The sequence below is a fragment of the Lysinibacillus sp. FW301-JW8 genome, assembly GCF_058788755.1.
In genome coordinates, this window is the sequence record NZ_JBYTBB010000008.1 from 1 (window position 1) to 57671 (window position 57671).

The 57671-nt window shown below is 33.9% G+C and carries 56 protein-coding genes and 4 pseudogenes (1 of these 60 running past the window's edge); 27 read left to right on the forward strand and 33 right to left on the reverse strand.

Going from position 1 to position 57671, the window contains the following annotated elements:
* Positions 1 to 332: 332 nt before the first annotated feature.
* Positions 333 to 1538, forward strand: coding sequence for an EAL domain-containing protein (locus AC3WOM_RS05020; protein ID WP_427550125.1), 1206 nt, complete (start codon positions 333 to 335; stop codon positions 1536 to 1538).
* 216 nt (positions 1539 to 1754) lie between these two features.
* On the opposite strand, the gene AC3WOM_RS05025 is transcribed toward AC3WOM_RS05020, so the two are convergent.
* Together AC3WOM_RS05025 and AC3WOM_RS05030 are read right to left on the reverse strand one after the other, a co-directional pair.
* Entirely contained in the window at positions 1755 to 2414 is a 660-nt protein-coding gene (locus AC3WOM_RS05025; RefSeq protein ID WP_492445383.1) for a peroxiredoxin-like family protein, read from the reverse strand.
* A gap of 135 nt (positions 2415 to 2549) precedes the next feature.
* Positions 2550 to 3233 (reverse strand): Crp/Fnr family transcriptional regulator, encoded by a 684-nt coding sequence (locus tag AC3WOM_RS05030; RefSeq protein ID WP_427550127.1) that lies wholly within the window; start codon positions 3231 to 3233, stop codon positions 2550 to 2552.
* 489 nt (positions 3234 to 3722) lie between these two features.
* On the opposite strand from AC3WOM_RS05030, the gene AC3WOM_RS05035 reads away from it, so the two are divergent.
* Together AC3WOM_RS05035 and AC3WOM_RS05040 are read left to right on the forward strand one after the other, a co-directional pair.
* Positions 3723 to 3818, forward strand: coding sequence for a hypothetical protein (locus AC3WOM_RS05035; protein WP_492445498.1), 96 nt, complete (start codon positions 3723 to 3725; stop codon positions 3816 to 3818).
* A 285-nt stretch (positions 3819 to 4103) separates the two neighbouring features.
* Positions 4104 to 4496, forward strand: coding sequence for a RidA family protein (locus tag AC3WOM_RS05040; protein WP_427550128.1), 393 nt, complete (start codon positions 4104 to 4106; stop codon positions 4494 to 4496).
* Between the two features lie 556 nt (positions 4497 to 5052).
* Here AC3WOM_RS05040 and AC3WOM_RS05045 read toward each other — a convergent pair.
* Positions 5053 to 5253, reverse strand: a complete 201-nt coding sequence (locus AC3WOM_RS05045; protein WP_427550245.1) for a hypothetical protein — start codon at positions 5251 to 5253, stop codon at positions 5053 to 5055.
* A gap of 377 nt (positions 5254 to 5630) precedes the next feature.
* Between AC3WOM_RS05045 and AC3WOM_RS05050 the strand changes: the two genes are divergently transcribed.
* Positions 5631 to 6044, forward strand: coding sequence for an ester cyclase (locus AC3WOM_RS05050; protein ID WP_492445386.1), 414 nt, complete (start codon positions 5631 to 5633; stop codon positions 6042 to 6044).
* A 607-nt stretch (positions 6045 to 6651) separates the two neighbouring features.
* Here AC3WOM_RS05050 and AC3WOM_RS05055 read toward each other — a convergent pair.
* On the reverse strand, positions 6652 to 7104 hold the full coding sequence (locus tag AC3WOM_RS05055) for a hypothetical protein (protein WP_492445388.1): 453 nt from the start codon (positions 7102 to 7104) through the stop codon (positions 6652 to 6654).
* A 720-nt stretch (positions 7105 to 7824) separates the two neighbouring features.
* Here AC3WOM_RS05055 and AC3WOM_RS05060 point away from each other — a divergent pair.
* The gene (locus AC3WOM_RS05060) at positions 7825 to 8580 is read left to right on the forward strand and encodes an SH3 domain-containing protein (protein ID WP_492445390.1); all 756 of its coding nucleotides are present in this window, start codon (positions 7825 to 7827) and stop codon (positions 8578 to 8580) included.
* A 394-nt stretch (positions 8581 to 8974) separates the two neighbouring features.
* On the opposite strand, the gene AC3WOM_RS05065 is transcribed toward AC3WOM_RS05060, so the two are convergent.
* From AC3WOM_RS05065 to AC3WOM_RS05075, 3 genes and pseudogenes are all read right to left on the reverse strand, one after another.
* The gene (locus tag AC3WOM_RS05065; RefSeq protein ID WP_492445392.1) at positions 8975 to 9223 is read right to left on the reverse strand and encodes a hypothetical protein; all 249 of its coding nucleotides are present in this window, start codon (positions 9221 to 9223) and stop codon (positions 8975 to 8977) included.
* A gap of 225 nt (positions 9224 to 9448) precedes the next feature.
* Positions 9449 to 10489 (reverse strand): annotated as a pseudogene (locus tag AC3WOM_RS05070) (DUF418 domain-containing protein).
* 95 nt (positions 10490 to 10584) lie between these two features.
* A complete protein-coding gene (locus tag AC3WOM_RS05075; protein WP_492445394.1) occupies positions 10585 to 11565 on the reverse strand; it encodes a helix-turn-helix transcriptional regulator in 981 nt (326 codons plus the stop codon).
* Positions 11566 to 11627: 62 nt separating this feature from the next.
* On the opposite strand from AC3WOM_RS05075, the gene AC3WOM_RS05080 reads away from it, so the two are divergent.
* Positions 11628 to 12158 carry a dihydrofolate reductase family protein gene (locus AC3WOM_RS05080; protein ID WP_492445396.1) on the forward strand — a complete coding sequence of 177 codons (531 nt, stop codon included), beginning with the start codon at positions 11628 to 11630 and terminating at the stop codon, positions 12156 to 12158.
* A gap of 10 nt (positions 12159 to 12168) precedes the next feature.
* On the opposite strand, the gene AC3WOM_RS05085 is transcribed toward AC3WOM_RS05080, so the two are convergent.
* Positions 12169 to 13194 carry a serine hydrolase domain-containing protein gene (locus AC3WOM_RS05085; RefSeq protein ID WP_492445398.1) on the reverse strand — a complete coding sequence of 342 codons (1026 nt, stop codon included), beginning with the start codon at positions 13192 to 13194 and terminating at the stop codon, positions 12169 to 12171.
* A gap of 119 nt (positions 13195 to 13313) precedes the next feature.
* Positions 13314 to 14132: a non-homologous end joining protein Ku gene (gene ku / locus AC3WOM_RS05090; RefSeq protein WP_427548781.1), complete on the reverse strand. Its 819-nt coding sequence runs from the start codon at positions 14130 to 14132 to the stop codon at positions 13314 to 13316.
* Positions 14133 to 14236: 104 nt separating this feature from the next.
* On the opposite strand from ku, the gene AC3WOM_RS05095 reads away from it, so the two are divergent.
* A complete protein-coding gene (locus AC3WOM_RS05095; protein ID WP_492445401.1) occupies positions 14237 to 16060 on the forward strand; it encodes a DNA ligase D in 1824 nt (607 codons plus the stop codon).
* Between the two features lie 45 nt (positions 16061 to 16105).
* Here AC3WOM_RS05095 and AC3WOM_RS05100 read toward each other — a convergent pair whose 3' ends face one another.
* Complete coding sequence (locus tag AC3WOM_RS05100; protein WP_492445403.1) at positions 16106 to 17065, reverse strand: MBL fold metallo-hydrolase; 960 nt, start codon at positions 17063 to 17065, stop codon at positions 16106 to 16108.
* 139 nt (positions 17066 to 17204) lie between these two features.
* On the opposite strand from AC3WOM_RS05100, the gene AC3WOM_RS05105 reads away from it, so the two are divergent.
* Together AC3WOM_RS05105 and AC3WOM_RS05110 are read left to right on the forward strand one after the other, a co-directional pair.
* A complete protein-coding gene (locus tag AC3WOM_RS05105) occupies positions 17205 to 18692 on the forward strand; it encodes a methyl-accepting chemotaxis protein (protein WP_492445405.1) in 1488 nt (495 codons plus the stop codon).
* A 277-nt stretch (positions 18693 to 18969) separates the two neighbouring features.
* Positions 18970 to 19239, forward strand: a pseudogene (locus tag AC3WOM_RS05110) (GNAT family N-acetyltransferase); the annotation flags it as partial.
* Positions 19240 to 20060: 821 nt separating this feature from the next.
* Here the strand turns inward: AC3WOM_RS05110 and AC3WOM_RS05115 are convergent.
* On the reverse strand, positions 20061 to 20360 hold the full coding sequence (locus AC3WOM_RS05115) for a hypothetical protein (protein ID WP_492445407.1): 300 nt from the start codon (positions 20358 to 20360) through the stop codon (positions 20061 to 20063).
* 227 nt (positions 20361 to 20587) lie between these two features.
* A complete protein-coding gene (locus AC3WOM_RS05120) occupies positions 20588 to 21214 on the reverse strand; it encodes an FMN-binding negative transcriptional regulator (protein WP_492445409.1) in 627 nt (208 codons plus the stop codon).
* Positions 21215 to 21354: 140 nt separating this feature from the next.
* Here AC3WOM_RS05120 and pdxR point away from each other — a divergent pair, with 140 nt between their 5' ends.
* Positions 21355 to 22761, forward strand: coding sequence for a MocR-like pyridoxine biosynthesis transcription factor PdxR (gene pdxR / locus AC3WOM_RS05125; protein ID WP_492445411.1), 1407 nt, complete (start codon positions 21355 to 21357; stop codon positions 22759 to 22761).
* A gap of 51 nt (positions 22762 to 22812) precedes the next feature.
* Here the strand turns inward: pdxR and AC3WOM_RS05130 are convergent, their stop codons facing one another.
* Complete coding sequence (locus AC3WOM_RS05130; protein WP_492445413.1) at positions 22813 to 23274, reverse strand: GNAT family N-acetyltransferase; 462 nt, start codon at positions 23272 to 23274, stop codon at positions 22813 to 22815.
* Between the two features lie 255 nt (positions 23275 to 23529).
* Between AC3WOM_RS05130 and AC3WOM_RS05135 the strand changes: the two are divergent.
* Positions 23530 to 24126: pseudogene (locus AC3WOM_RS05135) on the forward strand (S66 peptidase family protein).
* A 249-nt stretch (positions 24127 to 24375) separates the two neighbouring features.
* Here AC3WOM_RS05135 and AC3WOM_RS05140 read toward each other — a convergent pair.
* Positions 24376 to 26082: a methyl-accepting chemotaxis protein gene (locus AC3WOM_RS05140; protein WP_492445415.1), complete on the reverse strand. Its 1707-nt coding sequence runs from the start codon at positions 26080 to 26082 to the stop codon at positions 24376 to 24378.
* A 620-nt stretch (positions 26083 to 26702) separates the two neighbouring features.
* Here AC3WOM_RS05140 and AC3WOM_RS05145 point away from each other — a divergent pair.
* The 4 genes and pseudogenes from AC3WOM_RS05145 (at position 26703) to AC3WOM_RS05160 (ending at position 28686) form a co-directional block, all read left to right on the forward strand.
* The gene (locus AC3WOM_RS05145) at positions 26703 to 27071 is read left to right on the forward strand and encodes a DUF6713 family protein (RefSeq protein WP_427548797.1); all 369 of its coding nucleotides are present in this window, start codon (positions 26703 to 26705) and stop codon (positions 27069 to 27071) included.
* Between the two features lie 309 nt (positions 27072 to 27380).
* On the forward strand, positions 27381 to 27722 hold the full coding sequence (locus tag AC3WOM_RS05150) for an ArsR/SmtB family transcription factor (RefSeq protein WP_492445417.1): 342 nt from the start codon (positions 27381 to 27383) through the stop codon (positions 27720 to 27722).
* A 33-nt stretch (positions 27723 to 27755) separates the two neighbouring features.
* Positions 27756 to 28270: pseudogene (locus AC3WOM_RS05155) on the forward strand (SRPBCC domain-containing protein).
* 35 nt (positions 28271 to 28305) lie between these two features.
* Complete coding sequence (locus AC3WOM_RS05160) at positions 28306 to 28686, forward strand: VOC family protein (protein WP_427548803.1); 381 nt, start codon at positions 28306 to 28308, stop codon at positions 28684 to 28686.
* Positions 28687 to 28889: 203 nt separating this feature from the next.
* Here the strand turns inward: AC3WOM_RS05160 and AC3WOM_RS05165 are convergent, their stop codons facing one another.
* Complete coding sequence (locus tag AC3WOM_RS05165; protein ID WP_492445418.1) at positions 28890 to 29138, reverse strand: hypothetical protein; 249 nt, start codon at positions 29136 to 29138, stop codon at positions 28890 to 28892.
* Positions 29139 to 29929: 791 nt separating this feature from the next.
* Between AC3WOM_RS05165 and AC3WOM_RS05170 the strand changes: the two genes are divergently transcribed.
* Positions 29930 to 30673, forward strand: a complete 744-nt coding sequence (locus AC3WOM_RS05170; protein ID WP_492445419.1) for a 3'-5' exonuclease — start codon at positions 29930 to 29932, stop codon at positions 30671 to 30673.
* Positions 30674 to 31077: 404 nt separating this feature from the next.
* Here AC3WOM_RS05170 and AC3WOM_RS05175 read toward each other — a convergent pair whose 3' ends face one another.
* The 4 genes from AC3WOM_RS05175 to AC3WOM_RS05190 all read right to left on the reverse strand — a co-directional run bounded on the left by AC3WOM_RS05175 (position 31078) and on the right by AC3WOM_RS05190 (position 33942).
* A complete protein-coding gene (locus AC3WOM_RS05175; protein WP_427548662.1) occupies positions 31078 to 31731 on the reverse strand; it encodes a pentapeptide repeat-containing protein in 654 nt (217 codons plus the stop codon).
* Positions 31732 to 32200: 469 nt separating this feature from the next.
* A complete protein-coding gene (locus AC3WOM_RS05180) occupies positions 32201 to 32350 on the reverse strand; it encodes a YjcZ family sporulation protein (RefSeq protein ID WP_427548663.1) in 150 nt (49 codons plus the stop codon).
* Positions 32351 to 32728: 378 nt separating this feature from the next.
* The gene (locus AC3WOM_RS05185) at positions 32729 to 33016 is read right to left on the reverse strand and encodes a hydrolase (RefSeq protein ID WP_492445421.1); all 288 of its coding nucleotides are present in this window, start codon (positions 33014 to 33016) and stop codon (positions 32729 to 32731) included.
* A gap of 416 nt (positions 33017 to 33432) precedes the next feature.
* Complete coding sequence (locus tag AC3WOM_RS05190; protein WP_427548668.1) at positions 33433 to 33942, reverse strand: DUF3231 family protein; 510 nt, start codon at positions 33940 to 33942, stop codon at positions 33433 to 33435.
* Positions 33943 to 34080: 138 nt separating this feature from the next.
* Here AC3WOM_RS05190 and AC3WOM_RS05195 point away from each other — a divergent pair, with 138 nt between their 5' ends.
* Positions 34081 to 34446: a hypothetical protein gene (locus tag AC3WOM_RS05195; protein WP_492445422.1), complete on the forward strand. Its 366-nt coding sequence runs from the start codon at positions 34081 to 34083 to the stop codon at positions 34444 to 34446.
* Between the two features lie 135 nt (positions 34447 to 34581).
* Here the strand turns inward: AC3WOM_RS05195 and AC3WOM_RS05200 are convergent, their stop codons facing one another.
* The 4 genes from AC3WOM_RS05200 to AC3WOM_RS05215 form a co-directional block, all read right to left on the reverse strand.
* Entirely contained in the window at positions 34582 to 35607 is a 1026-nt protein-coding gene (locus tag AC3WOM_RS05200; RefSeq protein WP_492445423.1) for an alpha/beta fold hydrolase, read from the reverse strand.
* Between the two features lie 173 nt (positions 35608 to 35780).
* Positions 35781 to 36245 carry an aminoacyl-tRNA deacylase gene (locus AC3WOM_RS05205; protein ID WP_427545334.1) on the reverse strand — a complete coding sequence of 155 codons (465 nt, stop codon included), beginning with the start codon at positions 36243 to 36245 and terminating at the stop codon, positions 35781 to 35783.
* Between the two features lie 189 nt (positions 36246 to 36434).
* On the reverse strand, positions 36435 to 36755 hold the full coding sequence (locus AC3WOM_RS05210) for a DUF4183 domain-containing protein (protein WP_427545336.1): 321 nt from the start codon (positions 36753 to 36755) through the stop codon (positions 36435 to 36437).
* A 38-nt stretch (positions 36756 to 36793) separates the two neighbouring features.
* Positions 36794 to 37204: a DUF4183 domain-containing protein gene (locus tag AC3WOM_RS05215; RefSeq protein ID WP_492445425.1), complete on the reverse strand. Its 411-nt coding sequence runs from the start codon at positions 37202 to 37204 to the stop codon at positions 36794 to 36796.
* Positions 37205 to 37627: 423 nt separating this feature from the next.
* On the opposite strand from AC3WOM_RS05215, the gene AC3WOM_RS05220 reads away from it, so the two are divergent.
* The gene (locus AC3WOM_RS05220; protein ID WP_427548675.1) at positions 37628 to 37951 is read left to right on the forward strand and encodes a hypothetical protein; all 324 of its coding nucleotides are present in this window, start codon (positions 37628 to 37630) and stop codon (positions 37949 to 37951) included.
* Between the two features lie 64 nt (positions 37952 to 38015).
* Here AC3WOM_RS05220 and AC3WOM_RS05225 read toward each other — a convergent pair whose 3' ends face one another.
* Positions 38016 to 38468: a GNAT family N-acetyltransferase gene (locus tag AC3WOM_RS05225; protein WP_492445427.1), complete on the reverse strand. Its 453-nt coding sequence runs from the start codon at positions 38466 to 38468 to the stop codon at positions 38016 to 38018.
* Between the two features lie 650 nt (positions 38469 to 39118).
* On the opposite strand from AC3WOM_RS05225, the gene AC3WOM_RS05230 reads away from it, so the two are divergent.
* Complete coding sequence (locus tag AC3WOM_RS05230; RefSeq protein ID WP_427548680.1) at positions 39119 to 39646, forward strand: hypothetical protein; 528 nt, start codon at positions 39119 to 39121, stop codon at positions 39644 to 39646.
* Between the two features lie 311 nt (positions 39647 to 39957).
* Here the strand turns inward: AC3WOM_RS05230 and AC3WOM_RS05235 are convergent, their stop codons facing one another.
* The 5 genes from AC3WOM_RS05235 to AC3WOM_RS05255 all read right to left on the reverse strand — a co-directional run bounded on the left by AC3WOM_RS05235 (position 39958) and on the right by AC3WOM_RS05255 (position 44222).
* A complete protein-coding gene (locus AC3WOM_RS05235; RefSeq protein WP_492445428.1) occupies positions 39958 to 41382 on the reverse strand; it encodes a VanZ family protein in 1425 nt (474 codons plus the stop codon).
* A gap of 481 nt (positions 41383 to 41863) precedes the next feature.
* Complete coding sequence (locus AC3WOM_RS05240) at positions 41864 to 42205, reverse strand: ATPase (protein ID WP_427548684.1); 342 nt, start codon at positions 42203 to 42205, stop codon at positions 41864 to 41866.
* Between the two features lie 753 nt (positions 42206 to 42958).
* Positions 42959 to 43156 carry a hypothetical protein gene (locus AC3WOM_RS05245; RefSeq protein WP_427548686.1) on the reverse strand — a complete coding sequence of 66 codons (198 nt, stop codon included), beginning with the start codon at positions 43154 to 43156 and terminating at the stop codon, positions 42959 to 42961.
* Positions 43157 to 43479: 323 nt separating this feature from the next.
* Positions 43480 to 43668 carry a hypothetical protein gene (locus AC3WOM_RS05250; RefSeq protein WP_427548688.1) on the reverse strand — a complete coding sequence of 63 codons (189 nt, stop codon included), beginning with the start codon at positions 43666 to 43668 and terminating at the stop codon, positions 43480 to 43482.
* A gap of 251 nt (positions 43669 to 43919) precedes the next feature.
* A complete protein-coding gene (locus AC3WOM_RS05255; protein WP_427548690.1) occupies positions 43920 to 44222 on the reverse strand; it encodes a PadR family transcriptional regulator in 303 nt (100 codons plus the stop codon).
* Between the two features lie 679 nt (positions 44223 to 44901).
* Between AC3WOM_RS05255 and AC3WOM_RS05260 the strand changes: the two genes are divergently transcribed.
* From AC3WOM_RS05260 to AC3WOM_RS05270, 3 genes are all read left to right on the forward strand, one after another.
* The gene (locus AC3WOM_RS05260; protein WP_427548692.1) at positions 44902 to 45234 is read left to right on the forward strand and encodes a PhzF family phenazine biosynthesis protein; all 333 of its coding nucleotides are present in this window, start codon (positions 44902 to 44904) and stop codon (positions 45232 to 45234) included.
* A 110-nt stretch (positions 45235 to 45344) separates the two neighbouring features.
* Positions 45345 to 45650 (forward strand): PhzF family phenazine biosynthesis protein, encoded by a 306-nt coding sequence (locus AC3WOM_RS05265; RefSeq protein WP_427548694.1) that lies wholly within the window; start codon positions 45345 to 45347, stop codon positions 45648 to 45650.
* 174 nt (positions 45651 to 45824) lie between these two features.
* Positions 45825 to 46334, forward strand: coding sequence for a MepB family protein (locus tag AC3WOM_RS05270; RefSeq protein ID WP_492445431.1), 510 nt, complete (start codon positions 45825 to 45827; stop codon positions 46332 to 46334).
* A gap of 103 nt (positions 46335 to 46437) precedes the next feature.
* Here AC3WOM_RS05270 and AC3WOM_RS05275 read toward each other — a convergent pair whose 3' ends face one another.
* Positions 46438 to 46584: a YjcZ family sporulation protein gene (locus AC3WOM_RS05275; RefSeq protein WP_427548697.1), complete on the reverse strand. Its 147-nt coding sequence runs from the start codon at positions 46582 to 46584 to the stop codon at positions 46438 to 46440.
* A 439-nt stretch (positions 46585 to 47023) separates the two neighbouring features.
* Between AC3WOM_RS05275 and AC3WOM_RS05280 the strand changes: the two genes are divergently transcribed.
* From AC3WOM_RS05280 to AC3WOM_RS05290, 3 genes are all read left to right on the forward strand, one after another.
* Entirely contained in the window at positions 47024 to 47164 is a 141-nt protein-coding gene (locus tag AC3WOM_RS05280; RefSeq protein ID WP_492445433.1) for a hypothetical protein, read from the forward strand.
* Positions 47165 to 47386: 222 nt separating this feature from the next.
* Positions 47387 to 47836 (forward strand): M15 family metallopeptidase, encoded by a 450-nt coding sequence (locus AC3WOM_RS05285; protein WP_492445434.1) that lies wholly within the window; start codon positions 47387 to 47389, stop codon positions 47834 to 47836.
* 519 nt (positions 47837 to 48355) lie between these two features.
* Positions 48356 to 49564: an MFS transporter gene (locus tag AC3WOM_RS05290; protein WP_492445436.1), complete on the forward strand. Its 1209-nt coding sequence runs from the start codon at positions 48356 to 48358 to the stop codon at positions 49562 to 49564.
* Positions 49565 to 49954: 390 nt separating this feature from the next.
* Here the strand turns inward: AC3WOM_RS05290 and AC3WOM_RS05295 are convergent, their stop codons facing one another.
* A complete protein-coding gene (locus AC3WOM_RS05295; protein ID WP_492445437.1) occupies positions 49955 to 50572 on the reverse strand; it encodes a Slp family lipoprotein in 618 nt (205 codons plus the stop codon).
* A gap of 552 nt (positions 50573 to 51124) precedes the next feature.
* Between AC3WOM_RS05295 and acnA the strand changes: the two genes are divergently transcribed.
* Positions 51125 to 53830, forward strand: coding sequence for an aconitate hydratase AcnA (acnA, locus tag AC3WOM_RS05300; protein ID WP_427545421.1), 2706 nt, complete (start codon positions 51125 to 51127; stop codon positions 53828 to 53830).
* A 190-nt stretch (positions 53831 to 54020) separates the two neighbouring features.
* Positions 54021 to 55565 (forward strand): DUF6612 family protein, encoded by a 1545-nt coding sequence (locus tag AC3WOM_RS05305; protein WP_492445438.1) that lies wholly within the window; start codon positions 54021 to 54023, stop codon positions 55563 to 55565.
* 190 nt (positions 55566 to 55755) lie between these two features.
* On the opposite strand, the gene AC3WOM_RS05310 is transcribed toward AC3WOM_RS05305, so the two are convergent.
* Together AC3WOM_RS05310 and AC3WOM_RS05315 are read right to left on the reverse strand one after the other, a co-directional pair.
* Positions 55756 to 56664: a TIGR03943 family putative permease subunit gene (locus AC3WOM_RS05310; RefSeq protein WP_492445440.1), complete on the reverse strand. Its 909-nt coding sequence runs from the start codon at positions 56662 to 56664 to the stop codon at positions 55756 to 55758.
* 10 nt (positions 56665 to 56674) lie between these two features.
* A protein-coding gene (locus AC3WOM_RS05315; RefSeq protein ID WP_492445442.1) for a permease crosses the window boundary here: on the reverse strand, positions 56675 to 57671 show its 3' portion. 5 nt of this gene lie beyond the right edge of the window; only the last 997 of its 1002 coding nucleotides appear in the window; its start codon lies beyond the right edge, outside the window; its stop codon occupies positions 56675 to 56677.

A 57671-nucleotide genomic window follows, 5' to 3' on the forward strand; every position in this document is an offset into this window, starting at 1 on the left:
CTCGTTTTGAAAAAGGGCTATACTTTTTAATTTGTCACCTTGATTTCATTGACATAATAGTATTTCAACAACATGAATGAAAAAAATGTATTTTTTCATTGTTATTTTATCAATAGATGTTTTTAGTGTAGGTGTGTTTGGGTTATGAGTAATTGCTAGGTACTTTAAATAGTTTTCAGTAATTAATTTTGAACAATTTATGGCAAGTGAAGTTGCGAATTTACTTTAAACAAATTATGATACAGTCAGAGAGCTTTTTCAAAATAAGCTTTGAATGTAATGCTATTCTTGAATAACAGTTTGTAGGTTATTCATGTATGGAGGTTTCGACAATGGATGCAATTGAAGTGTTAACAAATTTAGATCAAATACATGGGTATTTTCAACCGATATTTAGTGCAGATGCGCATACGGTGATTGCCTACGAAATTTCCGGACAGTTACAAATTGAGGGTCAACAAATTAATCTAAAGGATTTTGTGAATAATGAAGATATTCCAGAAGAGTATCGCATTGACATGGAACATAAAATTTTACATGCTTCTTTAGTTAAAGTGGACGAAATCGCACCAGATCTTGATATCTATATACCAAGTAACCCCAATGTTTTAATGCAAGATTTTGGAGAGAGCCATTTTAATATTATTCAGCAATATATTAGAGAAGAAGATTTCCACCGGATTGTACTGGTAGTTTCTGAGCATCGTTTTTTAGGCGATATTCATAAATTGCACCATGCATTGCGTTACTTTACAACATATGGTGTGAAAATTGCAGTTCAGGAAGTTGGTGCGGAGAGTCACCTAGAGCACATTGCCCTATTATCCCCTCAAATTCTGAAGGTCAATACACGAGATTTAAACTTTGATTCTTGGTCAGCTCAGTCCGATATGATATCAGCAATAGGAGGGCTTGCCTACAAAATTGGAGCAAACCTCTTATTTGAAGGAATTGAAACTGTCTATCAGTTACAATTTGCCTGGAAAAATGGGGGAAGGTATTATCAAGGACCTTACTTAGCAAACCCTGCAATGGCATTTGTTGAGAAGGATATATTAAAGGAGCGCTTCAAGGAGGAATGTCAGCAATTTATTACCTCTGAGAAGAAAATGCTAGAGACACAGTATTTCGAGCTGAAAAAGCTGAGAGAAGAGCTAGAGGCGATTATCAATCGAGTAAAACCCTCTAGTGACAGCATCTCCCATTTAGAGCATTTAGCGCAGCTGTTGGATCATTATTCGTTTCGACTATATATTTGTAATGAGGATGGCTTCCAACTATCGCCGAACGTCATGCGTATTGATGGGAAGTGGGAATTACAGCCAAAAGCAATCAATAAAAACTGGAGCTGGCGTCCTTATTTCCTACAAACCATTATCAAGATGCGCAATGATCAAAGCGGAGAAATATCTGAGCTATATCGAGATATTGAAACAGGGGAAATTACAAGGACGTTTTCAATAGCCATTAACGAACACGAGTACTTGTTTGTCGATCTTTCGTATGATTACCTTTATGAACATAGTATATTTAGGTAGTCTTACAAACACTTATATATCAACGTTTTAGGGGTACAAATTACGTTTGTACCCTAATTTTGAGTGAAAAAAGAAGTAAGCTCGAAATTTAAAAAAGCGCACCTTTTCTACTTTTTCAGTAGAAAAGAGGGGGGCTTTTATCCAATAAAAGAATCATCATCTCCACACATCTCTTCCTTCACTTGTATGATAATCAAATGATTTTTGATGTCCCATTTAAAGTGACTGGAGAATATGCAACACTTTACTAGGCTCCATACGTTTTTTATAGTCTGCCTCAACGCTAGCTAATCGGATGATTCCTGCTTTATCAATTACATAAGTAGCTGGTACAGGAAGTTCCCAAGAATGATCACCATTAAATGTTTCGAGTGAAATATCGAGTGATCTGTAGATATGATATAAATACTCAGGCAATTTAAATTTCAGATTATATTTTTCTGCTGTTTGATTTTGCAAATCACTTAAAACATGGAAATTTAATTCGTTCTTATCTTGTACAGATGAAGAATGATTTGGAGTTTGCGGGCTAACTGCAATCAATTGGCCCCCAGTTGCCTTAATGTCATCATTCATTCGCTGGTATGCTTTCAACTCAAGATTACAGAACGGACACCATATACCGCGGTAAAAAATAAGAACAACAGGTCCTTTCACAATTTCTTCAGACAAAGTTATCTTTTGACCTGTAGAATTCACTAAAGTGAAGTCAGGCGCCTTGGCTCCAGCTATTAAACCCCTACCGGAATCAGATGTTCGGAGATCTTGAATCGATTTTTCGAATGCATCTAGCACTTCCTTTGGGAGAATCTTTTCCATATGTGTAGCTGCTATATCTAAATCACTTTGCAATTTTTGAAATGGTGTGTTTTCCATTATGTCATCTCCGTATCGTATTATATTTTGTATACAGTTATACGATACCTCCTTTTTTTGAAGAAAGATGTAATGTTGTTTACAAATTATTTTGAAAAAACCATCCTATTTGATACGATCCAGCTTTTTTTCAGCCTAAGTTATGTTTCTTTCCAAAAGCTTTTTTCGATGAATATAGATTGTTTTAAATCCTGTTTTAATGACTTCTTCTTCAACAAGTTCTTGTAAGACTACAGTTACAGCTTCTCTAGTAGCACCAACTAAATTGGCGATTTCTTGATGTGAAAGAGGAAAATCAATTTTGTAATACTCATTATTACCCGTAAGTCCAAACTGATCAGACAACTTCGTAAGCGTATATAATACTTTGTCATGTAGTTTCCCAAGGGCTAGATTTTGTGTTAATTGACTCATATTGATAATTCGATTACTAAGTACTTTTAATAATGCCATCATAAATCGAGGTCGCTGAATTAAAAAATTTTCAAATCTTTCCTTATTCATCAAACAAATGTGGCTTTCCTCTATAGTTTCAATATAATTGTCTCGTGTACCAAATGAAATGATATCCATTTCCCCAAATACATTACCTTCGTTGAGTATATCCGAAGTAAATTGCTTACCTTGAGCATTTACCTTGTACAGGCGCAACCTCCCCTTTTTAACAAAATAAAGCCCCTCAGAAAAAGTTTCCGGTGTTTGAATAAAAGTGTTTTTCGGAAAAGTCGTTATTAAAGTTAATTGTTCCATTTCTATTAAATCTTCCATCGAGAGCGAATTAAGCAGATTAAATTGTGATAAGTATTGAATGTTGTCCATTTTTCCTCCTTATAATTACATAGACCTCACAAGACTATAACACCTGTAAACACATTGAAATCAATTGAAAACCGGTGACAGTCACTTAAACAAACATATTAGTAAACGTGATTGTTTGAACTTTCATAAACGATCTAGTGGGAGATTCCAGATTACTATTAATATCAGGGCTTTAACCAAAATAGTAGTTACTGTTTTAGCTTTTAAGTGGAAAAATTCATCATATAAGTCAATGACAATTAGACTCTATAGAAACTTAAGGTCCTGTTAATGTTCCTTTTTCTTAATAAGCTTCTCCATACTAACAAATAGATTAATATAATGTTACACAACTTATAATAACTTACGTAACTTATTCTTATTTAATATTACATATATGGAATGTTACTTCCTAAGTATCTTGTCAAAATAAGAGAATAGAAACAAGAATAATTTTATGATCAAAAACGGGATTTAACAGAGTGGGAACTAGATGAGATAGAACGAACGATTCAACGAGCTTTTAAAATGCGAAAGCTTGTTACACTCACTCTTTGGAACAACAATCAATTACACAATGAAACTGGACAGACTACTGGCGATTAAAAAGGAATTGCTACTCGACACTATTGCAGCAATTACGTGTATATGTAGATGTTGATTAGATCGTTACAGTAAGATTGGATGGTTTTCAAAATTTGATTGTCTAGGCTAGAAATGGTAAAGTAAAAATAACTTTAGGTAGAGGAGGAGAATTCTCATGAAAAAAAGATCTATTCGTTTTTTAAGTATGGGTATAGGGTTCTCCACTGCTGTTTTTTTCTAAAATTGATGTTTAAGGGAGAAGTCTGCCCTTTTTAGAAAAATAGTAACCTAAAGGAGAATATATCAATGAAATCAATATTAGTTCGAAAAAATCCAATACAGGTGCCAAAGCCTGTTGGAAAATATAGTCATGTAACAATCATTCCTAAAGATGCAACAATGTATGCATTTTCTGGACAAATTGGTGTAGGACATGATGATCAATTGCCGAATACTATACTTGAACAAATCACAAATACATTAAAAAATATTGAAACTATTTTAGCAACAGAGGGAATGGATGCCAGGCATGTTGTGAAGGCTAACATTTGGGCGACAGAGGCAATAGATTGGGATTATTTCGATCACAAATGGGATACTATGTTTGGTAAATCTTATCCCTCAATGACCATTGCCTACGTGTCGGCACTAGGTTTACCAGATATTAAAATAGAGATCGATATATGGGCTGCTAAATAAAGTGAAAAAATCGATATTATTCAAAAGTATTATGTGCAGTTTTATATAAATAAAGTGACGAGGACATAACAGGTTAAAATCTTAAAAAGCGCGAGAAATCAACGTTTCTATAATTGATTTCTCGCGCTTTTCTGATTTGAAATATTGAATATTGAAACTTGCTTTGAAAATATACTTATGTCTCAGCCTCTGAATTTTATTTAATAATTTAAGTGTTGATTACTAAAGCTGAAGAAACCCACACCTGCCCGGATTTATTCTTTTTAGTGGGGTACAAAACAACAAAATATCCTATGAACTTCGTTTTCCTTTAATACCTCCAATGAGGGTCATATTATTTTTTCAAAAAAGCTATATTGTCACCGTTAATAAAAATAATTAAACCTTAATAACGTAACTGCCATTTATAAGCATAGTATTTTTAGATAAGTCTAAAATGCTTAAATTTATGTTACCTTTTTAATTCAAGAGTTGTACATTTTTTCAAAATTCAAAACACCATGTTTTAAAGTCTTTTAAATCTCCGATAATTCCTCACTCATAAAACTATAAGAAGTTATTTAAAATATTCTGGTTTTGCAACTTTAAATGAAGCTACTTCTCCACAGTTCTTACAAAAAGTCATAAGAAGTGGCGAACCTACTGCAATTATCGATCCTATTGGTCTTATATTACCTTGGCTGGTAGTACCGCCAACTTGCCCAGTTGTAAAGGAATCACTACCACAAGCCTTACAAACTAATTTTTCGTTTTCCATGATTTCACCTCGTTATGTAATATATTTAAATTGTATCAAAAAAGCCGCAGCGCCGTCACACGCTACAGCTAAGAATTGAATTACATCCCCTCGATGCGCTACTGTGTAACAAGTAGAAGAGCTTTATCTTGCTTTGAAAACTGTCAAACTGCCAATTAAATAAAAAAGATCTTAGCTGTTTTTCGGTTAGTAGATATCTCGAGCTATTGAAGAGCGTTGTCATACATGTACTATCAGCTGAGTAGAGTTTAGTATGGTTTTAAGTGTATTATTTATAGAATATGATTCCAATTTGTTGCCTCTCGAATTATTATTAAGTATGGCGAGATATCGTTAACCTCGCCAAAATGTATAGTAAAATATAGCGGAGGGTTCAAATGACACCAGAGCAAATTGTGAAGCAATTTTTTGAAGAAGTACGGTCAGGGAATAATCCAGATTACGCAACTGAATTAATGGCAGACCAAGTATTGGCACATCAAGTTATTTCTGAAGAGGAATTAACGGTTATAAGAACACCGAGAGATTATGCAGACCATGTAAGAGAAATGCTAGAAGCATATGGCGATTTTTCATTAGAAATCCAAGAGTTCTTGGTACAAGGGAATAAAGTATATGTACGCTGGAAACAAGTTGGTACGCATGTTGGGGAAGTTGATGGTTATCAGCCAACAGGTCTTCCAGTTATTGAAATAGCAAGCGCAATATATAGAATTGAAGATGAAAAAATAGCAGAATATTGGATACAAATTGATCGTGCTGGTATTGAAAACCAACTAAACCGTAAATAAAAGTAATTAACATCCTTCGGGGTGTTTTTCTTTTGCTCTGAAAAATGAGTATGGAGCAGAGTTTCCTCCTAATGGAATTAGTAATAATATTTAGAGAAATTTCACTTTATGTCGATGTATAAACTTTGCAGAAGTTAAAAGTATTATATTATGGCTATGAACTAACAAGGGGAGATAGTTTTAAATAAAAGACAAGCTGGAAAGATTTTAGGTGTCATATCTATATTTATTTGTATTAATAAGTGTTGTTATTTTCTGTAAAAAAAGAGGTCCAAATGCTGATATATATTTTCTAATCAATACTAATGGCATTTTATCTTTGCAATGGGAATTGGTGAACCCTAAATCTGTTTCGTCTAATAAGGTTCATTGGAATAAACCCAGAAAAGACCACTCCGTGATGGTTGTCCAAATATAAAAAACTACAATAAACATAGGGCTTTTAGATAGCTACTTAAAATCGCCTTTTAACAAAATCAAAAAATCCAAAACGTTGATCTAGCAGTGTTTAGGATTTTTTGATTTGATTCATTGGATGAAAAATTCCTATTCTGACATTCCAGTGTTGTTAGTAGTGCAAAAATATAAATCGTCACTTACATTGGTATTATAATGAAGTATATTTTTGAGAAATGATAGATGGTACTGGAAAACTTATCTTAGGACATTCAAGTACACCAGCCACACTTACCACAAATGTGTATGTTTGTTTATCTGTATCATACTCAATAGTGTGAACTTTATTGACAGTATGTCCTAAATTATTTGGGTGTGTTGAATCAATGAATTGATAGTTAAGAATTTCAGAAACTAACTGTTGACTTTGTTTGTTAAACTCTTCTTGCTTTAAAGAATAAGGAAGAAAATCTGCTAAACCATAAATTAATTCGGATGACCTAGGAGTTGTAAGAACTTCTTTAAATGTTGGCAAAAATGTAAAAAAGTTTTCTGAACCGCTCTTCTTATTGACGATGTCGATAGTATAGTCAGCTTTGAATAGTTGTGCAGCTAAACCATCAACTAAAGCTTCAGAAATATTATCTGGATTTTCCCATTTCATATGTATTTCACCTCCTTTTTTATAGCAATATTATACAGTAAATAAAAGGAATTATTTTAGTGAATTTCGATGATGTTGAAGATAGTAACAGAATATTCTATTCAATGTAAAACAGTGGTACTCGCATTCATATGGCAGTAATCTTAGCGGTGGCGATAAAATGTCGAACATCTGATAAAAGATAGACATCTAGGTACTACAAACTTTGTGGGCCTAGTCAATTTTTTATTTATAAATGTTAATAATTATATACCAATTCCAAAGTGATTTCTTTGTTAAATTTAAAAAATTATTCCAATTTTAAATAGAAAATGTATAATAACTAATAGGTGATTTAGCCCTATACGGGTTGACATGAGTAAAAAAAAGTGATGAAAATTTTAATTAGTGGGGGTTCCTATTTAATGTAGTTAATCTTTTTGGTCACTTTCATCTTGATGACCTGTATAAGCAGGTATCGATTACGCCTCAGTAATTGCGTCCGAATTTTTTTGAGCTAGCTCAAAAAGCTTCACTTCAAAATCTGTGACATCCGCTGAATAGGAAAAAAACGCAATAAACTTGCCCCCATAGAAGTGGAAGTATTCTGTACCTGACGCTTACTTTCCGTACAAAAAGATTTGTTGCTGTCACATTGCTTTCGCACAGCAAATATTTGTTGCTGTCGCAAAGTAAAAATTTGTTGAATCAAGATAAATTATATTTAAAGGAGATAACTACTTGAAATTTAAAGTACTAGTAACACTAACATTCATGGCATTATTATTAGCATTTTCATTTAAGGCTGATATTGCTATGGCAAATACCTTTAAAGAAGTGAGAACTATCAAAGGTTTAAAAACCAATGTTTATGAAAAAACTGATGGATCATCTAAAATATTAGATAATCCTACAGCTGGAACTTTAGTATCGTTGATAAGTAATGATTATAGTACTCCTTTTTCTCATATAACTTATCTTAATAGTGATATGAAAATAATAGACGGATATGTTTATTTTTTTGAACTTGACTATCCTAAGCATACGATTAAGGTAGCTAGTTCTAAAAGTGGCTTGGTTGTAAAGGAGGCACCATCATCAAACAGTAATACAGTTGCTACTTTACAGCATAAAATGGTTGTGAAGGATTTTGGTTCTGTAGGCAATGGATGGTCATATGTACAGTATGGGAATGTGATAGGTTATGCTGCAACAAACTTCATGAGCGAATCTAAGCCTATAACTAAATATGTATTAACGCATGGTCTTGTAGTTAGAAATATTGCAAGTCCTTCAGGAAGTAATGTGAAAGAATTAATGAAGTACGATGAAGTTTTAGTCCATTCAACTGTTGCAGGATGGTCATATATTACAAGCTCAATTTATGAAGGTTATGTAGTTGATTCTCATTTAACTTCAAAATATCCATTCACCTCTGATACGTCCTCTAATTCAAGCAGTGGTGAGTTATGGATTTTTAGATTTATCACGGATTAGTGATTTAATAAAAAATCTTATTTGTTCAGACTTTGTTGAGCATGATTTAGTAATATGTAAGTAGGTAACCAACCTAAAAGGGATCAGCTACTCGATATTCATGAGTAGCTAGTCTTTTTTATTTTGGGTATTTTCTATCTCTATGAAAAAGGAAAGACAAAAAGTGTTGCTTGAATATATACAATACAAAGCTCCATAACTTCAGAGTTGTTTAGAAGGCTGTGATAATATAATTATGTCAAAGGTTTACGAATAAGAGAGCACGCATAAAAAAGTCCATGTACTTAATTTTTTGTAGATGGACTTTTTGCATTTTTTTCACTTATGTGTATATTCTTTTAATAATTTATAGCATACCTTCTTGGTCAATAGATGAAAGGCTGAGAAAATTGTATTAGCGCATCATTTTTTTTATTTGCTTTATTTCATTATTCAGTTCATCAATCTGTTTTTGTAATCTTTCAATGTCGTTATTCGTGTTATTACTTTCGTTTAATTCCTCATCTAAAGCTAGCCCTGCAGCAATGGTTGCGATTGCGTCGCCTAGAGTTGTAATGGCACTACCAATCAGGGCAAGTTTAGCCGCTTGGTTTTCTGATTTTGGAAGTTGATTCTTGGGAGTTGATTTTTTATTGTTCATCATTTTTTCCTCCATACAGAAATGGTTTTCTATACAATTTATGCATATGCTGAATGACTTGTGCAGGGTCTTAAAATGAATAAAAAGAGGTCACTCTTGAGAAGTGACCAAAGTAGAATATTGAGGATGTGTTTCTAACTGAAGGTATGAGCAAAGATGGAAGTTAGTTGGGTTTATTATCATTATATGAGTGTGCAAAATAGTTAATTAGGTATTAGCCATTTTGTATTAAATATCTCTAGCACTTTTAAACATGGAAGGCACAGTCCAATAAGTCCCCATTCGCCATAGCCATTCAAATGGACCAAATCGAAAGAATTTTAGCCAAAGCTTACTAAATAATAATTGAATGATATAAATGCCTAAACAGATCCATAAAGATTGGATGTAGCTTATATTTCCAATTAGCTGAAAAGCATTGCCTACAAATAAAATGAGTGCTGTTTGCCCTAAATAGTTGGTGAGAGCCATTCGTCCATATTCTTTTAAAGGAGAAAGCACAATTTTAAAGAAGGGAAGCTGCAGTAGAAGTATAATTAACCCTACGTAAAATGCAGAAACAAATGGGCTAAATTGTAGTCCTATTAAAGCAAACTGTTCAATATTTGTGATATGCTCTGAAAATTATTCCTCAGATAACGAGTCGAAATCAACAATCGCATTTGGTACATAATGCCATTGGTAAAGCCAGCCACCAATGCTAATGAAGAACATCATTATCGTAAAGACCATAATCTTTTTTCGCTTTACACTAATATGTTCAAAAATACGATATTGTCCAGCAGTTAACCCAAGTAATATTAGTGGAAATGGCATTGCGATTTTTATACCGAAAAAAGCTGTTATAGCTAGCAATATAAGACCTATTGTCAGATTGATTTCCTTTTGTGCTTTATAAAATGGCAAAGCTAATAAACCAAATATTGCGTATACCGTTAAGGCCTCTCCAGGATGGAAGAAAGCGTGTACAAGTCCAATCAGAAATAAAAGTATAATTCTTCTTATAAATAATAAAAACGCCTTTTCATTTTTCGCATGAGCTCTGTCTATAAAAATAAAGAAACCCACACCAAATAGAAATGAAAAGATAGTGAAAAATTTCCCTTCGACAAAAAGCATTAGTATATGATAATACGCAATATCTATTGACATCTTGGGTGCTTCAATCCAAAGAAGTCCAGGAATATTTACAAGAATAATGCCCAATAATGCAAAGCCTCTTAAATAATCTAATGTATCAATTCGTTTGTTCAAATCAATTGGTTGCAATATGATCTCCTCCTCTATACAAAGTATAGTGGAATAGCATGCAATGTAGTAATGATGAATGTTACGTGAATCTTACAAATTCGTCATCTCCAGCTCTATGCTTGTGGATACAAGGTTAAAATATCATTTGCCTGCTGTCGTAAGTTTTCGATTAATGCTTGCGGCTCTAAAATTTTTGCATGTACACCAAGTCGATAGAAAATGGAGCTAATAAAATGAAGCTCTCCTTTGTCAATTAGAGAATCAATATAGCCTGACCCATCTTCTTTTGTAACAACCAAATCTTCAAAGCTAGGTACACTTTTACATTGTCGGACACCCTCATTGGTTAATTGTACATGTAGTCGAATGGGGTGCTTAATGTCATAAGTGCTGTTAAACCATTGCTGCAAATTTAAAAATTCCTTGCTATTGTTTTCATATTCGATGATGGCGTGTATTCGGTCTACTCGAAACAGAAGAATTTTTTCCTTTGTTAAATCAAAGGCAGGCATATACCATAGTCCATCTTGTGCATAGATACCAAGTGGATGAACATATTTCATGGTGGTGCCTGTTTTTGATGCATATTGAAACCGTAAATGTTTATTGTCAATGGCTGCTTCTAAAACATCTTTTAATAAAGGTGTCTCAATTGATCTTTTGGGGCTCCAAAAGGCGACATAGGACTGAAGCTTATCCACCTTTTGCTGTGCATCCTTTTGTAGAGAGCTGTATAATTTGCGTGAAACGGAGTGGATTTCTGTCTTGAAGGGTAAATCTCGATAATAATTGAAGGCTTGAAACGCAAAGAATATCGAAACCGCTTCTTCTTCAGTAAATAAAATTGGGGGAATCAGCCTGCTCGACAGCACTGTATAGCCGCCATTTCGTCCTTGTTCCGCATAAATAGGTAAGCCCATATCACTTAAATCAAGCATATAGCGGTGAACTGTTCGAATGGAAATGTTAAATTCATCAGCAATTTCTTGTGCAGTAAAAGTTTTTTTGGCGCTGACAAACACAAGAATATCTAATAATCGTTGGGCTTTAGACATATTTTCACCTTTTTCTTTAAACATGCCAACAGTTGTCATGTTTTACGTTTAGTATAGTGGTTGTTAATGATTTTAGCAAAAAAAAAAGGAGCTGAAGAGATATGCCAAGGGAGATTATTTTATTTATTGCAACTAGTTTAGATGGATTTATCGCAAAAGAAAATGATGATTTAAAATGGCTAGAGGAAGCAGAAGGGGAAGGTGATAATGGTTATTCGGATATGTATCAATCCATCGATACCATTATTATGGGCAAAAGAACGTATGATTATATTGTGGAGCATATGGAGCCATTTCCGTACCCTGAAAAGAAATGTTATGTATTTACAACGACTGAAAATGGGGAAAATCAACATGTTGAATTTGTGAAGGGTGATATTGTTGCCTTTACAAAAAAGTTGAAGGAGCAGGATGGCTCAAAAATTTGGATGGTGGGAGGAGCAGGTATACTGGATGCGTTTATAAAGGAACAGTTCATTGATGAATTGATTATCACAATTACACCACATCTTTTAGGCTCAGGTATACCATTGTTTAAAGCACATAATCCATATCAAGAATACCAGCTTATTCAAACACAGCGTTACGGTCAAATGGTGCAATTGCATTATAAGCTGAAAAAAGAGGCATAATGCCTCTTTTTTAATTCATAAAGGATTGATAGATTTCTCCAATGATTCCCTTCATTTGATGTATTCCTGTATCTGTATTCGTCATAATAATTAATCCTTTTTCTAAATATGGATAAGCTACCAGCATACATTGAAAACCAACACCCCAGCCAAGTGAGGAAAACTCAAGCATCTCCTCCTTGCCATCGAGAAATACCCCAAGGCCTGTCCACTCTACACATCCCTGTGGCTTAAGTAGTTCTTTTATGTATGTAGTAGAGAGCCCTATTTTACTTTGCCCTTTTACAGTATTCAATACTTCCTGTACTAAAATGGCTAAATCAGAAGCGGAAGTCCATAGGCCACAAGCTGCAGGATACGGATAAATTGAATATTTTCCAGAAATAGGAGTGCCATTGTGATGGTGACCACAAGCAAGATTGCCCATATTCACCGAAGTTAAATTGTTAGCAAATAGGCTGTTTGTCATGTGCAATGGCTTAAATATCAGCTCATCCATCAGCTCATAAAATGGCTTGCCTGTTGCATCCTCAATTAATAATTGAATGATACAAAAGCCTGTATCTGAGTAGTGAAATTCACTTTCAGGCTTAGAGGTAACCTCTATTGGCGTTGAGTAAAAAGATGTTTTTCCATTTAATAGTTCAAACATTGCTGGAATTTTCTGCGAATCTTTTACTGGCAAAAAGCTCTCTTCAGGGTCAACTATACCAGACTGATGACAAAGCAGGCTTCGTAGCGTTACTTTTTTTAGACTGGTGTATTCATTATCAGGTATTTGCCATGACGTAAGCCTGCTATTAACATCTTCATCTAAGTTCAAAATCCCTTGCTCCAACAATTTCAGCACTAATATGCTTGTGAAAAATTTACTAATAGAGCAAGCATTAAAAAGCGATTGGTCAGTAATTGGACGATTTGCTCCTGCCTCCATCAAACCATAGTGCTCCGTCCTAAAGATATGCCCTTTGTCAATTGTTACAATACTTAGTCCCGTAATATGATAATGCTCCATACGCTTTTTTATATCGATCATTTAAAATGCTCCCAATTTTTTCATTTATTATAGCATATAGACAAACGTATGTTTTGGTTAGTGGAAAAATTCCTCCCGTATAACGAGAGGAATTTAGGAGAAAATTTCAAACAATGTTCTTAAGCATTTTTCTTTGTTCTCGTTGTACGTTTTCTTGGTGCGGGTTTCTTTGTTTTATCTAGTGAGGCCTGAAGTGCTGTCATAAGGTCTGTAACATTATCAGGCACTGGACGTTTATCGCTCGCTGAGATTGTATTCGTAGCTTTTTTCTCCTCTATTAGCTCCATTAAGGCATTTCGATAGTCGTCTGTGTATTTATCAGGATTAAATTCTGTAGTTAATTGATCTACTAGCATTAGGGCAGTCTCCAGCTCTTTTGGGACAACGGTTTGTTCACTAGGAATATTCGGTACATCACTTACACTTCTAACCTCATCAGGATAATGGATAGTTTCCATAACTAAGGAATTCTGATAAACACGTACAATGGCCAACTGCTCCTTAGAGCGAATAATAATTTTGGCTACACCAATCTTGCCGGATTGCTCCAATGTTTGACGTAATAACGCATAGGCCTTGCTACCAGTTGTGTCAGGCGATAAAAAATACGTGCGTTCAAAATAAATCGGATCAATCTCCGTTAATTTGACAAAATCAATGATTTCTACAGCCTTATCTTCGTTTTCCTTGCGTAAGTTTTCTAACTCTTCTTGATCTAATACGACAAACTTATTTTTGGCATATTCATAGGCCTTGACGATATCTTCTTCTTTTACCTCTTGATTACAGCCTTCACAAACCTTTTTATAGCTGATAGGCGTATGACATTCTTTATGAAGCTGGCGTAATTTAATATCTTTATTTTCTGTCGCAGCATGTAGTTTCACTGGTATATTAACAAGTCCAAATGAAATGCTACCTTTCCACACTGTATGCATTTATGTCACCTCGTTTTTCTTACTATGATATATTTTCATTATTTTTATGTATCTTAAATGAAAATCAACAAAAACTGTTGGAAAAAGCAAATGAGGTGTTTGCGTTGAAACCAATGCTTTTAACAGAGGCACTTGACATACCTGAAGGAGATGAATGGCTTTATGAAACAAAATTTGATGGTTTTAGATGTCTGTTAAAATGGGACGAACAGCCAATGCTTACAAGCAGAAATGGCAATAACTTAAATCATTTATTTCCTGAGATTATTGCTTTTTGTCAGCACATTTCAGATCAAGTGAAACCTTTCCTGCCATTATTATTTGATGGGGAGCTAGTTTATTTAATCAATAATTATAAAAGTGAATTTTCGATTGTCCAAAAAAGAGGGAGGATGCAAAATGAAGAGGTGATTGCTGACCATGCTCACTCTTTTCCTTTTCATTTTATTGTGTTTGATTTACTAATCTATCAAGGCGAGGCATTAGTAAATCGCTATTTAAAAACACGAAAACAGCAGCTTACTAAACTTTTTACGACTTTGGAGCTTCCCATAGTAATTAACTATGAGGATCAGCATCCATTGCAAGCAATCGCTAGTACTGAGCATTATAAATCTCTTTGGCATGTCATAAAAGTGAACAATGGTGAGGGCATAGTTGCTAAGAAAAAATCAAGTAAATGGATGGAGGATACACGTTCTTCACATTGGCTAAAAATCAAAAATTGGCATTTTGTGACCGTTATCGTTACACATTATAATCATGGCAATGGTTATTTTCATGGGTCAGTGTATCTACAGCAACAATTAGTAGAGGTTGTCACCTTTAGGCATGGCATGACAGAGGAGGAACATAAGACACTCGTATCTTTTTTTCAAGCAAATGGTCAACGAAATAATGAAATTTGGCAGTTAGAGCCTTCTATTTGTATTGATATCGCTTGTATTGATTTTGATGGCAGCAAGCTGCGAGAACCAAGATTCTCTAAATTTCGCTTAGAGCTTGCACCAGAGGATTGTCAATGGCAGCATATGCTTCGCCAGTTGTTTCCAATACCAGAAACAGTAAGTATAACGCATCCAGATAAGCCTGTGTGGCCAGCGATTGGGGTTAACAAGGAAAATTATTTGCACTATTTACAAATGATTTCTCCACATATCTTACCTTTTCTGCGTAATCGCCCTCTAACTTTAATTCGTTTTCCGCATGGGGCTTCTGGTGAAAGCTTCTATCAGAAGAGTAGTCCTGAGAAAATACCTGATTTTGTATCAACTGGTTGGATGGATGAAATTAATTATCTAGTTTGCAATAATCTTGAAACTTTATTGTGGCTCGGCAATCAGCTTGCTTTAGAGTTACACATTCCATTTCAAACATTGCAGACAATACATCCGACTGAAATTGTCTTTGATTTAGATCCTCCTTCAGTAGAGTATTTCTCACTTGCCATTAAGGGAGCACTTGATTTAAAGGAAATCATTGACTATTTTAAGCTACAATCTTTTGTTAAAACATCAGGAGGCAAAGGCTTACAGCTTTATATTCCATTACCTGAAAATGTATTTTCCTATGATGAGGTAAGAATATTTACTGAATTTGTCTGTAAGTTTCTATGTGAGCAAAAACCGGATTTATATACGATAGAGCGATTAAAGAAAAATAGACATCAAAAATTGTATTTAGATTATATACAGCATGCGGAAGGAAAGACGATTATCGCTCCCTATTCCACACGTGGGAATGAACGGGGGCTAGTAGCAACACCGTTATTTTGGGAAGAGGTTCAGCCACAGCTAACACCGGATTTCTTTACAATTCCTGCTGTGTTGGAGCGTATAGTGAAAATAGGGAACCCCATTAAGCATTTTCGTCAGATTGGGGAGGATCAGGATTTTCAATCAGTTTTAGAGCATTTAAAAAATTTATAATGAAAAGTTAAAGCATCGGTGAGAGATCCGATGCTTTAGCCATAATTAGGACTGTTGTGCTTTTACTTTTTCTAGGTAATCCAGAATACCCATTGAGGAAACAATTGTATCAAACGGAATTGTTTCGTAGGCTGGGTGACTTGCTGATATGCCATTTTCCTGTAAATAATTAAATAAAAGCTCTTTTAAGCGTGAATCTAAATAATGGACTTGTTCTTGGAAAATACTTGATACCTTACTTGCTTTTTCCCCTTCAGCTAGAAACAGTGGTGTCCAGTAGCGCACCTGACGATAGGCTTCCTTTGGATTTTTATATGCACCATAATGTCCGAAATACAATTCACTGGCATTCAGACTTTCATACAGCTGAATGGATTGCTCCATTGTTTCAGGATTGTACTGATTAGGAGAGGTTGATGGAATAATTAAATCAATCGCCTCACCATTCATTTCAGGATAACGGACACCAGTTGTGTCGCCTACAAACAGACCGTTTGTTGCGGAATAAAGCATGGAAACATGATGTTTTGCATGGCCCTCTGTATGATAGAAAGTTAGCTTGTGTTGCCCCAATTCTAATTCTTGCTCATGCCCAATTTCTATTATTCGACTTGCATCGATTGGGACAATTGGGTCGAAAAGACGCTCAAACTCCTCCCCATAAACACTCTTTGCACTTGCTATTAGCCGACTAGGATCAATCATATGAGATACACCTCGTGGATGTACAATGAATGTGGCATTTGGACAGCTTTGTAAAAATAGCCCCGCTCCGCCAGCATGATCTAAATGGATGTGCGTGACGATCACATAGTCGATATCCTCTAATGCTATATTTAATTCATCTAACCCCTCTAAAATATATGGCACAGACGGGCTGGCAGACGTTTCAATTAGTGCAATTTTTTCATCTATCAGCAAATAAGAGCTTGTACGCTGTTCACGATTTAAATCATGTGTATCGATACAAAAAAAATTTGGTGCTATCTGTTGGACTCTAGACAATATAATTTCTCCCTTCGGATTCAAATTTGTGCAAAATATTCTCTTATAGGAATTTTTTAGCTACAAAAAGTAGTAGTTATACTATATAATAATAGAAAACTAAACTGAATGTCCATTCATTTTTTAGGGGGATTAATTAATGGAGAAAAGGATTCGCTATGATACAAGAAAGGTCCATCGCGTTAATTTAGCTATAATTTCAATTTTAGCTATTCTAATTTGTGGACCTATGATTTTTTCAAAGGGAATTATGTTCTTATTTATTGGACTTATTGTTATTGCGTTAGCAGTAGGTAATTATTTTTTACCTATTAAAACGTATGTCAAAGGCTTTATTTTTGGCATGATTCCATCAAGTGTAGTTTTCACTTTATTTTTAATCGATAGCTTTTCATTAAATAAACATTATATTTTACTTTGTACAGTAGCCATTATTGCTCTATATTTTAAGAAGGAATTAATTGTATTCTTTGGTGTACTAACAAATATCAGTTTTGTCATCTTGTATATTGTCAATTCAAAATCCTTACTAGGGCCATTTGATGATATCATCGTTTTTATTACTCTATTAGCCATTATGAATGGCGTTATCATTGCCTTTTTTTTAATTGCCAAGTGGGGCAATGAATTGATTGAACATGCGGCAATTCAGCAAAATGAAGTAAAGGCATCCTTAGAGCAGCTACAAAAAACATTTCAGGAGGTTGAAAACAGTAGTCAAGCATTGGATGAGCATGTCACACAATTCCAACATACAATGCAGCGAATATCGACTTCAAGTAAGCAGATTCTCTTAGCTACTGAGGATATTTCTGCAAGCACTCAGCAAGAATCCTCTAGCCTACAAATGATTCACGGAACAATGAAGGAATCTGTCCATTTTGTCAACGAAACATTCTCTATTTCCAAGGAAACCGTCTCTAAATCTACAGATCTTCAAGTGGAGGTTTTAGCAGGATGGGAGAAAATGCAGGATGCAATGGCACAAATGGAAGTTATGAGTCATGCCATTGGTTCTACTGCTGAAACTGTCAATGAGTTACAGCTAAGTCTGCAAACCGTAGATAGCTTGTTACAGGGAATTCAGCATATTGCAGAGCAGACAAATCTACTGGCACTAAATGCAGCAATTGAAGCGGCAAGAGCAGGAGAGCATGGTAAAGGCTTTGCCATCGTTGCAGATGAAGTACGGAAATTAGCAGAAGAAAGTGCAGCCATTACAGTAAGCATTACGAATGTGACAAAAACATTGTTTGCAAAATCCACAGAGGCATATCAACGATCAGATGCTGGCGAAAAGGCGTTGCAGCATGGAGAGATGCTGTTACAGGATGTCAGCAAATTCTTGAATGTTTTAAAAGATTCATTTGCGATTTCGAATACGGATTTAACTAGAGGGATGACTGAATTGAGCAGTGCCATTTCACAGTTTGATAAAATACAGTATCAAATAGAAAAACTGAATGAAATGACTGAGCAAAATGCAAATTCTACTGGTGAAATTCTACATTTCGTAGAGGATGAAAACAAAATGCTGGAAATGATGACGAACACTACAAATCGTATTCAAGCATTAAGTAATACGTTAAAGTTGCTCGTTACAAACAAAGAAGAAAGGTATTTATAGAATAAAAATACACACAGGAGGATAAAAATATTTCTTCTCCTGTGTTTTTATTTGAGAAAGAGAGGATTTTTATACAAAATACCGAATGAATATTAAACGGAGACATTAGAGATACTTATGGATCAATTGATGATTCGAATTGGTACAGACGAGGTTCTGGATATCCTTGCAATGTTGAATAAGCACCTAATAGAAGATAGCAACAAGACAATCCAATGAATATGGAACAATTATAAGGGAGAATTAAAAACTTTATCAATACGAATTATTTTTATTTCTATTCGGAAATCAAGTAATTGGCTATGGATTAGTGAATCCTACTAAGAAGACCTTGTATATACAGCAATTTTTTATTTGTCGTAGCTGTAGGGGAGAGGGCTATGGCAAATTAGCATTTATGAAACTACTTGATACAGTGGAAACAGTAAATATAGATATCGAAGTTATGTATTGGAATACAAAAGGTTATTCATTTTGGCAATCATTTGGATTTAAAGAAAGAAGTATTTATATGAGATTGAGAGATGATTTAAATGAAGTAAACTGAAATCTCCTATTGTCATTTTAGAATTTCAACGATCAGAGTTTGTGATTCAAATGTCGCTACTTGTTTAATAATCTGCGAATAAGCCAATCCTGTAAGTAAAAGGAGTGGTTTGTCTGGAAAACAGATTTTTTATAGGTGTTGTAAATGGCTGTATTTTAAGTGCGATTTTGTGGATATCTATTTATGGGTGGATTCGAATAATTAAATATTTATTATAGGGTAAAATTTTAAACGAAAAGCTGCGGTTTAATGTTTAACTTTAGAGGGAATCCCTACCTTTTGTCGAATTAGCAAAGATGAAAGGGCGCCAAAGGTTTCTAAGAATACGTACTATTTTTGTAAACGTAAAGTGCCGGATTTACGTACATATTTTAATGATAATCATAAAAAAATTAAGGTGTGTTCTTTCTGCATTGAATATGCAGAGAGGAGGGCTTATTGTAAATAGTATAAATTACAAAGTTCTGGAAAAGAATCGAAATTTGTTCAGATTTTGTATAGAGCCATATGGTAATCTATTCATGTCGAGGGATGCGAAAGCAAACTAACACGCACAAATAGACCAGGCTCTCAATTTAGTAGTGCTTGGTCTTTCCTATTTTTAAATAATAACAATTTTAATGTTGAGGTCAAAGCTATACAGAAGATCACAAAGGTATTTGAAGAGATAAATTCTCCGGCGGATGTCACGGATTTTCAAAGGAATGAATAAAAAGATGTTAGCCTAAAACCTTCGCATCCTGCGAAAACGGCTAACTGACCTGCCTCATGCCACTGCCGCTTTGCTTTCGCGAAAAAAACATCTGCAGGCCTGGGCAAATTCAAACTCGGACACAATTACGCCAAGGTGAAATTGATAAATATGAAAGCAGGAAATAGACATAATCGTCTATTTCCTGCTTCATTGCTTTTAATTTAGCTTTATGTTTAGCTTTTGGAATCGAGTAAAACTGCTCGTATCGACACATTCTACATGAACAGTGAATTTTACCTTTGCTTAATGTACCACGTACTGGCATGTGATAATTTTCTCGTAAAAATACATTTTTTAAAATGAAACATTTTTTTCGAATTACTCGCTCTCTCTGATGGCGAATATAGGCTTTTGATCGATTTTTCATAAACTATCAGCTCCCTTGAGAAACCCAAGCTTATAGGGAGAGTCAAGGGATGTAATAGCACTCCCTACAAGCTCGGTATTGAGCTGAAAGTTTGGATTAATTGACGCATACCATCATTCCTTTTACAAAATTATAACAAAATTAAATTTCCAATGCATTAGTCAACTAGATAATTTTATGCAATAATGGTGAATTTTTACGCAAACTGCAATTACATGTACTAGAATCTACGAATTATGACCACGTTCTAATCTTTTCATTTCTTCTGCTATTGCGCATGCGTTCGAATCATTTTCCTCATAAAGTTGATGGATAATATTTGAATAATCTTCTTTATTCCGATTCTGGCTTAATTTATATGCAGCTTGTATTTCTTGTACTTTAATCTTGACGCCTACAATTCCTTTAAGTTCTTGTTCTAATAATTGAGGAGAAAGTGTATCCCATAATACAGGATGCTCACGATGTTTTTCATATTTCTCAAGTAAATTTGATAAATCTTTTTCGAGCTCTTTGCCTTCAAAGATTTCAGCTTTTCCATATACATGTACTGATTGGTAGTTCCATGTTGGAACATTCTCTTGTTCATACCAGGAAGAAGAGATATAGGCATGAGGCCCTTGGAACATAACTAGTACCTCATCTGTCTCTTGAAAAGTTCTCCATTGAGGATTTCCATATGCTAAATGACCTGTGAGGTAATAATCATCCCCTTGTTTGCTGAGAAGCAATGGTAAATGGGTAGCAATGGGTCTACCTTTTTTTATTGAAACTATTGTGGCAAAAGCATTTAAACGAATAAATTTTTTAATTTCCTCTACATCAGTTACTTTGTAATATTTAGGAATAAACATAGAAATCGCCCTCTCATTATTTTCTAGCGAAATGCCTTAATAATCTTTACATTTTACATCTCACAATATAGATTTAATTATAATCATTAACTGGCACCTATCAAAGTGCCAATAATGTTATTTTTAAAGGAGCCAATATAATGATTGAAATTACGCCAATTTTACATAAAGATGGTCCACTTTATCTTCAGCTATACAATTTTATAAAAAATGAAATTCAAGTAGGGAATATTCATCCAAATAGTAAATTGCCATCTCAACGAAGTTTAGCTAAGCATCTAAATATAAGTCGAAATACTGTTGACGCTGCCTATCAGCAACTGATAGCAGAGGGCTATGTTAATAGTAAAGAAAGAGATGGAATATATGTTGTGGAATTAGAGAAGGAGTTCTTTCTAAAGAGTAATCAAATTGACAATGAAATTTTGGCACCTAGCTCTAATCAAGAGTTGGAAGATGTAATAGTGAAATACGATTTTAATTATGGTGATATTAATTTAAAGGATTTTCCCTATAAAATATGGAGGAAATTAAGTTTACAAAGTTTAAATGAAGAACAAGGGTATCTATATTTGTATGGAGATCATCAAGGGGAGGCTGAATTAAGAAATTCAATCTCTCAATATCTTTATCAAGCTAGAGGCGTAAATTGTTCCCCAGACCAAATTATTGTGGGAGCTGGAGTACAATATCTCACTGGGCTCCTAGTTAATTTGATTGGAAGAGATGTTGTCTATGGCATGGAAGACCCCGGATATTATCGAGTTCGGTATTTGTTTGAGGATAGCGGTATAAGGATTCAGCCAATTCCCCTTGATGATAGTGGCATTAGCGTGCATCATCTTAGAAAAAATAAGGTAAAGGTTGTCTATGTAACACCCTCTCATCAATTTCCAACAGGAATTGTTATGCCTATTGCCAGAAGGTTGGAATTATTAGAATGGGCCAGAGAAGATAACGCATATATAATCGAGGATGATTATGATGGTGAGTTTAGATATAGTGGAAAGCCTATACCTGCTCTTCATGGATTAGATAGCTATGAAAATGTAGTGTATATGGGGACATTTTCTAAATCATTAATTCCATCAATCAAATTAAGCTATATGGTTTTACCAACGAGATTAATTAGCCTTTATAAAAAGAACAATTTCTATGTTCAAACTGTGTCAAGGCTGCATCAGCATACTTTAAGATTATTTATGGAAAGTGGACATTGGGAAAGGCATCTAAATAAATCAAGAAATATTTACAAGGGAAGACATCTTGCCTTATTAAATGCAATTCATCAAGTGATGAACGATGATGTTAAGGTATATGGCTCTGGTTCTGGTTTGCATATCCTACTTGAACCAAACAATCATATGACAGAAAAACAGCTCATTCAAACGGCTCGGGAGCTAGGTGTAATTATCTATCCTATTTCAGTTTTTTATGCCAGCCCTCAAAAAAATCAGTCAGCTAAAGTATTACTTGGTTTTGCAAATTTAGATGAAGCTTCTATCTATAGAGGGATTGAGCTTTTATATAAAGCGTGGTTTGAATAGTGGTTGGTTGTATGTTTTTGGAGCTGTAGCGAACAGCTCCTCTTACTAAATTCAAAATTCTAAACGCATGGTATGGTTCATATCTTTAAAACCATGTTTTTCATATAAAGAAATAGCACCAGTATTTTCAGCTAATACGCTGAGCTCCAAGTATTCCAAATTGCGATCTTGTGCCCAATTTTTTGCTTCTAATAGCAAAGCTGAACCAATTCCTTGATTTTGATAGGATTTTCCAACAATGACATCAGTAATAAAGGCATATTTATGTTGAACTAGACATGAATATGGAGGAGTAGTTGTTTCTTGAACAAGTAGAAAGCCGGCTACCTGAGTATTTATCTCGGCTATTAGGATATCTGATCCCTTTTCATTAATTGTATTTTTAATAAACTCGACATCTTGTTTTGCAGGCTTCAAATAGTTAGGTTGCAGGATGGACATTTCTAAAAATAGTTCTTGGTATAAAATTTCAATTTGTTGAATTTCATCTAGTGTTGCTATCTTTATCTTCATGTTATACCTCCATTGTCTTTTTGATGATAACGTCAAGTAATATTTTACATTATTGGTTGATATATAGATACAAAATTTCAATAGGAAAAATAACAACATATTACAGCTACTTTAGTAATCTCCAATATATATATAAATTTTTAGCAAATTCTATGAATGTGAATACAAGTTGATTCTATAAAAATATATTTATACTATTTTTTACTTAAAATCCAATATTTTATATTAGACTAATACGAAAACAAGGGGATACATATGATTAAATATCCATTTTTAGAAAAGGATATAACAATTGGTGTTACTGCACCTTCGTCTAGAGACCCACTGAACTGCATGAACTATTGAAAACATCATGCAATCGTTTAAAGAAGAAAGGTTATACTGTCATTTGTGGAGATACTGCTTGGACTCAAGACAAGGCAAAATCTGCATCTGCACTAAAGCGTGCTGTTTACTTGGTGGATGTATTGATACTATTAGACATTTAATTGGGACAAGATTTGGTGAGGTTCAAAACTTTAAAGAAAATTATATTAAAGATGAACCTATTTTATGGTTTCTAGAAAATTGTGAATTATCAACGACCGATTTACGTAGATTCCTTGTACAAATGAAATTGGCTGGATGGTTTACTAATTGTTCGGGTATTATGTTTGGCAGAAGCCAGGCAAATACCGCAGTAGAAAAATATACAGTTGAAGATGTTTATAAGGAGCTAGCTATGGAGCTTCAAGTACCCATAATTTATGATATTGACTGTGGACATGTTCCACCACAAATAACATAAACGGAGCATATGCAGAAGTGGAATTGTGCAGTAGGAAAGGGGGAATTTTACAATATTTTATATAATATGTGCTTTATAAATGTTGATATGAAGCGATTTCAGAGTGGTTAGCACTATACCACTTCACAAAGTAACTACACAGATGATGAATTTCTCCTAAATTTTAAGGAACAGTGAGAGCTAATGGAGAAGAAGCGGTATAGATCAAAAACAGAATCTAGCCGCTTCTTTTTATATAACTGATATTGTTATTTTGGAAAAAATGTAAAATCAAATTAAAATGTTAAAAGTGGTGTTGCCCATGATGAATTATATTAAACTCGGAATTGAGATGCCAGGTCTCTTAACTCCTCTGCCAAGTTTGCAAGTGCATTAGCAGATGATGAAATTTCCTCCATTGATGCCATTTGTTCTTCAGTTGTTGCAGACATACTCTCTGCTCCAACAGTAGTAGATTTAGTTATGGAGTGAATTGTATTCATACTACCAACAATTTCCTGAGTTCCCGCAGCCATTTCCTCGACTGCTGCTGACACTTCTTCTACCTGTGTCGTAACACTTTGAATTGTATTTTGAATTGAAGCGAAAGTTGTACGAGTATTTTCCGTTGTTTTAATCCCTTCTGTAACTTCTGATGTTACTAACTTCATTGATTCAACAGCCCTAAGCGTATCTTTCTGTGTCTCAGAAATCAACACTTCAATTTGGTTTGAAGAAACAGCGGACTGCTCTGCTAATTTTCTAACCTCATCTGCAACGACAGCAAAGCCTTTCCCATGCTCACCAGCACGTGCAGCTTCAATTGCGGCGTTCAGGGCAAGAAGATTCGTTTGTTCAGCGATTGCTGTAATTGAATCAATAATTTGACCAATTTTATTTGAACGTTGCCCTAACAAGTCCACAATTTCAGATAACCCTTCTACACGATCTGTGATGTCCATCATTTGTTGATTCATTTGATTTGCAGCATCTATACCATTTATCACGAGAGATAATGAATCCCCTGAAAGTTCGCTTACAGCTTGAGCATTTCCAGCCACTTGTTGAACACCTGTTGACAGTTCATTGACGGTATTGAATGTGTTAGAAACATTATTTAGTTGTTCTACTGATCCTTGAGCGATGGTTTCCATTGTATTTGCAACCAATTCTGTTGCTTTTGAAGTTTCTGCTGCATTAACATTCAATTCTTCAGATGCTGCAGCGACATGATTAGCAGTTTCAGTGACTTTCGTTACTGTATTATTAATATTATTTATCATTGTATTAAATGATTGGGTTAATTGACCGATTTCATCTTTTGATGAATAGGTACCCTTCACAGTCAAATCACCGTCACCAGCATTTAACATATTAGCCTGCAATTCTTTAACTGGATTTACAATTAAACGTGCAATCCATATTGCCAATGTAATAAAGAAAATAATGGCCAAAACAGAGAGAATGGTAGTAATAATCATAGTAGTGAATAGATTTTTTTCATTTTCTTTATTAAGCTTATCGGCATCCTCAGAACATAAAGTCATAAGATTGCGTGCATCACTTGCCATATTCTCACTAAAATCAGCTAAGGTTGTGATGAACATAGAGTAGGCTTCGACGTTTTGATTCTGACTAGCCAAATCAATAACTTCTGCCATAGCGTTCAAATAACCATTGACATTTAATTTAAGAGATTCTAACAGTTTTTGTTCATCTTCATTTCCATTGTAAGAGGCTTCAAATTTCTCGATTGAGTCTTTAATACTTTCAGATCTCTTTGAGATGTTTGTTTGTAGGCCAGCATTACGATTTGCATCTGTAGTAATCATGAGCTCTAAAACGAAAGAACCCATCGCACGAATGTCAGTTCGAATTTCACCGATATATTGAATTGGCAAAAGTGACTCGTTGTACATCTTGCTAGATTTATTCGCCATATCTTTTATGTAGAAAAAACCGACTCCTGAAATAATTAGCAGAAAAATAACAGCGGATGTAATAAGTGTTAGCATTTTCTTTCCAATTGATAAGTTTTTCAAAAATAAATCCTCCTATTGGCCCAACTATCTTCAAAAATTATTGTGAAAAAAAAGGTATAACTTTGAATATATTGAGTAAATCTGATTTAGTAATAATATACTACATCTAAATCTATTATAAGAGAAGAGTAAATTGCAAAATTTTTATTACGAAATTTAAGGGTTACAGGCAATCATGTTTACTGAAGGAAAGAAAACCTTAATTGAGAGAAATGAAAAACTAAACAAAATATGAACTATGTATTTCTAGGGTCGTTAGAAAACTAATAATCAAGATAGTCATACTGGTGATGTTCAGAAAGGTTGCTTCTTCGATTTAGGTAGTAAAAAACAAAATCTGGTACTTATGATGAAGAATTGAATTGAATAGGTGATTAGTAAAAATAGAGCAATTTAATATTGATTTTAATTGTAATAAAATGACTTCTATTAAGTAAAAACACTTTCTATAACATACTTAATTTTAATCGCTTAAACAAGTGATAGCTAGGCCGTAATATTTTGTGTGCTCTTTTGCTATGCCTGACTTTGTTAGTGTGACTTTATATTGCCATATTTATTATATTTTAAGAGGATAATTTTGTAGTAATATGATGATATAAAGTTGTAGGAGGTATTACATGCCTGATTTTTTGCTTGTGCTTTTTTTATTTAACCTGTCTTTATTTCTTTTGCATGAAATGGATGCCATAAGGCGCTCAGAGTGGCGATTGTTTATTGTACTTAAAGATATGGAGGATTCTAAAGCATATAAAGTTTTCACTTTTCTTCACCTTTTTTTATATGTAATCATCCTATCTTTACTTTTCAGCGAATACCAAATAATTGTATTTTGGTTTCTAGATTTATTCTTTATCATCCATGCAATCTTGCATTTATTTTTCGAGAAGCATCCTCGAAATGAATTTAAAAATACATTTTCAAGAGCCATAATTTACCCAATGGGAATTCTTGCAGTTGTACATGTCTCGTTTTTAATTAATAGTTAATATTATTTTTAAAATCACATCTAATTTGGTGTGGTTTTTTAGTTTTGAAAGGGGAGAGAGTAATTATATTTTTAATGTATATAAATTTAGTTGCTTAATTGGAAACTTATAGGCTAATGTCAATAGAAGCAATTGGCAAGCATCTGATATTAATGAGCACAGGCTAGGGTGATAGGAATCAAAAGAATTTTAATAATATTCCTTGGCGGGAATATTCCGTTTTAGGTATATTAAGTTTAACAGGTGATAATACCTGTGCTAATGTAGATGATATTATACCGGCGACTATCATATTACGAGGTGAGCGACATGTCAGGGAAAATTCCAGGCGTAGATATATCGACATTAAGCGCTTTGTCTGAAACAAATCGCATAAATATTGTCGAACTCTTGCGCCAGGGTCCTCTAACTGTGGGTGAAATTGCCGACCAGCTGGAATTAAGGCAGCCCCAAACTTCAAAGCATCTAAAGGTTCTTAGCGACAATGGGATTGTGGAGGTGCAGGCTGAAGCTAACCGTAGAATCTACAAGCTCAGGCCTGAGCCATTTCAAGAGCTGGATTCATGGATACAGTCCTTCCAGTGTGTGATGCAGGAAAGATACGATAATCTAGATGCATATTTGAAGGAATTGCAGAAAAAAGAAAAATGATAAAACCATTTCATGATTTAAGGAGGAAGTACAATGTCAAACAATCCAATGGTATCAAGAGTAGAAAACGAATGTGTGCTTATACTGGAGCGCGTTTTGATGCTCCACGCGATTTCTTATTCAAAATGTTTAAAGAACCAGAGCATCTGAAACGTTGGTGGGGGCCAAAGGGATGGGAGATTCCAGTTTGCACCGTTGATTTCCATCCAGGAGGCATTTGGCACTACTGCATGAAATGTGTAGATCCAAACCAAGGTCAATTTTTTGGTATGGAATCATGGGGCAAAGGGATTTATAAGGAGATTATAGAGCCAGAGATAATTAGCTATACTGATTATTTTTCAGATGCTGAAGGAAGTTTGAATGACTCCTTGCCAGCAACCGAGATGACATTGGAATTCATCGATTTTAATGGAAAGACTAAGCTGATAAACCGTGCAGAATACGTGTCCGCCGAGGCACTTAAGACAGTTATGGATATGGGCATGTTACAAGGGATTACAGAAACTTGGGATCGATTGGATGAGTTTGTTCAGTCACTGAAGTAAATTATAATAAAGCTTTTTAGGGAGTGTAAAAATCAATGATTAGTAAAGTTGGTCAAATCATGTTGTATGTTAATAACCAAAATGAAGCAAGAGAGTTTTGGACAGAAAAAGTAGGATTTAGTGTAATTTCAGAGGAAGATAACGGTCAAGGAATGAGCTGGATTGAAATTGCTCCGAATATAGAGGCTGAAACAAAAATTATTCTTCATAATAAGGAACTAATCGCTAAAATGCAGCCTGAATTAAATTTGGGTACACCTTCTTTAATGTTTTACTCAAAAGATTTCGATAAATTATATAGCGATTTTTTAAACAAAAATGTTATTGTCGGAGATATTGTAAATATGCCTTCAGGTAGAATATTTAATTTTGCAGATAATGAAAATAACTACTATGCAGTAATGGAAACAAAATAAATAGAAGCATTTTACGAGGGGCTGTCACAAATCTATTTGAAGTAAAATTACATGAAATTGAAAAGGTAGAGACGCTGATTCTGCAACGTTTCTGCCTTTCACTTTTTATTCATTTTGGGTTAAAAAGCCCCTTTAGAAAATTGACGATCATCAAAGATTAAAAAAGGAAACCCCTATTCTCTGGTTTCCTTTTGATAGATATTTTAAGCAAAGCAAGCAAGAGTAGTTTTATCACTATTAGGTGTACTAATACCAAGGAGCCAATCATCAAACAACGCTAAGTGTTTAGCTAAAACAATATTAGAATATCTACTCCATAATTCTTTTGTAAATCTAATGTGGGTTTCGTTTACAGTAAAATCAACCTGTCTTACGGTATTTTTACCATCACTATAAAGCATTGTAACAGAATTTGAATAAATGCAAAATTCAATTTCTTCATCATTGCACATTATGACATTTTGAGCTTCTGTATTGTCTCTATTTGATCTTGAAGAGGCAGCTTCTGCTAAAGGTTGTAAACTAGCTTTAATTTTCTCTTTATCTTTTTCTGTGATCCCATCATATAAATTACTAATTTCATCGATGGCTGTCTTTCAGTTAGAAGTTCGTTTCGTGTATTTTTTTTCATAGTTGCTTTTTAAGTGCATTTAAAGGATTTTGCAGTACCTTCGTAATATATTGGTTGTATGCAGCAACTCTTGCTTTTTTAGTTTCATCATTTTATTGGTCAGAGGAGGTAAAAAAATTCAGGGAAAAAATTTTAAAATCTTGTACAGAGAATTAAGTACAGGTGTTAAGTAACCCCTGAAAGTTGAATGCAATGGAACAACTGCACGATTTTATGTTAGTTTTATAAATGAAGAGGTATTTGTATCAACTTAACAATTTAACTAAACAAACTTCAATAACTAGTAAAATCAAAGCAGTTTAGTCTCGGATTACAAAATCTTGCAAGTTGAATTAGATGAAATTGTTAAAGATGATAAATCAACGTTTAACCTTATGCTACGAATTCAACAATGGGAGGAATAAAAAGGAGTTTATCAGAACGAAGTTAGAAAATACTTCAACTTCGTCACTTTACATAATTAGGTACTATAGAACAAAAACCAACGTGTTATCACATATTTGAGCAATAAAACTGGTTCCTGCTCTTTAAATAAGTTTAGTCAATAACTGCTTCTTCTGTTGAGAATTTTAAGAGGAGGAATTGTTAAAGTATATGAAAAGGGGATAATAAATGCACTTTATTGTAATAGATTTGGAAGCAACAGTAAAAAGAAATAGAGATGAGCCTGTTTATCTAACTGAAATAGGTGCTATCAAAATTAATTCATCTGGTAATTTAGTTAGTAAATTTCACTCTTATATTAAACCTACGAATAACCGCTATATCAAAGATGTGAAAATAGATAACAAAATCACTACAAGAAAAGCAGATTTGAAGAATGCACAAGAAGTTAAAATTGTTATGGGTAAATTTCAAAAATGGATATCTAAGGGAGACTATGTATTGGTGTTCTGGTCATATTCCGACTTGTATTTATTAATGAATCAATTTTTAAATAGACGATTCGATTTGTCTTGGTTAAAAAATTATTGTGATTTACAAGAAAATTTCACTGCATTTATAAATGAAAAAAATCCAATATCTTTAAAGAGGGCCATAGATTATGTTGATTTAGGCTTTGTTGGTGAACAACATAATGCTCTGAATGATGCTTATAATACCGCTAGAATTTTAAACTTTTTATTCAACAAATCTGCGTATATTAAATTTGATCAAAATCCTTTTGATAAGTTAATTTGTCATCTATATAAAATATGCAAAAAGTGCAATGAAACTAAATATTATTTAAAATTTTCTAAGAATAATAATGATCAATATAAAAACATATGCCTAGAATGTGCAAGTGAAAAAAATAAATTGAAGAATGAGAGAAGAGCTTTAAGAAGGATAGAGAGTGTCAATCTTTCTGAATAACGACGCAATAAGTGGATATGGAGCGGCACATAAAAAGCTGTAAACTCTTTAGTATTTCTGGATTTTGAAGACTGGAGCTAGTTGTCATAACCACTCCGCTTCTATTTTTAGTTCTCCACTGGGGAATATTAAAGCACTACTTGCTAAATTCCCAAAATCTAAATCTATTAATGATTTGAAACTGTACAATTCCTTACATTTTATTATGTAAGAAAATTTAATTTTATGTAAGTAATACACCTTATTTCCTTTAGTTTCCTGTTATTTTAGTGTTAAAACGACGTAATGATTTGAATGCTACCTATCCTTATAGGGAACAAACATTTACTACAATATATGGATGTATCGAAAGGAATTATTCAGTAAAAAAGCTGATTAGAATATTCCAATCAGCTTCTGCTTTTTTAATTTAATGTCTTTACCCTCAATCCCAACAAAGAAGCAAAGCCAATAGCTTGTTCAGTGGAAACTTCACATCCATTCAAACTTTCTGGGGTTACATTAAGTCTTTCAAAATTACATGTACTAATATCAATTCCTTTTAAAGAAGTTTGAGAAAAATCTACATCATTAATATCATTTTCATAAAATTTCACCTTATTTAGTGAACAATCATAAAAATTCGCACCATGTAGAATTGAGTTATCAAATATTACTTGTTTGAAACGAGTTTCAGAAAAATTGCATAGACTTGCAATACAATTTTCAAAAGAAACGTTTCCAAGATTAGCTTCAGAAAAATCTGACCCTAATAATTTACAGTTTTTGAAATTGACTCTATGTATAATGCCTTCACTTAAGTTTGAATTAGATAAATCGCAGTTTTCAAAAATTACATCAGTTAAATCAATTTTTCTAAAAGAAACATCAATGAATTTTGCATTTTTAAAAATAACTTTAGATACAATTAATTTTTCAACAACCTCTTTATCAATTACTGTATCAGCAATAATACAATTTGATAAATATGGGTCTTCATCATAAAAAATATCTTGAAAATTAGCTTTTTCTAGATCTGAGAGGATTTTTGGTAATTCAATTTTGAAACTTTGTGACATATTAGCACACCCTTCAAAAAGTTTGTAATATCTATACATAAATTTAAAGTAAAAAAATAAAATGAAAAGACTTTCATATTAAGTAAAAGTATGCGCAAATCTAAAATTCCATCACGTTCCTGCAATATGAGAATTATATTCAGGAAAGTAGGTGATTTATCATATCTAAGTTTAGATTTCACAGGGGTTTTTTAGAAGAAAGCCTAAAGACTGAGGTAGAAGTTGAGATTATCAAATTGCTCCATGAAGTAATTCGCAACCAATTTCAAGATTACTCCATTTCTGAATCTGCTCTAATTATCGAATTTTATGGATTTGACCACAGAATTGTCAAAGAGTTGTATTCTATAAAAATATACAGAGTTGGAATAGTCGAGTTTATAGATTCTGAATTCATTATTTAAGCGATCTGAGGAAAGACACTATAAAAGGGTCACCAGGCTGGGAAGTGACCCTAAAATCGAAAATTTTAATATCCTGTATTCATGAATGTAGCACCGACAATAATTAAAAGTATAAATAGTACAACAATTAACGCAAATGCTGAACCATTACCATAACCGCCGCCGTTATTGCCGCAGTTATTAATGCCACCAACATTTCCACCATAGTATCCCATAAAGTATCCCTCCTTTCTATAATATATAATATGTTAGTTGTATAGAAGGAGTAGGGTGTTAAACCATTCAGCTATAGGCATAAAAAAATATATTTTTGTTAGATAAGACAATAAAAAAAGGTCACTTGGGATAGGAGTGACCTTTAGTAAATAATTCAGGAGGTGTAAGGCTAAATTAGCTTTACCTTACTATTATTATGATGTGATAGCTATATTTGTATAGTGAATTGCCTGTGAAATAGATTTAAAAATAAAAAAGTCGTAGCTTCGTCGTACGCTACAGGAGACTAATGAACAATATAAGTATCAGAACTATTAATAGGGTCACTTAGACGAAAGTGACCCTGTAAAGCAGAGCCAGGAGAACCCTTTTATAACTTAGTCTGCTTCTATTCTGATAGCTTGAATATCTTGACAGTCCACAATAATTGTTGAACCAGGCTCTGTCGTTGGATCATTAAAGAATGCACAACAATCTTTCGGGTCAAAGGTAATAAAAACAACATCTTCTATAATCTGACCGCCAAATAAGAAAAGGTCAACTTCAGTCTGAGTTTGTAAGCGTCTTAATTGATTACAAACACAACCTTTACAGCGATGGTGATCTTTCTCGTGATGGTTTTCCTTTTCATCACAAGAAAAACATTTTTTGGTGAGCATTAACATTTCTGTTAATGCTCATTTTCAAGACCTCCTCTCTAGTGTATTAAGGTAGTACTAACCTTACACTAGTAATTTATGATTTGAAAATGAGAATGGATTGGCGATTTGGCTATTAAACATTAAACTTATTTTTCCAAAAAAACTAATAAAGGGTCACTTGGGTGGAAGTGACCCTTAGTAACAAATCAGGAGGTACTAAGTTAAACTTGTTTAGCTTAACACTACTATTTATATGCTTAGTTAACTTGGGTTATATAGTTCATGGCCTTTAAAAATAAAAAAGCTGCGACGGTCAACCAACGCCACAGCCGATATAAAGTGCGTGCGATACACTCAAAATTATTGTGTGTAAAATAAGGTTCTCTATAAAAAAAGCCCCAGTTGTATACTAGGGAGACAGTTTGTCAGGTAAATTATTTTTACTTTTCTGGATAATCTACATGTAATGGTGGTGGAACTAACCAACCTTTATTTTTATTAAGACGTAGTAGTTTAGCACCTAGTAGAGCTTTTGCTGTATGGAATTGACCATACATTAATGCGATATCTTCTCGAGTAGAAGTGCCCATCGCTTGACTACATGCAACTAATCCAGCAGCCAGATCGGCAGTCAGAGCGGCGCTGATTTCTGGATCGTTAAACTTTGCTCCTGGAGGGATATCTTCCAATCTTGCTACAGGTCTTTCAGGAGAAGCAGGTGGTAAAGCAACGCCATTCGTTTTTAGAATTTTTTCTAATTGTTTTACTTCATCCCTACATGTTTCGATGATATCTTCAATAATTTTTTTTAGATCTTCATCACCAGCGTGATTATAAAACGTTTGATAGCCAGAAATCATACCATAGTCTACAACTAAACTTGACCAAACGCTAAATACTTCACCGTAATGCAATGGTTCGTCTTTTGGATTACCACCAAGAATACCCATATCTACACTTCCTTTTCTTGTTTTTCGCCATTAAAGCAAAGTTAGTATGGATGTAATTAAAAAATTGATACACAAAATGTAATATTGTTGAACAATATGAGGATTCGAAAGAAAATGCGAAATAAAGGAGAGAAGGATATGTCAATTCAATTTAATAGGGAAAGTATCTTTACTAAAGAAACGGCTAACGTAAAAATAGCTGAAGTTATTGAATGTCCAGATTGTGCATTTGAATTTAGCGTTATACATGAGCAGTCAGATAGAAACGGCATTTACACATGCCCTAATTGTGAAGTAGCTAATTATGAAGCACTATATTTACAACTACAAAACGATGTTCAAGAAGCATCAGAACTACATTTGCAAACGATTATAGACTTACAACGCATTCAGAGTATGGTTCATCCAGTAGATGATCCAGTAACTCGTTCAATTGGTGTAGCGTTGAGTGAATTAGAAGCAAAATTTCATAAAATCCATGATAAGTGGTCAGAGGGTGATTAACCACAAGAAAGAAATGCTACAGCACACATGCAAGAAAGCTTGCACATGGTGCCGTAGCATGGATAATACGAGGACCCTGTTTAGATAACGCGATTGAGAGATCAACTAGTTACAAACAAACTTTCATTTTTAAAATTATCTACTGTCTTGCTTTACTTCTTCAATAAATGTCCTGAAGTTTTCAGCGATTTCTTTTGATTGAGTATGGTGTAAATAATGTGTTCCTTCAAATGTCATCACTTTTCCATGTACAGAATCTTTTACTTGCTCTTCATGTAGTGTTGACCATCCTTCAATGGCTGCACTATTAGGTTGTAAAAAGAAAATAACAGGCAGGTTTTTTGGGAATGTTAAATTTTCAGCTACTTTAAAATTAGAAGGCCTATTTTCTATTTCATTCACAATGGTAGGATTTCTAAAGTTTTTGTAAGAAAGAATTCTCATTTGTTCTTTTGTTTCATCATCAACTGGCAGTGTAGCATATGGGTCAGCACTTAGTTTCATTATCAATCTGCCTAAACCTGATTCTTTGAGTAGTGTAATTACTGAAGAAGGTATTGGAGATTCAACAACCTTATCACCATATTGCCTTGGAACACTGCTATCGATCCCGACAAATGCACTCACTTCGTTTTCATATTTGTTCACATAATCTAGTGCGTAAATGCCCGAAATGGAGTGACCCATTAGAATATAGCGGTCAATTTTAAGAATCTGTAAAGCTTCGTGGATTTCACTTACAATATTTTCTGTGCTCCGTTCTTTTTCGGTTATATCACTTAATCCATAACCAAAAGGCTCAATCACTACAACTTTGTAAAATGGCGATAACTCTTCTACTAGCGGCTTAAAATCAAGTACTGGTGTTCCTGTTCCCAAACCTGGTAGTAGCACGACAGTTTCTGCGCCTTGTCCTTGAATCAAAACATTCATATTTTTCCCATCTACTGTTACAGACTGACCATAAGGCTTTATTTTTCCTGATTCTAATTTGCTACTGATCTTATCAATGACAAAAACAATGGCTATAAAAACAACAATTGTTATAACTAATGCTGCTAAAATTTTAAGTAAAATGTTAAGCAATTTTTTCATCGTATTAGCTGGTTTTTTGTCTGTTGTTGTGTCCAAGTCCATTATTTTCACCTCTCGTGTTTTCACTCACTTCTTCTCCTATTGTTTTGGGCTCCCTTTAAGACCCTAAAGAAAGCCTAAACGATGAAGATGAACTCACAGTGACGACAATATGAACGGAGTATGAACAAGTGAACAATTTTGTGCAGCAAAAAAGGCAAAAACAACCGTCATTTTAAACGGTTGTAAAGAGTTACTATTTACTTGCTTACTTTAATAATAGTACCTTGATTGATTTTTAATAAGTCTTGAACATTTATTTTAACTAAAGAGTTTTCTGAACCACCACCAGTATATACGTAATCCATATTTGTCACTTTTGGATCAACTAAAAAATTTGCTTGAAAACCAAAAGAAGGAACTCCACCTGGTGGGAAACCTGTACGTTCAATAATTTCAATTCCATTAGCAAGTCTAGGCTTTTCTATATTTAATGATTTTGCAACACGAGTTGTACTAGCTCTATTGTTTCCTTTAACAATAGCCACTATTAATTCATTATTTGAGTCAATCATGCAAATATTTTTTACAAAATCGTCTTCCGAGCCATTAACTGCTTCAGCGGCTTCTTTTACGGAGTGACAAGATTGATTAAATACGAAGTGTTCAGCTTTTACATTATTAGAACTTAAAAATTCCTTTACTTTAGTTTCATGAGAATTCATAAAGGTGGCCTCCTAATATTTTTATTTATGTAAATATTAGCACAATAATGTAAATCTTAAAATCACTACTGAACAATAGGAGAGGCTAATAAAGGAAGGGTCACTTGTCCGGAAGTGACCCTAAGCACCAAAATAGAAGAAAGACTAGAAAGCTTCATACTATTAAAACGTATGATTGATAATTAAAAATTAAGTTTGTGTAACTAATTCTACGGCTTCCACTACTAATGGAGTTCCTGCTGTGATTGTACCAGTAACACCGTTAAATGTTAATTCTGTTGCAGAAATTGTATATGAATCACCTTCTTGTAATACGCCATTAATATAGAAATTATAGTAGCCATTAGCTACTACAGGGAAAGCAGTAGCGGCAGTTCCACTATCGTCTAGAAAGGCAGTTGCAGCAACAGTAGTACCGTCTGTGACAGTTAAATTTGCTGCTAAAACATTAAAGAATCTAGTCGAAGTGCCTGTAACATTTACATGAATATTGATAATTGAAAGTGCCATTTTTTTCACCCCCTTTCAAGGGATAAAGGAATTTTAGATTACATTTGTTGGAAACCTAATGATTCGATAATTATTGGAGTTCCAGCATAAATAGTTGCATTAAATGGGTTAAGAGTTAATGAATATGGGGTTACTTTATATGCACCGCCCTCTTGCATTACAGCATTGATGTAAAGATTAACATATCCATTAGGATAAAAAAGTTTGCATTCTGTTACTGGATCGCTATTATCATCTGTAAATAAACTAGCCGGAATGATTGTTCCGTTTGTTAAATCAATATCTTCTGTAACAATATAGAAATATCTATTTATCGTTGGAATAATTGTTCCGCCAGGAATTACGACTGAAGGAGGTTGCATAGAACAAATGTCAACAGCTTTTATACGGGGCCAAAGAACTCGGTTTTTTTCACAACAACTATCACAAATTAATTTTTGTGGGTCCATTTTTTGTCACCTCCATTCCGTAATATGTTAGTAACCCCGCAAGTTATAGGCGTTTGTTACTTATTAATTGTGAAAACTGTTCATTCACTAATATTCTATGAATTAATGTTGGAAGGTGATTGGTAATATGTCTATTAAAGAGAAATAAATAATATTTTTAAGGAAAGCTGTGAAAATAGAGTCTTGAAGAAGTATAGCGGAGATAGTACTGAACAATATGAAAGAAACTATAAAAGGGTCACTGTGGCATCATCAGCGACCCTTAAAAATGGAGGTATAAAGTAAATGGGTTAGCTTTATACACTACTTTTTTATGATGTGATATGTATTTTTGTATGGATGTTTGTCTGTGAAGAAGAAAGAACTTGTTAAACAATCTGATACTGCACAATATGAGCAAAATGCACAGGAGGGAGAATGGAAATGAATAACAGTTATCCGAGAATTAATGAAGAAGTAGCAGCTATTTTAAAACAAACAAAAACAGAGCCAGTATTTGAAGGTACAGTCCTCGAAGGAAAAGAGCAAAAATATACAGTAATAAAAATAGCTGATTTAGTTAAGTGCAACAGCGAATTTGCTCTAAATGAAGTAGCACCGTTAATGGACTCGTTGTTGGGCAATATCGAAGCAGGACGTGAGAAAAATGGTAAAAAATCGTTTAACTCTTATGTTGTAATCAATACAGATGAACCTTGGATTGGTGAGATAGTAGAAGTAATGGAAAGAAACGGTGCGTGGGATTAATCGACCAAAAGCGAAACATTATTAAAGCTTTACGGCCACCTAAGTAGCCGTAAACCAAGATTTTCTAATTTAGTGGGTAATCATAACGTATAAAACCTTTGTGATATGCGATCTTGTCATAAAGAACACGAGCAGTGGTATTATCCTCTTTAGTTTGCCAATAGAGCTTAGAGGCTTGATTTTCGCGAGCGTATTCAGCTACCTGCTCAATGAGTCTACGAGCAACACCATGTCCGCGAGCGGTTTCATCTACAAAGAGGTCTTGTAAGTAGCATGCTTTTTCCATCCAGATTGTGCGATGAAATAGGAAATGGGTGAAACCGACCAAGTTTCCTTGAAGGTATGCTCCTAAACCGAATATTTCATCGTCTTTTAGCAAGCACTCCCAAACTTCATCGTAACTCTTGTCTGAGAGCTCAGTTTCGTAAAATGCTTTATAGCTCCGTGCCAAGACATTCCATCGGCTACGATCATCAGGTTTAAGAGGAGCTATTTCAATTACATTTTGTTCGTTCATGGTAATCTACCTCCAAAGTTCAGTAGTAATGTATTTAATTGTTGAGCTTAGTGATATTTTAAATTATCCTAAACTTTATGTATGAATATAACATACTAAAAAATTATTAAATAAGATATGGATATTAAAGTTAGTTGAACACTTTGAACATTAGGTTTAAAAAAGGGCACTTATAAGTGCCCGCAAAAAAATATGGTTATTTACGTTTGTCGTCAGTAAATGATGTTATGTTATTTGTCATTTTGCCAACAGAAGTAAAAGTTTCATCTAATGCTTTACTGATCTCATCTAATGCTTTGTCGATTTTTTCTGAGGATGATTTTTATCAATCTTACCAATAATAATATTTTTCCATAGGAAATTTTTTTTCATTATCATCGCCTCCTAATAAGGAGTATACAATATAAAGCTATGTGAGTTTCAAAAAATGTAATTTCATAAAAGAAATGTTTTTTTAGAAAGAATTAAGGAGATGGAATTAATCTAGTTACTGAATACTTTGAGGATGATGAACCTAATCAAGTCGTATATAATCATTTTACTAAATTAGTATGTAAATTTGTAATTACAGTCGGAAAGAAATTTAATTTCAGAGATAAAGAAATATTAAATAGTATCAGCTTTTTTATATGAATACAGGAGGAATCAAAATGTCAGCAGAAAAAAAAGTATCACTAGGCGTTGTTGGAGTGGATTCTGGCCAATTATTGATTATTGATCCATGTTACATTAATAGCGAATGGAATATGGAAGGTAGTCCTGTGGCTATCGAATTTTGGGGAAAAGATCAGGATGAATTGTCTCAAATTTTAAAGAATCAAGATTATAAAGTGAATGATGAGGAAACTTATAAATTAATTGAATGTAATGAAGTCAATGCAAAAGAAATTTTTACTTATATTCAAAAAATCATTAAAGAAAACGACCTTTTTGTTAGAACTTTAATCAAAACAGATAGTAGTTATGATACAGTATGCAAAATTACTTCCAATAGTGATAAACAAGGTGGTCAACTAAATTACAGCGGAGACCAGGAAGGACTAGGCGTAGCATTTCGTTCAGGTTTTGGAGATGGTATATATGAAGTTATTGCTACTATCAAAGACTGTGGTTCATGGGGTGAAAGAGTCTCTAAGGTTGAGATAATACTAATTGAAGATGATGAACTGGATGATTGATGATATAGGATAGCTTTTTGAGTTCTCTACTGGCGTAATGTTTTTGATTCCTATAAAATCACTTTATTCCTATTTTTAAGTTTTCAACAAGAATACGAAAAGTGATTCGATTTAGAAAAAGGTTGAATTCTTGAGACTTTCTGGACCAAACACTCTTAATGTTACGTCATTGTAGTCTTCCAGAGTATTTCTAGTAATTTTTCGATGATGCTTAGATATAAAATACTAACCGGTTACAGAATGGCCCAGGTCCCAAATAATTTTGAGCCTGGGCTTTTATTAACTTTTGGAACAGGAGTTGCCAAAATATTTTACTTCCTAGCTTGGATTAAGGTGAACCAATCATTTCCGTTAAATTTACCAGAAACTCTGTATATTGGCTGATAGAAACCTTTTGTGTCGTACATATACGAAAGCTCAATTAATTCAATTTCAAGTTGATCGCCTTTTTTTATAATAAGTTCTTCTTCCTTTACCAGCGCATTATATTTTATTTGGGGAAACTCTCCATTCTTAATTCGCTCATATACCTCTGCAGGAGACAAGATGTTTACTACCCGTATAAATTGATTTTTTTTAAGACTGTATGTCAACGAATAAACACTGCCATCCGGTTTAAGACCCAGACCTATATCTCCACTCCAATAATCTGTGTTTAAATCAGTGTTATCTGGAAGGTCCCATTCAAATTTTCCATCCTCCAATACAGTAAATGTAGCACCTGTAGGTATTATAGAAAGATCATCCATAAGTGCCTTCGCCTTTTTAAGCATTGATTCTTGCTCGGTAAATGAAGTTTGCTCTGGCGTATAATTGTTCGCTGTTAATGACCATTGACCTTCTGAACTTATAAACAATTTATATTGTACCCCAACTTTGTCTACCATTAAAATCTCACGATCGCCCTTATAATCCTGTGTATTTACCACTGATAAACCTAATTTCTGTTGTAAAAAACCTTCTATGTCATCATTTTTAATAATATTTTTATATACTGGAGCAACTGTTGATGCTGAGCTTAACTCCAATGAAGTTGATATATGAACATCTGACATATTTGATTTTGTATAGGCGTTTATTGCTAAATGACCGAACTCCTGTTGGGTGTAAACAATATTCATACCAACAAAAATCAAACCCAATAATAGAGGTATGGAAAGGTTTCCAATCAGATTTTTCATTTTTACTTTTTTGCTACGTCCAATGGAAGCAGCTAATCTATATAACTGGTATCCAATAATGCCACCAAGTGAGTTGTTTATTAAATCATCCAGTTCAAAAATTCCTGCTCCTGAAAGTGTCTGATACGTTTCAATAGACGCTGTAGCACCTATAACTACAAGAAGAAGCCACTTAAATTCTTTTAATTTAGCGATAAGTAAAGGTAATAAAACTCCTAATGGTACAAACATTAATATATTAAATAGACAATTTTGGAGATCACGTAAGGAATATTTTTTCCATGCGTCAATATAACCACTGAATGGATGAAGGTTCATCTCCATGTAGTGTGAGGTACCGCGGCCAATAATCGTTAGCTCCAACACAAAAACAATATATCCGATGAAGACTGCGCCAAGAATAAGTTTCTTAATAGAAATCTGTTTTTTGTGTTCTGATTGTCGTTTTTGATAAAAGTAATAATAGAGTGCAATCAGTAAGGACTCTATGCCAATAATAATAAGTACTGGTAACATTAAATAACGAATATTGCTAAAAATTTCTGTAATATCCAAGGTGAGATGCTCCTTTTTTCAGATGCTGATTTTCAAACGCTACATGTTATGCGAGAGAATTCTCAATACTGTCGACCTTCATCATTGTAAATGGAAATTATTAATAATTAGAAAGAATATTTATGAAGATTTTCTTAAGGATTTTCATTATTTAACAGTATTCTTTTTTTGGTTCAATGTTGGTGAAAATGGAGAAGAGGTAGCTTGAGATATAATATAAAGATGATTAAGGACATTTTGGGCTCATTGAAAAAGGTAAGAGGGTCCAATGTAATTTGAAACAATATAGTGATATAATAGCTATTTTTAGTAGTTAATAATAATAAAAATCTCAAAAAGTACTTAGATAAGAGATTGGGCAGAGAATCATGTCAGCTAGCTATTGTTATAGAAGGAGTATACAAATTGGAGGTATATGAATGAATATGAAAAGCCCAATACCGAAGTATAAGGCTTTTCTGATTATACAATCTATTTAAAATTAAAGAATCGGTGTTAGCTCTGAGTTCGCAAATCGTTGGGCATCGATGATAACACCTGAAGCTGTACGTCCGTAAACGCTATATAATCCGCCAGTTTGATTTGGAGCAATTTCAACCTCATATTGGAACGCACCTGCTACACTTGGAGTTACAAAAGTAGAAGCATTAGCAGCAGCGGCAAAAGGAGTTGTAGATAGTAATTGTCTTGAACCGTTAAGTTTAAAAACTCGGACCACCCCAGTAAGTAACCCCCCAGTGAGATTAAGAACTTTGATACGAACGTTAGCAGCATTAGCTGGTAGATTTCCTGAATTTTCAATTGGACCAGTAGTTAAAGGCATATAATATTCACCTCCTCAAAAATAAAAATTTATAATCTGCAGATTACATTTTTATAGTATGTAGTAAACTATTACATTCTCTAGACTTATTGATCATATTTCTAAAAGTAAAAAGAAATATGAGGATTAATTAGTAGAAGATCATTCAAAAGAAAATCTGTAAACAAGGTGAACCAATATACCAAGACGTAATACCTTAGTAAAAACACCTATTTGGCGTAGAGGGCCATGATATGGTAGTAAAATCGAAGAAGGGTTTTATGACAAAAAATAAGAGGGGCGACATGAGGTATTATAGTCAATTTTTAAATGCTAAATCTATATAATATGGGATCATTTCAGAAAGATGAATGTGTTGGACAGTGGATAATCTGAATGGATATAAGGCATCTATTGATAAATCAAAAGGATGCACAAAGCGAGGAATAGAATGGTAATGGGCAAGCAGGGGATAGCAAGGCAGGGCTTTGTCTTATTCTTTCTTAATTAAGTAAATCAATAATTTTTATTAGTAAAATCGATATAAACGATAAGATGAATATCTAAAAAATAAGTGAATGCAAACAATGTTAATGCAATCGTAAATGATATAGATACAAGAATTGAAAATATTTCTCTATGAATTCCTCCATTGTTACGGATATCTAATTATAGTGAAAATATTTCAATCACAGAGTCTATTATCTGTCTTTTGTGGATAGAAATTATTAAAGGGCAGCTCTGCATGAAGCGGCCCTATAAAACGATATGGGACTATTTGAACTTGTGAAGTTTCTTAACTTTCATTGAAGATACTTCTCCACAATTAGTACAAATAGACAATAGTAGTGGGGAGCTCGAAAAAATTGAAATTGAGTCTAATGGTCTTACATTTGCATTAACACCACCTAATTCACCTTGTGTAAAGGTATCACCACCACATATTTTACAAACTAATTTATCATTTTCCATGAAATCACCCCGTTGTGTAATTATGTAAATTGTATCATAAAAAGGGCAGTATAGTTGTTACGTGTTACAGCTCAATTAGTCAGCTAAGATACTTAATCACATAAGAAGGAAAATTATGTGAAAAGCGCAAACAGTAGGATTTTCGTGCTTGTTATTGAGGTTATTTACGAAGTATTCAACATGGGTTTGAAACTATAGAATAAAATCAATTCAATGCTTAATGGAGAAGCTTTAAGATTTTCAATTGGACTGCTCTTTAAGATACTAGTAAACCAAGAAGCACAATTATTTCCTTGGTCATTTTTTATTAAACTTAAATTGAATTAATTTACTAGTACAAAAAATGCAATAAAACTCAATCCATATAAGCCCATAAATCCAAGGCTCATTTTTAATAATTTAGTTCTGATTGAAAAAGCTTTTTGAAAACCTTCTTTAAAAAGATTCACAATGAAAATAGAAACTGCTAAGAATATTGATGCCATTGCAATGAGTAAAGTAATTTGTTCCAATAAAATAACCCCCTGTGATGATCTGTATTGTAGAATAATAAATAGATTGATCAAACTGATAAGCACTAACACATTACTCATACGAATGCCAGAAACTTGTCGTTCATTTATTTCAATTTTCCAAGCATCAACAATTCCTCTCAGTAAATCGATAATATTAAAGAATGTCCAATCTTCTTGCTCTAATAAATCAATTATTTCATCACCATATCGTTTTCTTCAACTTCTTGGATACAAATAAATCAACCACCTCATATTAATCCAAGCCTTTTTGCTCCGAGTGCAGTTACTACTTGGATTTCTTTGATTTGATTGCTTAAATATTCACGTCCTTCATCTGTGAGTCTATATGGTTTTTTACGATCATCTGATTCAAGGACTTGAATATAGCCTGCTTTCTCTAAACGGGTAATTGCTCCATATAAAGTCCCAGCACCTAACTTAATACTATAATTTTTTTCAATGTCCTCCATAATCGCATAGCCATGACAATCTTTTTCTGCCAGGCTAATCAAAATAAACAATGAAGGCTCGGAGAATCTATCTTTTTTCATGTAATACCTCCTTTAAATATTATTACGTTTCACGATATAACGTATAACGTAATAATAACCGTAACTTAGAATGTATGCAATAATATTATTTAGACGTAATGATTTTTGAAAAAGTTTTTACTTTAAAACATACTTATTAAAAGCAATTATTATAACTATTTTCATTGTGATTTCACCCCTGAAACAAATATTGAGCATTGACACAAAAATTCGGTGAGTCTTTCTTAAAAGTCAATGACGAAAGGAAAATTATCAATTCACAAGAAATCTTTATTGTTAAAAACCTTTACATAGTACACCTGAAAGGACAAACAAATTGACTGTTAGTATGCCAGTAAAAGTAATAATAATTGATGTAACTAGCAATATAAAAACTAAGTCTATTAGTATTCATATTGTAAAACATTAGTTCCAAAGGGGCTTTGTATTTAGAAGAAATTATTCAAGAGAGAAAACATTACATTCACTATTCATATTAAAACTCGATTGTATTGTTCAATTAATGTCTATATTGTAGAGTATTTAGTGCCCTAAAAATGATTAAGCGGGGAGTCATTTTTAAAATTACTAATAAGGGACAATTTGATTTATTATATTATATAATTGATGCGTTTACAGAAACAAGGTTTGGTGAAATCCAGCAGGAGTAGTCATCTATGAAAATTTAAATGAAGAGTTTATGCAGAAATTTGCTGCAGAAGTTCGTTTTTCAGAAACAGCATTTATTAAAAAATTAGACAATAAGAATTTCGAAATAAAATTTTTTACACCGACTGCACAGGTTGAACTTTGTGGACATGCTACAGTTGCATCCTTTAAAGCCCTATTAGACAGTCATGCCATTGAAGATAACAACACCTACTATATGAAAACACTCGCTGACAAGCTTGCTGTTAAGGTGAATTCAGGATTTATAATGATGGAACAGCTGAACCTAAGCTTGGAAAAATATTTGATGATTATGAGGTTTTGTCTGAACTTTTTAATATTGATAAAAGTCACAAAAATCTAGTACCTCAAGCCGCAAACACTGGTCTTTGGGATATAGTGCTTCCAATCAAAACAAAGGTGGCCTAGTATGCTTCAAATCCTGATTTTAAAGCACTTGCTGAATATGCAAAGATGAATAAAGTAGGAGGATACCATGCATTTACGCTAGACACAGAAAAAGGAATAGTAGAGAGTAGAAACTTTTGTCCACTCTACGGAATTAATGAGGAAGCCGCAACAGGTACTTCAAATGGGGCATTAACCTATTATCTTTTTAATAATCACGTATTAAATACATTTTATCAAGAGTACACTTTCTTGCAGGGATATAGTATGGGTAGACCTTCTATTATCATAACAAAGTTAATTAATAAGAATAATCCCAGAATTATGGTAGGTGGCAATGCCATGATATTGACAAAAGGTGAACTTTACTAAGCGTTCTACATATACTTTTTCACAATCGGGTGCTTTTACCGAACAATCTGCGGAAAAGGTACAGTAAATCTAAAAAAAAATACTAATGAAATAAAGCCTTTTAATGAACAATTACGGTGACAAGCCCGGAAATGATATACTGGTTTATCTTAGTATAAGATAAGGAGTAAAACTATGAATAAATTTAATAAGACGTTAGCATATGTAAATGAATTACTTTACGAACCTAATAATTTAACTATAAAAAATATCCAAGAAGAAACTCAAAATTCAGATTATGGAGCTGGAATATTTCAGTTAAATTCTAAATCGGTTAGATTTAGAGTCGCAAAAATAACACCTACCAAGGTTGGACAGTTTGTTTCCTTTTGGGGAAAGGATGAAGCTAATAAAAACCAAGCATTTTCATATGATAATGCCACTGATTTATTGGTAATTAATACTTTTAATGATAATGGGGATTTTGGTCAATTCGTTTTTCCAAAAGAGATTCTTTTACAACAAAACATCCTTAGAACCTCTAGTACAAAGGGAAAAATGGCAATTAGAGTTTATCCTAGGTGGGATACTCCCACTAGCAAACAAGCGATAGCGACACAAAAGTGGCAATTACCGTATTATTTCCATATTAGTGATATGAATAGTTTACCAATACATGAGCTATTAAAATTATACGCCAACTAAAATTAGATATCTTTAACTGCTTCATTCAAATAGTTACTGTACACGTTGAAGAAAGAAACTATAAAAGGGTCACCAGTCTAGGGGGCGACCCTAATCGGAAATGTTAATACCCTGTAGTCATGAAAGTAGCGCCGACAATAATTAAAAGAATAAATAGAACGACAATTAGAACGAATGATGAGCCACTAGAGCCACCACCGGAGTAGCAGCCATTATTAATGCCACCAACATTTCCACCATAGTATCCCATAAGTATCCCTCCTTTCTACAATCTATAATATGTTGTCTGAAGAGAAGGAGTAGGGGTGTTAAACCATTCAGCTAAAGTCATAAAAAAGTATATTTTTGTTAGATAAGACAATAAAAAAGGTCACTTGGGATGGAGTGACCTTTTAAAAAAACTTCAGAAGGTGTAAGGCTAAATTAGCTTTACCTTACTATTATTATGATGTGATAGCTATGTTTGTATAGTGAATTGCCTGTGAAATAGATTTAAAAATAAAAAAGTCGTAGCTTCGTCGTACGCTACAACAAACTAATTAACAATATGAAGAAAATAATCAGTAATTAAAATAAAAAAGCCGCAGCGTCATCACACGTTACAGCCTTGAACTAGTTTTGCCCTTTAATGGCTTAGTCAAATAAAGATTATAACACACCAACTAATGTAAGACATAGGGGGCAGAACTATGCTAAAAGAGACACCACCCAAAGTAAATAAATTTTTATTGGACCAATGGATTATGGATTATCACTGGATGGTAAATACAGTGAAGAAAATGCGAAATGATTTATCAGTAATTGGGGCAAAAACAGCACAAACGCTATAGCAAGCTAATGAACAATATGAAGGTTTTGTGTAGAAGGGAGAAAGTGATGCAAATTAAATTAGAAAACACTTTCGTTATCAGAAGGAGATAAGGCATTTGAACAAGCCTTAAATTTTGTTTCAAGAGTGTTCTAAAGCTAGAATTAAAAATATCTTTATTACGAAGACTTATCGCTCATAGGAACGACAAAATTATCTTTAAGCTCAGGGTCGTACTAGACCTATGCAAATCGTTACCTGGACACTAACCAGCAATCACAAATCACGCCTAGCTGGGAATATTGCTGTTGAACCTCCACATTCTCTTTATGATGTAAATACACTTACTCGAGTAGGTGCCATTGCAAGAAAGCTAGGTATTACGTGGGGTGGCGATTGGGTAGGTAGTATTGATCGTCCGCATTTCGAGATTAAAACATCTTGGAAGATGCCTGCAAGTTATAAACTAGAAGGAAAAGTAAACGTACCTACTAATAGCAAAGGGCAAGTACAAATACAACTAATCATAGAAGATAAACCAAAGGAGGAAATCAAAGTGACTCAAACATGGAATCCCGGTTCACCAGCAATGAAAACTGAAACAGAAAACTTTATTGCACAGGCGGTTAAAGACGGCATCGTTCAAGAATCACATTTGAAGGATTTACAGAATGGCGTAATGACCACTGATTGATTAATGGGTTTGTATATTACAATTCAGCAACGTAGAAGTAAATAAGTATTGTTCAGTTTTTGTTGAGAATGATGTAGTAATCTATCAATGTCATTGTAAACAAATGAACACGCATATACCAATGACGAAGCCCAGATACTCAATTAATTTTGAGCCTGGGCTTTTTTCATTTCCAGAAATTACACTTGATAAAACACGAGCGCTTGACCTGAAATAATACAAAAGAACGTTCTGAATAATGGAGTGCGATATTTAAAAAACAAGTTAAGAATCATATATGTTTGAATTATGTTATAATTCATATAAATATTTATTGATGGAACAAAACTTGTGATAAATCTATATCCCCCAGATTTGTCCGTTATATGATAGGAGTGAAATTTTAATGAATAGTCCAATTTAATATCCCCTAATAAACCAAAATTCGAATGAAGAATTGGGGGATATAAATTTTAATGAATAGTCCAATCTAATATCCCCTAATATACAAATTTCGAATGAAAAATTGGGGGATATATAATGAAAATGAATAGAAATTTTTCTTTATTACTATTGGGCCAGTCACTCGCTAATATAGGCGATGTATTATATATAGTTAGTGTTATAAGTACAATTTTTATGTTAACAGGTTCTGCAATTGCTTCATCGTTTGTGCCATTTACGATCGCTTCTTCTATGTTTATATCCAGTCTGCTGACACCTCTTTTGGTTGAGAAATTAAATCTTAAATGGTTACTTGCGGGATCACAAATTGTTAAGACGATTTTACTCTTTATTCTAGGGTTTATGTTAATTGGTTTAACAGCAGCTAATTATTATTTTATCTTTTTAATAATAGGATTGATTGCTTTTTTTGACGGATGTGCAAATCCAATAAGACAGACATTGACTCCATACTATGTTAAACCTGAATATCTAATTCAAGCTAATGGAATTGCAGAAACAATTACGCAGATCATACAAGCAGGTATGTGGTTCGTAGGAAGTTCATTGCTAATTATTATGAGTTCTCAACAACTTATTTGGTTAGTTGGATGTTTATTTGTAATTGCAAGCATATTACTTTGCCTTTTAGAAAGTGTAAACCATGAAACAACGGAGCAAAAAGGGAAACTAGAAAAGATTAAAGAGGGCTGGAAAACTTTATCTAAGACTCCAGTATTAAGAAGGATTGCTTGGATAGAATTTTTGGAAACAATTGCAGCAACAGTTTGGATAGCTGCTATTTTATATGTGTTTGTCAACGAAGCTTTGAACGTTGATGAAAAATGGTGGGGGTTTATCAATGGAGCTAACTTTTTAGGTCTTATTTTAGGAAGTGCTTATTGTATTAAATTTTCATCTTTTGTTGAAAAGAAATTAGGAACCTTTATTTTTGTCGGTTCATTCGTAAGTTTCTTATTCACAATATTATTTAGCCTAAACAGTATTCCAATCATTTCTTTACTTTTATCGCTCTGTGTAGGGCTTTTTGGACAAATAAAAAAAATTCCTCAACAAACGGTTATTCAAACCAGCGTGTCAAAAGAACAGTTGTCAACCGTTTATACCTCATTAGGTGCTATCGGAACTGGGATTTTTGGCGTTGGATCACTTGTTATGGGACTATTAGCTGATTTGTTAGGGATTAGAGTTGTATTCGTTATTTCGGGGCTATTGCTTGCGATAGTAAGTTTAATGGCTCATAAAAATAAGCAATTGTTTGTTAGAAATGTTATGGAACAATAAAATTAAAGATGTAGGGTTTTGTTAGCTACAATTTCCTTTGTTTTTTAAAAGACTGTGTGATAGATTTTGAAGTAGGATCATCATTTTTGATCGTCTTTTTTTATTGAATTATTGTACGTATAGGAGGTTTAATTAAACAAAAATAAAAAAGACCACTCCTCAATAGGTGGCAATAAATAGACTTTATCAAAAACACTTACTTTGGTAGGTGTTAGAATACAAAAAGGATTTACAGAATGGTACAATGACCACTGATCGATTAATTGGGTTGTATATTACTATTCAGCAAAGACGAAATAAATAGAAAAGATAAAGACCAGCAAGCTAAATTAGCGAAGCTGGTCTTTTTTAGTTGCAATGAAAATACCACTCTTTTGAGTGACATGTAATTTATTCAAATTCTTTTGCAATTAATCCAGGTAATGAAATATCAAATCCAGCTTGAGATTTGTAAGAATAGGAGCCGTAAATTTCTCCGTAAACAGTTATAATATCGTCATCAACATAATCTGTATACCCTGCATATTCTATGAAAATAACATCATTAACATCATAGCCATAAGAATTCGGTGTTACAGCAAGTCGAATGTTTGTAACGTTGTCACCTTCGAGAATTTGTAGAATCTTTCCTTTATATTTTACGTATTCGCCTTTGTATCGATCTGGATTCTTTTTCAATTGTGGATAGTCAATAGTCTTTGCGTTTGCTTTTTTAGCAGCTGCATCTTGCTCAGCTTTTATACGTGCTTCTTCTTCCGCCTTAGCTTTAGCTTCAGCTTCTTCTTTTGCTTTTTGTTCAGCTACTGCTTTTTCCTCAGCTTCTTTAGCTTCACGTGCAGCCTTCTCTTCTGGTGTTTCTTCCTTAGGTTTAGCAGCAGTTTCAACTTTTTCCTTATCAGTATCTTCGGATGTTTCAGTAGAGTCAGTTGTTGCCAAGAAACCGATAAAAGATGCAATCATTAAAGCGATTGAAATACCAGCAAATTTAATTTGTTTTTTTCCCTTCAAACTATCTTTTGACCCTGTTGTGACCCATCCATATAGTATAAGGTTGAGTAGATTTGATTCAAAAATCCTTTAAAATAAGTGGAAATACGAATCTATGAGTAAGAATGATAAATATTGATATTGATGCAGCAATGGTTAAATACGCATATAAGAACGTAAAAAATACGATATTGGTTTTACAAAAATTATAAGTTGTTGTAAATCAGTTTTTTTGTTATATTTTTACTATTAAAACCTGTCCGGATGAAAAGTTTTTTGTCTATGTATTATTGAGGTACACTTTTTAAAAAAGTAACGTGTACCTCAAGCTGTACCTCAATTAAATACATTTAGTTAGAAAGGTATAGAAAATGTCCTTTCTGCAAATCCTTCATCTTATGCATATCTATAAAATTAGAAACATCAGGTTAGAAACCAAGGTCATAAGTTATGCTTATCAAAAAAGATAATATTAATGTAATTTACTTATGAATATAAATACGTTATCATGGGTATTGGAGAAAAGTTGCTTTACATAGGCCTTTTCAAAAAGATATTTAGGGGGATCCGCAAATGGCACAAGGTAATTTACACAACAGCCGCGCATCATTCGAAGTAAATGGTAAATCTTACAATTACTATGACTTAGCTGCGATTGAAAAAGCTGGCGTTGCAAAAGTTTCAAACCTTCCTTACTCAATCAAAGTATTATTAGAATCTGTTTTACGTCAATATGATGCGTATGTAATCAAAGAAGAACACGTAAATGAATTAGCAAAATGGGGTAACGGTGCAGATCCAGAAGCTGAAGTACCATTCAAACCTTCTCGCGTTGTATTACAAGATTTTACTGGTGTACCAGTAGTAGTTGACCTTGCATCTCTTCGTTCTGCAATGAAAGAAATGGGCGGCGACCCTAGCAAAATCAACCCTGCTATTCCAGTTGACCTTGTAATTGACCACTCAGTACAAGTTGACAAATATGGTAATGCAAGTGCACTACAAGCAAACATGGACCTTGAATTTGAACGTAACGCTGAGCGTTATAACTTCTTAAAATGGGCTCAAACTGCTTACAATAACTTCCGTGCTGTACCACCAGCAACTGGTATCGTTCACCAAGTAAACTTAGAGTACTTAGCTCCAGTTGTACATGTAAACGAAAATGCTGACGGTACATTCGAAACATTCCCAGATTCAGTAGTTGGTACTGACTCACATACAACAATGATCAATGGTATCGGCGTTCTTGGATGGGGTGTTGGTGGTATTGAAGCTGAAGCAGGTATGCTTGGTCAACCTTCATACTTCCCAATCCCAGAAGTTATCGGTGTTAAATTAGTTGGCGATCTTCCAAACGGAACTACTGCTACTGACTTAGCATTAAAAGTAACTCAAGTATTGCGTCAACGTGGCGTAGTTGGTAAATTCGTTGAGTTCTTCGGACCTGGCGTATCTAAATTACCACTAGCTGACCGTGCAACAATCTCTAACATGGCTCCTGAATATGGTGCTACATGTGGTTACTTCGCAATCGACGAAGAATCATTAAACTATATGCGTTTAACTGGTCGTGACGAAGAGCACATCGCGGTTGTAGAAGCTTACTTAAAAGCGAACCACATGTTCTTTGATCCAACATTAGAGCCAGTTTACACTGACGTATTAGAAGTAAACTTAGCTGAAATCGAACCAAACCTTTCTGGTCCAAAACGTCCACAAGACTTAATTCCGCTATCTCAAATGCGTTCTCGTTACAAAGAAGCAGTAGTGGCGCCACAAGGTACACAAGGTTTCGGTTTAACTGAAGATGAATTCGCAAAAACTTCTGTAGCTAAATTTGCTGAAGGTGATGTAGAAATTCCAACAGGTGCTGTTGCAATCGCTGCAATCACTTCTTGTACAAATACATCTAATCCTTACGTATTAATTGCTGCGGGCTTAGTGGCGAAAAAAGCTGTAGAAAAAGGTCTAACAGTGCCTAAATGGGTAAAAACTTCTTTAGCACCAGGTTCTAAAGTAGTAACTGGTTACCTAGAAGATTCAGGTTTACAATCTTACCTTGACCAAATCGGGTTCAACACTGTAGGTTATGGTTGTACAACATGTATCGGTAACTCAGGTCCATTACTTCCTGAAATCGAAGATGCAATCAAAGCTAATGACTTATTCGTAACATCTGTTCTTTCTGGTAACCGTAACTTCGAAGGTCGTGTACACCCACTTGTAAAAGCTAACTACTTAGCTTCTCCACCACTTGTTGTTGCTTATGCACTTGCTGGTACAGTGGATATCGATCTACAAAAAGATTCATTCGGTAAAGACAAAGATGGTAACGAAGTATTCTTCGCTGATATCTGGCCTTCAACTGAAGAAGTTAACGCTGTATTAGGTACTGTTGTTAACCGTGAATTATTCCAAAAAGAATACGAAACTGTATTCACAGCAAACGAAGCTTGGAATGCAATTGAAACATCAACTGAGTCTCTTTACACATTTGATGAAAATTCAACTTACATCCAAAACCCACCATTCTTCCAAGGTCTTGCGAAAGAGCCAGAAGCTATCAAAGGCTTAGACGGCTTACGCATTATGGCGAAGTTCGGTGATTCAATTACAACTGACCATATTTCTCCAGCTGGTGCAATTGGTAAAGAAACACCTGCAGGTAAATATTTAATCGAAAACGGTGTTGCAATCCGTGACTTCAACTCTTACGGTTCTCGTCGTGGTAACCACGAAGTAATGATGCGTGGTACATTTGCAAACATCCGTATCCGTAACCAAGTTGCTCCTGGTACAGAAGGTGGATTCACTACTTACTGGCCAACAGGCGAAGTAGAGTATATCTATGACGCATGTATGAAATACCAAGAGCAAGGTACTGGCTTAGTAGTACTTGCTGGTAACGACTACGGTATGGGATCTTCTCGTGACTGGGCTGCGAAAGGTACATTCCTACTTGGCGTGAAAACTGTTATCGCACAATCTTACGAGCGTATCCACCGTTCTAACTTAGTAATGATGGGTGTTCTTCCTTTACAATACTTAAACGGTGAATCTGCTGATTCTCTAGGTTTAACTGGTAAAGAAGAAATCTCTGTAAACATTACTGATGATGTAAAACCACGTGAAATCTTAACAGTAACTGCTAAATCTGAAGACGGCACAGTTAAAACTTTCCAAGCTTTAGCTCGTTTCGACTCAGAAGTAGAAGTAGACTACTACCGTCACGGTGGTATCCTACAAATGGTTCTACGCGCAAAAGCTGCTGAGTAATCATTTTTTAAGAAACCGATCTCCTTGGAGGTCGGTTTTTTTATATGTCTAAAGGCTCAAAAGTTTACAAATTTTCTACAACTATATATTTATTTATTCAAATTGACCCAACATATAGCAATCTATCATAAATTTGTTTATAATTAATAATGTTATACATACCCTAATGGGATTAGTAGAGGAGAGCAAAATGATGAAAAATAAGAAAAGAAAACTTTATACTACAACTGCAGTTGCATTAGCAGTAACGGCGGTAGCAGCAGTACCTGCATCAGCAGCAAGCCCTTTTTCAGATGTAAGTGAAGACCACCCACATTTTGAAGGAATATCTTCACTTTATACAGCAGGTGTTTTACATGGTTATAGTGATGGTACATTTAAACCATCCCAAGCAGTAACACGTGGTCAAGTTGCGAAAATACTTGTTAATGCTTTCGGACTTGCAACAGTGGATACAGCTTCTGTTGAAAAGCAAAACTTTAAAGATCTAAACAAATCAAATGAATACTATGATGCTATTAAAAAGTTATCAGCACTTGGTGTGGTGAAGGGGTATGATGATCATACATTCCGTCCATCCGAAACTGTGACACGAGGACAAATAGCTGTGATGATTGCACGAGCATTAGACTTAGATGCAAAAGGTAAAAGTCCGTTTGTGGATGTTCCAGAGACTAGCTCCTACGCTAACGCTGTGACAGCACTATATGAGGCAGGGATTTCAACAGGAATTTCAGCTACAGAATACGGTGTCAATGAAAAAGTAACACGTGGTCAATTAGCTACCTTGATTGTCAATACATTGACAGCAATGTCAACACCATCAACAGAGCCGACAACACCACAGCCTAGCTTAACATTAGAAGAAGTATTTAATAAATCTCTAGCTAAACAACAAGACGTGAAAAGCATGAAAGCTAGTATGACGATGACACAAGCAATAGAAGTAAATGATGGAAAAGAAACATTCAAAACAAACACAAATAGCAAAATGTCAATGGATGTAGTGGTTGATCCAATGCAATTTTTCATTGAGGGAACAATTGCTATGACAGAGCCTGAAAGTGGCGAAAAAATGGAGATGCCATTAAAAATGTACATGACAGCTAAAGATGGAATGTATATGTATGAGGCAACACAAGGCGCATGGCTTAAGTTCCCAACTGATATGTATGATGCTATGCTTGAACAAGCAGGTGTCCAAGCAAACGCAGCTGACCAGCTTGAAATGCTAAAAGACTTTGCAAAAGACTTTACATTAAAAGAAACAGATAATGCTTATGTTTTAACACTAAATGCAGATGGTGAGAAATTTACAAAACTGGTTAAAGACCAAATTTCAACTTTATTACCGATGTTGGAAGCAGGAAATGCAACAGCAACAAAAGATTCAGCAGAGGTACAAGTGGGGACAACAACAAAAGATTCAGCTGAAGTAGAAGTAGGGGCAGATGACATTTTAGCTTCATTGAATAATATGTCATTTGACAATATAAAATATCAATTAACGATTGATAAAAAGACATTCGATATGAAAAACATTGAAATTGATATGACTTTAGCAATGAATATGGCGGATGTAAAAATGAAAATTAACCAAAAATCAGCCATCACATATGATGCATATAATACACTTTCTACGATTACTATCCCACAAGAAGTGCTAAAAAATGCAAAGGATTTATCAGAATTAACAGCGAAGGAAATGGAATTAGTTTCTTCAATCAATAAATAAAACTGAATGCATTTAAACTGTTAATATGATGGCAGTGGATTTATTCCTCTGATCATAATGACAGTAAAAATGGACTAAGAAGTAGCCATCTAGTATCGACATAGTCGGTGCTAGGTGGCTATGTTGTTTAGAAGGGGGATTTGCCTTGGATGTGTAAAATACATGAAGAAAGTGGTGGAAGACACTTGATTTACATACTAATAAGAATATCTATAGGATATAAATAAGGTTCTTCAGGTATTTTTATTTCTTTCCATTTATTAATTTTAAGCAATGGAAGTTCAACATTATTATAGTACCCAATATCAATAATTCCTTCTGCTTCAATCCACGTATCTTCTTCTAGGTTGCTTGCTTCTGGTATCTCTGACAGAAAACCAACGATGCTTGCATCAGCTACACAATGTGTAATTAAGAATCTAGAAATCACTAACTGATTCTGTTCAAAATCATCTTCTTTCAATACAAATCCACTTATATGAATGCTTTTCCCTTGATAGTTTAATAAGTTATTATTAATGTCCTCATAATAAATGGAATATACATAATCCGTCATTTCAACCAATGGATTTTTGGCAAGTTGTTGTTTCAACAACTCATATTCTTTTTTTGGCATTTCCTGTTTTTTTTCCAATAAGTTTGGATCAACAGAGTGTCCTTCAGTGGAATCATTCAACGTTGCTACGTCCTCATCACCAGTAAGCGCTTGTGATTGGTTGGTCATCATAATCGTTGCTCCTTTTTTTTCTGCAATCGAAGCATCTAAAACCTTGGTTGGCATGCCTAATCCAGTGACTATAGGGATGATAAGGATAAAATAGGACACCCCCTTTTTTATAGAAAGTGATGTATTTTCCTGTTGATGTGAGCAACATCCACATGTAGTATGATATGAAGTACTTTGATTTGAAAAAGTAAAAACTCTTTTTAGCTGTACTACGAATAATAATAAAAAAATAATCGCTACTGCTTTACTTAACATATCATATTTCGGATTTATTAATTTTGTTATGTTACCTGTGACATGAAAACTATAGATCATAGCAGAAAATGCAAATAAAATGGCTGCTTTGACTGCTTGTTGAAAGTGAAATTGCATAAATTTCCCCCTAAATATATGGTGCTGCCAGCCATAACAGAGTAAAGACAACAGCAAAGACTATGAATAATAACCATAATACAAATTTAATCCTAAATACGCCCAGCATCATAATGGTATTTTTAAAATCAATCATCGGCCCAAAAATTAAGAAGGCAAGAATAGCAGGCGAAGGGAAAATCGAACTAAATGAAGCACCAATAAATGCATCAGCTTCAGAGCAAAGTGAGAGTATATAAGCTAGAGCCATCATGACAAATAGTGAAGATGGTAGATCACTTCCAATGTTAACTAATGTCTTGGTTGATAGAAATGTTTGGACAAATGCAGCTAGAAAGGCACCAATGATTAAATATTTCCCCATATCAAAAAATTCATCAATTGAATGTGTTAACATATGTGAGCATTTTTTATTAAACGGTAATTTTTCTGCAGGGGCATGTGGTTTATTAATGTGAATACCTTGTTTAAATTGTGTTCCTTTGAAGGAAAAACTTATTATGAGAGCTATTATAATGGCAAAAAGAAATCCTAAAATCATTCGTAAACCTGCTATTTTCGCATCATTCCCAAATGCCATATAGGTAGAAATGATGACAATAGGGTTAATAAGTGGTCCAGTTAACATAAAGCCCATTGCAGCATGAATAGGTACTCCTTTTGAGATTAGCCTTCTTACAATGGGAACAATACCACATTCACATGCAGGAAATAATGCACCAACATTACAGCTCATAAAAACAGCCATCAATTTATTTTTAGGAATCCATTTCTGTATATGATCCTCTGTGATAAATATTTGAATAAAGCCTGCAATAAGAACCCCGATTAACACAAAAGGTAGTGCTTCTATCAAGATACTTAAAAAGATTGTATTAAGATTTAATAGGGAAGGACCAATAGCAAATAACAAAGGGATATTAGAATAGAAGGAAGGTGTTAGAAAAAGAGCTAAGATTAGCAAGAATAAAAACCAAAAATTAAAAAAATATTTTATAGCATAACGA

What these genes read in the sequence shown, in the direction of transcription:
- AC3WOM_RS05310 (WP_492445440.1), bottom strand. Translation starts at nt 56,664, where the DNA reads ATGCAATTTCACTTTCAACAAGCAGTCAAAGCAGCCATTTTATTTGCA.
- AC3WOM_RS05030 (WP_427550127.1), bottom strand. Translation starts at nt 3,233, where the DNA reads ATGGACAACATTCAATACTTATCACAATTTAATCTGCTTAATTCGCTC.
- AC3WOM_RS05065 (WP_492445392.1), bottom strand. Translation starts at nt 9,223, where the DNA reads ATGATGAACAATAAAAAATCAACTCCCAAGAATCAACTTCCAAAATCA.
- AC3WOM_RS05245 (WP_427548686.1), bottom strand. Translation starts at nt 43,156, where the DNA reads ATGGAAAATGATAAATTAGTTTGTAAAATATGTGGTGGTGATACCTTT.
- acnA (WP_427545421.1), top strand. Translation starts at nt 51,125, where the DNA reads ATGGCACAAGGTAATTTACACAACAGCCGCGCATCATTCGAAGTAAAT.
- AC3WOM_RS05150 (WP_492445417.1), top strand. Translation starts at nt 27,381, where the DNA reads ATGTCAGGGAAAATTCCAGGCGTAGATATATCGACATTAAGCGCTTTG.
- AC3WOM_RS05285 (WP_492445434.1), top strand. Translation starts at nt 47,387, where the DNA reads ATGCAAATCGTTACCTGGACACTAACCAGCAATCACAAATCACGCCTA.
- AC3WOM_RS05130 (WP_492445413.1), bottom strand. Translation starts at nt 23,274, where the DNA reads ATGAAGATAAAGATAGCAACACTAGATGAAATTCAACAAATTGAAATT.
- AC3WOM_RS05265 (WP_427548694.1), top strand. Translation starts at nt 45,345, where the DNA reads ATGAATAAAGTAGGAGGATACCATGCATTTACGCTAGACACAGAAAAA.
- AC3WOM_RS05105 (WP_492445405.1), top strand. Translation starts at nt 17,205, where the DNA reads ATGGAGAAAAGGATTCGCTATGATACAAGAAAGGTCCATCGCGTTAAT.
- AC3WOM_RS05165 (WP_492445418.1), bottom strand. Translation starts at nt 29,138, where the DNA reads ATGTGCAATGATGAAGAAATTGAATTTTGCATTTATTCAAATTCTGTT.
- AC3WOM_RS05080 (WP_492445396.1), top strand. Translation starts at nt 11,628, where the DNA reads ATGCCAAGGGAGATTATTTTATTTATTGCAACTAGTTTAGATGGATTT.
- AC3WOM_RS05040 (WP_427550128.1), top strand. Translation starts at nt 4,104, where the DNA reads ATGAAATCAATATTAGTTCGAAAAAATCCAATACAGGTGCCAAAGCCT.
- AC3WOM_RS05210 (WP_427545336.1), bottom strand. Translation starts at nt 36,755, where the DNA reads ATGGCACTTTCAATTATCAATATTCATGTAAATGTTACAGGCACTTCG.
- AC3WOM_RS05120 (WP_492445409.1), bottom strand. Translation starts at nt 21,214, where the DNA reads ATGTTTATTCCTAAATATTACAAAGTAACTGATGTAGAGGAAATTAAA.
- AC3WOM_RS05255 (WP_427548690.1), bottom strand. Translation starts at nt 44,222, where the DNA reads ATGAAAAAAGATAGATTCTCCGAGCCTTCATTGTTTATTTTGATTAGC.
- AC3WOM_RS05050 (WP_492445386.1), top strand. Translation starts at nt 5,631, where the DNA reads ATGACACCAGAGCAAATTGTGAAGCAATTTTTTGAAGAAGTACGGTCA.
- AC3WOM_RS05160 (WP_427548803.1), top strand. Translation starts at nt 28,306, where the DNA reads ATGATTAGTAAAGTTGGTCAAATCATGTTGTATGTTAATAACCAAAAT.
- AC3WOM_RS05280 (WP_492445433.1), top strand. Translation starts at nt 47,024, where the DNA reads ATGCTAAAAGAGACACCACCCAAAGTAAATAAATTTTTATTGGACCAA.
- AC3WOM_RS05085 (WP_492445398.1), bottom strand. Translation starts at nt 13,194, where the DNA reads ATGATCGATATAAAAAAGCGTATGGAGCATTATCATATTACGGGACTA.
- AC3WOM_RS05175 (WP_427548662.1), bottom strand. Translation starts at nt 31,731, where the DNA reads ATGTCACAAAGTTTCAAAATTGAATTACCAAAAATCCTCTCAGATCTA.
- AC3WOM_RS05220 (WP_427548675.1), top strand. Translation starts at nt 37,628, where the DNA reads ATGAATAACAGTTATCCGAGAATTAATGAAGAAGTAGCAGCTATTTTA.
- AC3WOM_RS05195 (WP_492445422.1), top strand. Translation starts at nt 34,081, where the DNA reads ATGTCAATTCAATTTAATAGGGAAAGTATCTTTACTAAAGAAACGGCT.
- AC3WOM_RS05290 (WP_492445436.1), top strand. Translation starts at nt 48,356, where the DNA reads ATGAAAATGAATAGAAATTTTTCTTTATTACTATTGGGCCAGTCACTC.
- ku (WP_427548781.1), bottom strand. Translation starts at nt 14,132, where the DNA reads ATGCATACAGTGTGGAAAGGTAGCATTTCATTTGGACTTGTTAATATA.
- AC3WOM_RS05115 (WP_492445407.1), bottom strand. Translation starts at nt 20,360, where the DNA reads ATGAAAAATCGATCAAAAGCCTATATTCGCCATCAGAGAGAGCGAGTA.
- AC3WOM_RS05045 (WP_427550245.1), bottom strand. Translation starts at nt 5,253, where the DNA reads ATGGAAAACGAAAAATTAGTTTGTAAGGCTTGTGGTAGTGATTCCTTT.
- AC3WOM_RS05025 (WP_492445383.1), bottom strand. Translation starts at nt 2,414, where the DNA reads ATGGAAAACACACCATTTCAAAAATTGCAAAGTGATTTAGATATAGCA.
- AC3WOM_RS05275 (WP_427548697.1), bottom strand. Translation starts at nt 46,584, where the DNA reads ATGGGATACTATGGTGGAAATGTTGGTGGCATTAATAATGGCTGCTAC.
- AC3WOM_RS05230 (WP_427548680.1), top strand. Translation starts at nt 39,119, where the DNA reads ATGTCAGCAGAAAAAAAAGTATCACTAGGCGTTGTTGGAGTGGATTCT.
- AC3WOM_RS05020 (WP_427550125.1), top strand. Translation starts at nt 333, where the DNA reads ATGGATGCAATTGAAGTGTTAACAAATTTAGATCAAATACATGGGTAT.
- AC3WOM_RS05225 (WP_492445427.1), bottom strand. Translation starts at nt 38,468, where the DNA reads ATGAACGAACAAAATGTAATTGAAATAGCTCCTCTTAAACCTGATGAT.
- AC3WOM_RS05205 (WP_427545334.1), bottom strand. Translation starts at nt 36,245, where the DNA reads ATGAATTCTCATGAAACTAAAGTAAAGGAATTTTTAAGTTCTAATAAT.
- AC3WOM_RS05075 (WP_492445394.1), bottom strand. Translation starts at nt 11,565, where the DNA reads ATGACAACTGTTGGCATGTTTAAAGAAAAAGGTGAAAATATGTCTAAA.
- AC3WOM_RS05215 (WP_492445425.1), bottom strand. Translation starts at nt 37,204, where the DNA reads ATGGACCCACAAAAATTAATTTGTGATAGTTGTTGTGAAAAAAACCGA.
- AC3WOM_RS05185 (WP_492445421.1), bottom strand. Translation starts at nt 33,016, where the DNA reads ATGTTAATGCTCACCAAAAAATGTTTTTCTTGTGATGAAAAGGAAAAC.
- AC3WOM_RS05270 (WP_492445431.1), top strand. Translation starts at nt 45,825, where the DNA reads ATGAATAAATTTAATAAGACGTTAGCATATGTAAATGAATTACTTTAC.
- AC3WOM_RS05055 (WP_492445388.1), bottom strand. Translation starts at nt 7,104, where the DNA reads ATGAAATGGGAAAATCCAGATAATATTTCTGAAGCTTTAGTTGATGGT.
- AC3WOM_RS05305 (WP_492445438.1), top strand. Translation starts at nt 54,021, where the DNA reads ATGATGAAAAATAAGAAAAGAAAACTTTATACTACAACTGCAGTTGCA.
- AC3WOM_RS05190 (WP_427548668.1), bottom strand. Translation starts at nt 33,942, where the DNA reads ATGGGTATTCTTGGTGGTAATCCAAAAGACGAACCATTGCATTACGGT.
- AC3WOM_RS05240 (WP_427548684.1), bottom strand. Translation starts at nt 42,205, where the DNA reads ATGCCTTTAACTACTGGTCCAATTGAAAATTCAGGAAATCTACCAGCT.
- AC3WOM_RS05145 (WP_427548797.1), top strand. Translation starts at nt 26,703, where the DNA reads ATGCCTGATTTTTTGCTTGTGCTTTTTTTATTTAACCTGTCTTTATTT.
- AC3WOM_RS05170 (WP_492445419.1), top strand. Translation starts at nt 29,930, where the DNA reads ATGCACTTTATTGTAATAGATTTGGAAGCAACAGTAAAAAGAAATAGA.
- AC3WOM_RS05260 (WP_427548692.1), top strand. Translation starts at nt 44,902, where the DNA reads ATGCAGAAATTTGCTGCAGAAGTTCGTTTTTCAGAAACAGCATTTATT.
- pdxR (WP_492445411.1), top strand. Translation starts at nt 21,355, where the DNA reads ATGATTGAAATTACGCCAATTTTACATAAAGATGGTCCACTTTATCTT.
- AC3WOM_RS05180 (WP_427548663.1), bottom strand. Translation starts at nt 32,350, where the DNA reads ATGGGATACTATGGTGGAAATGTTGGTGGCATTAATAACTGCGGCAAT.